Annotated in this window: 61 protein-coding genes and 1 riboswitch (2 of these 62 only partly in view); of the genes, 39 read left to right on the top strand and 22 right to left on the bottom strand. The window is 61.4% G+C overall.

The window, feature by feature from the left end:
- Positions 1 to 551 carry the 5' portion of a VOC family protein gene (locus J2T09_RS14830; RefSeq protein WP_306835932.1) on the bottom strand. It extends 430 nt beyond the left edge of the window, so 551 of the gene's 981 nt are visible here — the first part of the coding sequence; the start codon lies at positions 549 to 551; its stop codon lies beyond the left edge, outside the window.
- A 207-nt stretch (positions 552 to 758) separates the two neighbouring features.
- Here J2T09_RS14830 and ppdK point away from each other — a divergent pair, with 207 nt between their 5' ends.
- On the top strand, positions 759 to 3,446 hold the full coding sequence (gene ppdK / locus J2T09_RS14825) for a pyruvate, phosphate dikinase (RefSeq protein ID WP_306835930.1): 2,688 nt from the start codon (positions 759 to 761) through the stop codon (positions 3,444 to 3,446).
- On the opposite strand, the gene J2T09_RS14820 is transcribed toward ppdK, so the two are convergent.
- Positions 3,447 to 3,719, bottom strand: a complete 273-nt coding sequence (locus J2T09_RS14820; RefSeq protein ID WP_306835928.1) for a hypothetical protein — start codon at positions 3,717 to 3,719, stop codon at positions 3,447 to 3,449. It lies immediately after the preceding gene.
- 174 nt (positions 3,720 to 3,893) lie between these two features.
- Here J2T09_RS14820 and J2T09_RS14815 point away from each other — a divergent pair, with 174 nt between their 5' ends.
- Complete coding sequence (locus J2T09_RS14815) at positions 3,894 to 4,430, top strand: hypothetical protein (RefSeq protein ID WP_306835926.1); 537 nt, start codon at positions 3,894 to 3,896, stop codon at positions 4,428 to 4,430.
- A 164-nt stretch (positions 4,431 to 4,594) separates the two neighbouring features.
- On the opposite strand, the gene J2T09_RS14810 is transcribed toward J2T09_RS14815, so the two are convergent.
- Positions 4,595 to 5,149 (bottom strand): NADPH-dependent FMN reductase, encoded by a 555-nt coding sequence (locus tag J2T09_RS14810; protein WP_306835924.1) that lies wholly within the window; start codon positions 5,147 to 5,149, stop codon positions 4,595 to 4,597.
- Between the two features lie 60 nt (positions 5,150 to 5,209).
- Here J2T09_RS14810 and J2T09_RS14805 point away from each other — a divergent pair, with 60 nt between their 5' ends.
- On the top strand, positions 5,210 to 6,784 hold the full coding sequence (locus tag J2T09_RS14805) for a VOC family protein (protein ID WP_306835923.1): 1,575 nt from the start codon (positions 5,210 to 5,212) through the stop codon (positions 6,782 to 6,784).
- 796 nt (positions 6,785 to 7,580) lie between these two features.
- Here J2T09_RS14805 and J2T09_RS14800 read toward each other — a convergent pair.
- The 4 genes from J2T09_RS14800 to J2T09_RS14785 form a co-directional block, all read right to left on the bottom strand.
- Positions 7,581 to 8,966: a sensor histidine kinase gene (locus tag J2T09_RS14800; protein WP_306835921.1), complete on the bottom strand. Its 1,386-nt coding sequence runs from the start codon at positions 8,964 to 8,966 to the stop codon at positions 7,581 to 7,583.
- A complete protein-coding gene (locus tag J2T09_RS14795) occupies positions 8,963 to 9,625 on the bottom strand; it encodes a response regulator transcription factor (RefSeq protein ID WP_306835919.1) in 663 nt (220 codons plus the stop codon). The genes J2T09_RS14800 and J2T09_RS14795 overlap by 4 nt, the downstream gene beginning before the upstream one ends.
- A gap of 95 nt (positions 9,626 to 9,720) precedes the next feature.
- On the bottom strand, positions 9,721 to 10,101 hold the full coding sequence (locus tag J2T09_RS14790; protein WP_306835917.1) for a diacylglycerol kinase: 381 nt from the start codon (positions 10,099 to 10,101) through the stop codon (positions 9,721 to 9,723).
- Positions 10,102 to 10,352: 251 nt separating this feature from the next.
- Positions 10,353 to 12,008, bottom strand: a complete 1,656-nt coding sequence (locus J2T09_RS14785) for a phosphoethanolamine transferase (protein WP_306836209.1) — start codon at positions 12,006 to 12,008, stop codon at positions 10,353 to 10,355.
- Between the two features lie 496 nt (positions 12,009 to 12,504).
- On the opposite strand from J2T09_RS14785, the gene J2T09_RS14780 reads away from it, so the two are divergent.
- Both J2T09_RS14780 and J2T09_RS14775 read left to right on the top strand, forming a co-directional pair.
- Positions 12,505 to 12,660 (top strand): hypothetical protein, encoded by a 156-nt coding sequence (locus J2T09_RS14780; protein ID WP_306835915.1) that lies wholly within the window; start codon positions 12,505 to 12,507, stop codon positions 12,658 to 12,660.
- A 93-nt stretch (positions 12,661 to 12,753) separates the two neighbouring features.
- Entirely contained in the window at positions 12,754 to 13,668 is a 915-nt protein-coding gene (locus J2T09_RS14775; protein ID WP_306835913.1) for a DUF1499 domain-containing protein, read from the top strand.
- Between the two features lie 4 nt (positions 13,669 to 13,672).
- Here J2T09_RS14775 and J2T09_RS14770 read toward each other — a convergent pair whose 3' ends face one another.
- Positions 13,673 to 14,626 (bottom strand): MBL fold metallo-hydrolase, encoded by a 954-nt coding sequence (locus J2T09_RS14770; RefSeq protein ID WP_306835911.1) that lies wholly within the window; start codon positions 14,624 to 14,626, stop codon positions 13,673 to 13,675.
- Positions 14,627 to 14,802: 176 nt separating this feature from the next.
- On the opposite strand from J2T09_RS14770, the gene J2T09_RS14765 reads away from it, so the two are divergent.
- Entirely contained in the window at positions 14,803 to 15,813 is a 1,011-nt protein-coding gene (locus tag J2T09_RS14765) for a hypothetical protein (RefSeq protein WP_306835909.1), read from the top strand.
- Positions 15,814 to 15,897: 84 nt separating this feature from the next.
- Positions 15,898 to 16,590, top strand: a complete 693-nt coding sequence (locus J2T09_RS14760) for a pentapeptide repeat-containing protein (protein WP_306835905.1) — start codon at positions 15,898 to 15,900, stop codon at positions 16,588 to 16,590.
- Here J2T09_RS14760 and galE read toward each other — a convergent pair whose 3' ends face one another.
- Positions 16,591 to 17,583, bottom strand: coding sequence for a UDP-glucose 4-epimerase GalE (galE, locus tag J2T09_RS14755; RefSeq protein WP_306835903.1), 993 nt, complete (start codon positions 17,581 to 17,583; stop codon positions 16,591 to 16,593).
- 104 nt (positions 17,584 to 17,687) lie between these two features.
- Positions 17,688 to 18,602: a LysR family transcriptional regulator gene (locus tag J2T09_RS14750; RefSeq protein ID WP_306836207.1), complete on the bottom strand. Its 915-nt coding sequence runs from the start codon at positions 18,600 to 18,602 to the stop codon at positions 17,688 to 17,690.
- Positions 18,603 to 18,723: 121 nt separating this feature from the next.
- Here J2T09_RS14750 and J2T09_RS14745 point away from each other — a divergent pair, with 121 nt between their 5' ends.
- A complete protein-coding gene (locus J2T09_RS14745; protein WP_306835901.1) occupies positions 18,724 to 19,551 on the top strand; it encodes an SDR family oxidoreductase in 828 nt (275 codons plus the stop codon).
- Positions 19,552 to 19,650: 99 nt separating this feature from the next.
- Here the strand turns inward: J2T09_RS14745 and J2T09_RS14740 are convergent, their stop codons facing one another.
- Genes J2T09_RS14740 through J2T09_RS14725 form a run of 4 tightly spaced genes read right to left on the bottom strand, consistent with a single transcriptional unit; the run spans position 19,651 to position 21,700 of the window.
- Positions 19,651 to 20,238, bottom strand: coding sequence for a hypothetical protein (locus tag J2T09_RS14740; protein ID WP_306835898.1), 588 nt, complete (start codon positions 20,236 to 20,238; stop codon positions 19,651 to 19,653).
- Positions 20,192 to 20,668 carry a hypothetical protein gene (locus J2T09_RS14735; protein WP_306835894.1) on the bottom strand — a complete coding sequence of 159 codons (477 nt, stop codon included), beginning with the start codon at positions 20,666 to 20,668 and terminating at the stop codon, positions 20,192 to 20,194. The genes J2T09_RS14740 and J2T09_RS14735 overlap by 47 nt, the downstream gene beginning before the upstream one ends.
- Positions 20,661 to 20,870, bottom strand: coding sequence for a hypothetical protein (locus tag J2T09_RS14730; RefSeq protein WP_306835890.1), 210 nt, complete (start codon positions 20,868 to 20,870; stop codon positions 20,661 to 20,663). Before J2T09_RS14730 ends, J2T09_RS14735 begins: the two co-directional genes overlap by 8 nt.
- Complete coding sequence (locus tag J2T09_RS14725; RefSeq protein ID WP_306835887.1) at positions 20,867 to 21,700, bottom strand: pseudouridine synthase; 834 nt, start codon at positions 21,698 to 21,700, stop codon at positions 20,867 to 20,869. Before J2T09_RS14725 ends, J2T09_RS14730 begins: the two co-directional genes overlap by 4 nt.
- Before the next feature lie 393 nt (positions 21,701 to 22,093).
- On the opposite strand from J2T09_RS14725, the gene prmB reads away from it, so the two are divergent.
- Entirely contained in the window at positions 22,094 to 23,005 is a 912-nt protein-coding gene (prmB, locus tag J2T09_RS14720) for a 50S ribosomal protein L3 N(5)-glutamine methyltransferase (RefSeq protein ID WP_306835883.1), read from the top strand.
- A gap of 55 nt (positions 23,006 to 23,060) precedes the next feature.
- Positions 23,061 to 23,285: riboswitch (cobalamin riboswitch) on the top strand.
- 104 nt (positions 23,286 to 23,389) lie between these two features.
- Positions 23,390 to 25,717 (top strand): 5-methyltetrahydropteroyltriglutamate--homocysteine S-methyltransferase, encoded by a 2,328-nt coding sequence (metE, locus tag J2T09_RS14715; protein ID WP_306835879.1) that lies wholly within the window; start codon positions 23,390 to 23,392, stop codon positions 25,715 to 25,717.
- A 65-nt stretch (positions 25,718 to 25,782) separates the two neighbouring features.
- Here the strand turns inward: metE and msrB are convergent, their stop codons facing one another.
- Positions 25,783 to 26,190 carry a peptide-methionine (R)-S-oxide reductase MsrB gene (gene msrB, locus J2T09_RS14710; protein WP_306835877.1) on the bottom strand — a complete coding sequence of 136 codons (408 nt, stop codon included), beginning with the start codon at positions 26,188 to 26,190 and terminating at the stop codon, positions 25,783 to 25,785.
- Between the two features lie 707 nt (positions 26,191 to 26,897).
- Here msrB and J2T09_RS14705 point away from each other — a divergent pair.
- From J2T09_RS14705 to J2T09_RS14695, 3 genes are all read left to right on the top strand, one after another.
- Positions 26,898 to 27,326 carry a MucR family transcriptional regulator gene (locus J2T09_RS14705; RefSeq protein WP_306835870.1) on the top strand — a complete coding sequence of 143 codons (429 nt, stop codon included), beginning with the start codon at positions 26,898 to 26,900 and terminating at the stop codon, positions 27,324 to 27,326.
- Between the two features lie 285 nt (positions 27,327 to 27,611).
- Entirely contained in the window at positions 27,612 to 28,022 is a 411-nt protein-coding gene (locus J2T09_RS14700; RefSeq protein ID WP_306835864.1) for a helix-turn-helix domain-containing protein, read from the top strand.
- Entirely contained in the window at positions 28,015 to 28,827 is an 813-nt protein-coding gene (locus J2T09_RS14695; protein ID WP_306835861.1) for a DUF6456 domain-containing protein, read from the top strand. The genes J2T09_RS14700 and J2T09_RS14695 overlap by 8 nt, the downstream gene beginning before the upstream one ends.
- 91 nt (positions 28,828 to 28,918) lie before the next feature.
- Here J2T09_RS14695 and J2T09_RS14690 read toward each other — a convergent pair whose 3' ends face one another.
- Positions 28,919 to 29,341, bottom strand: a complete 423-nt coding sequence (locus J2T09_RS14690; RefSeq protein WP_306835859.1) for a SufE family protein — start codon at positions 29,339 to 29,341, stop codon at positions 28,919 to 28,921.
- A gap of 148 nt (positions 29,342 to 29,489) precedes the next feature.
- On the opposite strand from J2T09_RS14690, the gene J2T09_RS14685 reads away from it, so the two are divergent.
- The 3 genes from J2T09_RS14685 to J2T09_RS14675 all read left to right on the top strand — a co-directional run bounded on the left by J2T09_RS14685 (position 29,490) and on the right by J2T09_RS14675 (position 31,771).
- Positions 29,490 to 30,992 (top strand): protein adenylyltransferase SelO, encoded by a 1,503-nt coding sequence (locus tag J2T09_RS14685; protein WP_306835856.1) that lies wholly within the window; start codon positions 29,490 to 29,492, stop codon positions 30,990 to 30,992.
- A gap of 124 nt (positions 30,993 to 31,116) precedes the next feature.
- The gene (locus J2T09_RS14680; RefSeq protein ID WP_306835854.1) at positions 31,117 to 31,311 is read left to right on the top strand and encodes a hypothetical protein; all 195 of its coding nucleotides are present in this window, start codon (positions 31,117 to 31,119) and stop codon (positions 31,309 to 31,311) included.
- A gap of 31 nt (positions 31,312 to 31,342) precedes the next feature.
- A complete protein-coding gene (locus tag J2T09_RS14675; RefSeq protein WP_306835852.1) occupies positions 31,343 to 31,771 on the top strand; it encodes a type II toxin-antitoxin system HicB family antitoxin in 429 nt (142 codons plus the stop codon).
- A 46-nt stretch (positions 31,772 to 31,817) separates the two neighbouring features.
- Here J2T09_RS14675 and arsC read toward each other — a convergent pair whose 3' ends face one another.
- Both arsC and J2T09_RS14665 read right to left on the bottom strand, forming a co-directional pair.
- Entirely contained in the window at positions 31,818 to 32,240 is a 423-nt protein-coding gene (gene arsC / locus J2T09_RS14670; RefSeq protein ID WP_306835851.1) for an arsenate reductase (glutaredoxin), read from the bottom strand.
- 27 nt (positions 32,241 to 32,267) lie between these two features.
- The gene (locus J2T09_RS14665; protein WP_306835849.1) at positions 32,268 to 33,185 is read right to left on the bottom strand and encodes a dihydrodipicolinate synthase family protein; all 918 of its coding nucleotides are present in this window, start codon (positions 33,183 to 33,185) and stop codon (positions 32,268 to 32,270) included.
- Between the two features lie 256 nt (positions 33,186 to 33,441).
- On the opposite strand from J2T09_RS14665, the gene J2T09_RS14660 reads away from it, so the two are divergent.
- Together J2T09_RS14660 and J2T09_RS14655 are read left to right on the top strand one after the other, a co-directional pair.
- Positions 33,442 to 34,089 carry a hypothetical protein gene (locus tag J2T09_RS14660; protein ID WP_306835845.1) on the top strand — a complete coding sequence of 216 codons (648 nt, stop codon included), beginning with the start codon at positions 33,442 to 33,444 and terminating at the stop codon, positions 34,087 to 34,089.
- Positions 34,090 to 34,255: 166 nt separating this feature from the next.
- Positions 34,256 to 35,503 carry a DNA-packaging protein gene (locus tag J2T09_RS14655; RefSeq protein ID WP_306836206.1) on the top strand — a complete coding sequence of 416 codons (1,248 nt, stop codon included), beginning with the start codon at positions 34,256 to 34,258 and terminating at the stop codon, positions 35,501 to 35,503.
- Positions 35,504 to 35,570: 67 nt separating this feature from the next.
- Here J2T09_RS14655 and J2T09_RS14650 read toward each other — a convergent pair whose 3' ends face one another.
- Positions 35,571 to 35,702 (bottom strand): hypothetical protein, encoded by a 132-nt coding sequence (locus tag J2T09_RS14650; RefSeq protein ID WP_306835844.1) that lies wholly within the window; start codon positions 35,700 to 35,702, stop codon positions 35,571 to 35,573.
- 153 nt (positions 35,703 to 35,855) lie between these two features.
- Between J2T09_RS14650 and J2T09_RS14645 the strand changes: the two genes are divergently transcribed.
- Genes J2T09_RS14645 through J2T09_RS14635 form a run of 3 tightly spaced genes read left to right on the top strand, consistent with a single transcriptional unit; the run spans position 35,856 to position 37,139 of the window.
- Entirely contained in the window at positions 35,856 to 36,461 is a 606-nt protein-coding gene (locus J2T09_RS14645; protein WP_306835843.1) for a hypothetical protein, read from the top strand.
- 31 nt (positions 36,462 to 36,492) lie between these two features.
- Positions 36,493 to 36,780, top strand: coding sequence for a toxin-antitoxin system TumE family protein (locus J2T09_RS14640; protein ID WP_306835842.1), 288 nt, complete (start codon positions 36,493 to 36,495; stop codon positions 36,778 to 36,780).
- On the top strand, positions 36,777 to 37,139 hold the full coding sequence (locus tag J2T09_RS14635) for an HVO_A0114 family putative DNA-binding protein (protein WP_306835841.1): 363 nt from the start codon (positions 36,777 to 36,779) through the stop codon (positions 37,137 to 37,139). Before J2T09_RS14640 ends, J2T09_RS14635 begins: the two co-directional genes overlap by 4 nt.
- A gap of 27 nt (positions 37,140 to 37,166) precedes the next feature.
- On the opposite strand, the gene J2T09_RS14630 is transcribed toward J2T09_RS14635, so the two are convergent.
- A complete protein-coding gene (locus tag J2T09_RS14630; protein WP_306835840.1) occupies positions 37,167 to 37,580 on the bottom strand; it encodes a hypothetical protein in 414 nt (137 codons plus the stop codon).
- A gap of 179 nt (positions 37,581 to 37,759) precedes the next feature.
- On the opposite strand from J2T09_RS14630, the gene J2T09_RS14625 reads away from it, so the two are divergent.
- The 10 genes from J2T09_RS14625 to J2T09_RS14580 all read left to right on the top strand — a co-directional run bounded on the left by J2T09_RS14625 (position 37,760) and on the right by J2T09_RS14580 (position 44,156).
- Complete coding sequence (locus J2T09_RS14625) at positions 37,760 to 38,068, top strand: Dabb family protein (protein WP_306835839.1); 309 nt, start codon at positions 37,760 to 37,762, stop codon at positions 38,066 to 38,068.
- Between the two features lie 240 nt (positions 38,069 to 38,308).
- Positions 38,309 to 39,505: a phage portal protein gene (locus J2T09_RS14620; RefSeq protein ID WP_306835838.1), complete on the top strand. Its 1,197-nt coding sequence runs from the start codon at positions 38,309 to 38,311 to the stop codon at positions 39,503 to 39,505.
- 56 nt (positions 39,506 to 39,561) lie between these two features.
- A complete protein-coding gene (locus J2T09_RS14615) occupies positions 39,562 to 39,825 on the top strand; it encodes a CopG family ribbon-helix-helix protein (RefSeq protein WP_306835836.1) in 264 nt (87 codons plus the stop codon).
- The gene (locus tag J2T09_RS14610) at positions 39,822 to 40,118 is read left to right on the top strand and encodes a type II toxin-antitoxin system RelE/ParE family toxin (protein ID WP_306835834.1); all 297 of its coding nucleotides are present in this window, start codon (positions 39,822 to 39,824) and stop codon (positions 40,116 to 40,118) included. Before J2T09_RS14615 ends, J2T09_RS14610 begins: the two co-directional genes overlap by 4 nt.
- A gap of 254 nt (positions 40,119 to 40,372) precedes the next feature.
- Positions 40,373 to 40,714 (top strand): DUF6107 family protein, encoded by a 342-nt coding sequence (locus tag J2T09_RS14605; protein WP_306835831.1) that lies wholly within the window; start codon positions 40,373 to 40,375, stop codon positions 40,712 to 40,714.
- A 46-nt stretch (positions 40,715 to 40,760) separates the two neighbouring features.
- The gene (locus J2T09_RS14600; protein WP_306835825.1) at positions 40,761 to 41,345 is read left to right on the top strand and encodes an HK97 family phage prohead protease; all 585 of its coding nucleotides are present in this window, start codon (positions 40,761 to 40,763) and stop codon (positions 41,343 to 41,345) included.
- 4 nt (positions 41,346 to 41,349) lie between these two features.
- Positions 41,350 to 42,600: a phage major capsid protein gene (locus J2T09_RS14595; protein ID WP_306835823.1), complete on the top strand. Its 1,251-nt coding sequence runs from the start codon at positions 41,350 to 41,352 to the stop codon at positions 42,598 to 42,600.
- Positions 42,601 to 42,854: 254 nt separating this feature from the next.
- On the top strand, positions 42,855 to 43,424 hold the full coding sequence (locus J2T09_RS14590) for a head-tail connector protein (protein ID WP_306835821.1): 570 nt from the start codon (positions 42,855 to 42,857) through the stop codon (positions 43,422 to 43,424).
- Positions 43,425 to 43,428: 4 nt separating this feature from the next.
- Positions 43,429 to 43,767: a phage head closure protein gene (locus tag J2T09_RS14585; RefSeq protein ID WP_306835819.1), complete on the top strand. Its 339-nt coding sequence runs from the start codon at positions 43,429 to 43,431 to the stop codon at positions 43,765 to 43,767.
- A complete protein-coding gene (locus J2T09_RS14580; protein WP_373458465.1) occupies positions 43,767 to 44,156 on the top strand; it encodes a DUF3168 domain-containing protein in 390 nt (129 codons plus the stop codon). The genes J2T09_RS14585 and J2T09_RS14580 overlap by 1 nt, the downstream gene beginning before the upstream one ends.
- Here the strand turns inward: J2T09_RS14580 and J2T09_RS14575 are convergent.
- Entirely contained in the window at positions 44,137 to 45,357 is a 1,221-nt protein-coding gene (locus J2T09_RS14575) for an MFS transporter (protein ID WP_306835815.1), read from the bottom strand. The genes J2T09_RS14580 and J2T09_RS14575 overlap by 20 nt on opposite strands.
- A 416-nt stretch (positions 45,358 to 45,773) precedes the next feature.
- Between J2T09_RS14575 and J2T09_RS14570 the strand changes: the two genes are divergently transcribed.
- The 3 genes from J2T09_RS14570 to J2T09_RS14560 are packed head-to-tail and all read left to right on the top strand — an operon-like array spanning position 45,774 to position 46,770.
- The gene (locus tag J2T09_RS14570; RefSeq protein WP_306835813.1) at positions 45,774 to 46,181 is read left to right on the top strand and encodes a phage major tail protein, TP901-1 family; all 408 of its coding nucleotides are present in this window, start codon (positions 45,774 to 45,776) and stop codon (positions 46,179 to 46,181) included.
- Positions 46,181 to 46,564 carry a gene transfer agent family protein gene (locus J2T09_RS14565; RefSeq protein ID WP_306835811.1) on the top strand — a complete coding sequence of 128 codons (384 nt, stop codon included), beginning with the start codon at positions 46,181 to 46,183 and terminating at the stop codon, positions 46,562 to 46,564. The genes J2T09_RS14570 and J2T09_RS14565 overlap by 1 nt, the downstream gene beginning before the upstream one ends.
- A complete protein-coding gene (locus tag J2T09_RS14560) occupies positions 46,561 to 46,770 on the top strand; it encodes a rcc01693 family protein (protein WP_306835809.1) in 210 nt (69 codons plus the stop codon). The genes J2T09_RS14565 and J2T09_RS14560 overlap by 4 nt, the downstream gene beginning before the upstream one ends.
- Positions 46,771 to 46,779: 9 nt before the next feature.
- On the opposite strand, the gene J2T09_RS14555 is transcribed toward J2T09_RS14560, so the two are convergent.
- Positions 46,780 to 47,097, bottom strand: coding sequence for a hypothetical protein (locus tag J2T09_RS14555; RefSeq protein ID WP_306835807.1), 318 nt, complete (start codon positions 47,095 to 47,097; stop codon positions 46,780 to 46,782).
- A gap of 73 nt (positions 47,098 to 47,170) precedes the next feature.
- On the opposite strand from J2T09_RS14555, the gene J2T09_RS14550 reads away from it, so the two are divergent.
- The 5 genes from J2T09_RS14550 to J2T09_RS14530 form a co-directional block, all read left to right on the top strand.
- Positions 47,171 to 47,707, top strand: coding sequence for a phage tail tape measure protein (locus J2T09_RS14550; RefSeq protein WP_306835805.1), 537 nt, complete (start codon positions 47,171 to 47,173; stop codon positions 47,705 to 47,707).
- A 29-nt stretch (positions 47,708 to 47,736) separates the two neighbouring features.
- Complete coding sequence (locus tag J2T09_RS14545; protein WP_306835799.1) at positions 47,737 to 48,366, top strand: DUF2460 domain-containing protein; 630 nt, start codon at positions 47,737 to 47,739, stop codon at positions 48,364 to 48,366.
- Entirely contained in the window at positions 48,363 to 49,238 is an 876-nt protein-coding gene (locus tag J2T09_RS14540; RefSeq protein WP_306835797.1) for a DUF2163 domain-containing protein, read from the top strand. The genes J2T09_RS14545 and J2T09_RS14540 overlap by 4 nt, the downstream gene beginning before the upstream one ends.
- The gene (locus J2T09_RS14535) at positions 49,235 to 49,678 is read left to right on the top strand and encodes an NlpC/P60 family protein (RefSeq protein WP_306835795.1); all 444 of its coding nucleotides are present in this window, start codon (positions 49,235 to 49,237) and stop codon (positions 49,676 to 49,678) included. Before J2T09_RS14540 ends, J2T09_RS14535 begins: the two co-directional genes overlap by 4 nt.
- A 448-nt stretch (positions 49,679 to 50,126) precedes the next feature.
- On the top strand, positions 50,127 to 53,413 hold the 5' portion of the coding sequence (locus J2T09_RS14530) for a baseplate multidomain protein megatron (protein WP_306835793.1). 532 nt of this gene lie beyond the right edge of the window; the window shows 3,287 of its 3,819 coding nt (coding positions 1–3,287); its start codon is at positions 50,127 to 50,129; its stop codon lies off the right edge, out of view.

The raw sequence follows: 53,413 nt of genomic DNA, 5'->3' as shown, positions 1-53,413 counted from the left end.
TGTTCGGTTCCCATGGTGACGACGCCGTCATTCCATTGCCAGTTTTCGCGCGGGCGGTCGCAATAGACCTCGATGCCGTTGCCTTCCGGGTCCATCAGATAGATGGCCTCGCTGACATTGTGATCGGCAAAACCGCTGACCGGCACCTTCGTCATGGCGATATGCACCAGCCAGCGCGCCAGTTCCGCCCGGTTCGGCATCAGATAGGCGACATGGTAAAGCCCGGCGCTGGTGACGGGCTCGATTTTCGCATCCGGCGTGGTGATGAGATGCAGTAGCGGGGTTTTGCCGGCACCGAGCGTTGCGCCTTCCTTCGTGCGCGACAATTCGGCGAGGCCCAGAACCGCGCGGTAATAGGCCACCATGTTGTCGAGATCGCGCACCCGCAAGGCAACTTCGCCGCAATGGATCGGTGTGGTCAGCGCGAAGGGCAGGTTGGCTTGTGCGGCCATGTTGTCCGTGATGCCTTCGGCGGTCAGTGCGCCGGGAAGGGCGGCGGCAGCCGTTGTCACGCCCGCAAGCGCCAGGATGTGTCGTCTCGTCACAGGCATGGAAGAGTTCCGTTTTGATTTTGCTGCTTTTGCGTAATCCTTTCCTTTGCCACAAGCATATCACATCCTCGTATTTGGCATCGGGATGGATATTTTTTCCATTGCGGCGCAGCAATCGATGCGGACGCTTGCGTTTCCTCCCAAAGGAATATGCTGTAAGCCTTTGGCAAAAGACAAGAACAGGCCCGCATCGGGTGGAGAGCAGGCATGGCGAAATGGGTATACCGCTTCGGCGGTGGCACGGCGGAAGGGAGAGCCGCCGACAGTGCACTTTTAGGCGGCAAAGGGGCCAACCTTGCCGAGATGGCAGCGCTTGGCCTGCCGGTGCCGCCCGGCATGACCATCGTCACCGATGTCTGCACCTGGTATTACGCCAATGGTCGCGCCCTGCCGGAAGAACTGCGCCGCCAGGTGCTGGATGGCATCGGCGCCATGGAGGAAGAAACCGGCCGCACATTTGGCGGCGACACACGCCCGCTTCTTCTCTCCGTCCGCTCCGGCGCCCGCGCCTCCATGCCCGGCATGATGGATACCGTGCTCAATCTCGGCCTCAATGACGAAACCGTGCAGGCGCTCGGCCATGATGCCGGTGATGCGCGTTTTGCCTGGGATACCTATCGTCGTTTCATCCAGATGTATGCCGATGTGGTGATGGGCGTCGATCACGAGATTTTCGAGGAAATTCTGGAAGACGAAAAGGCCCAGTGCGGCCACGAATACGATACCGAGATGAGCGCCGTCGAATGGCAGCAGGTCGTGTCGCGTTACAAGGACATGATCGAGGAAGAATTCGGAGAAACCTTTCCGCAGGATCCGCACGAACAGCTGTGGAAGGCGATCGGCGCGGTGTTTGCCAGCTGGATGAACCCGCGCGCCGTCACCTTTCGCACGCTGCACAATATTCCCGCCGAATGGGGCACGGCGGTCAGCGTTCAGGCCATGGTTTTCGGCAATCTCGGTTCGACCTCGGCAACCGGCGTTGCCTTCACACGCAATCCCTCGACCGGCGAGAAGGCTCTTTACGGCGAGTTTCTGGTGAACGCTCAAGGCGAGGACGTGGTGGCCGGAATTCGCACGCCGCAGTCGATCACCGAAGAGGGGCGCATCGCCACCGGTGGCGAAAAACCCTCGATGGAAAAGCTGATGCCGGAGGCTTTTGCCGAGTTCAAAACCGTCTGCACCACGCTGGAAGCGCATTTTCGCGACATGCAGGATATCGAATTCACGGTGGAGCGCGGCAAGCTTTTCATGCTGCAGACCCGCAATGGCAAACGCACCACCCGCGCCGCCATGAAGATCGCCGTCGATATGGTCGATGAGGGTGTGATTACCCACGAAGACGCCATCTGTCGCATCGAGCCGCCCTCGCTCGATCAGCTTCTGCACCCGACCATCGACCCGAACGTGCAACGTCGGGTGATCGGCGCCGGCCTGCCGGCCTCTCCGGGGGCGGCAAGCGGCGAGATCGTGTTCACCTCGGAAGAGGCGATCGCGGCCGAAGCGGAGGGGCGAAAAGTCATTCTGGTGCGCACCGAAACCAGCCCGGAAGACATTCACGGCATGCATGCTGCAGAAGGTATTCTGACCACGCGCGGCGGCATGACCAGTCATGCGGCGGTCGTGGCGCGCGGCATGGGCATTCCCTGCGTGGTCGGTGCAGGCTCGATCCGTGTCGATGCCCGCAACGACAAGCTGCTCGGCGCCGGCGGCGTTGTTTTGAAACGCGGCGATATCATCACGCTGGATGGTTCGGCCGGGCAGGTTCTGGCCGGTCTGGTGCCGATGATCCAGCCGGAATTGTCGGGCGATTTCGGCCGGCTCATGCAGTGGGCCGATCAGTGTCGGCGCATGAATGTGCGCACCAATGCCGATACGCCACAGGATGCCCGCGCCGCCCGCGCCTTTGGCGCCGAAGGCATCGGCCTCTGCCGCACCGAGCACATGTTTTTTGAAGGCGAGCGCATTCATGTCATGCGCGAGATGATTTTGGCAGAAGACGAGGCTGGCCGCCGTACCGCGCTCGACAAGCTGCTACCGATGCAGCGGAGCGACTTCTTCGAGCTGTTTTCGATCATGTCCGGCCTGCCGGTGACGATCCGTCTGCTCGATCCGCCGCTGCACGAGTTTTTGCCGAAAACGGAAGCCGAGATAAACGATGTGGCCGAGGCCATGGGCATGGAGCCGGGTTTCCTTGCGCGCCGCATCGATGCCATCCACGAATTCAACCCGATGATGGGCCATCGTGGCTGTCGTCTGGCGATTTCCTATCCGGAGATTGCCGAGATGCAGGCGCGTGCCATCTTTGAAGCCGCCGCTGCTGCGGCCGCGGAAACAGGCGCGCCGGTGGCACTGGAAATCATGGTGCCGCTGGTGGGCCTGCGTGCCGAACTGGATTACGTCAAGGGCGTGATCGATTGCGTGGCAGCCTCGGTGGCGAAGGAAACGGGGCGCGAAACCACCTATCTGGCCGGCACGATGATCGAATTGCCACGCGCCGCCTTGCGGGCACACGTGATTGCCGAAACGGCGGAATTCTTTTCGTTCGGCACCAACGACCTCACCCAGACGACTTTTGGCATTTCCCGCGACGATGCCGCCACCTTCATTCCGACCTATCAGAAGAAGGGCATCATCGAACACGACCCGTTCGTGTCGCTGGATTTCGAGGGCGTTGGCGAGCTGATCCAGCTGGCGGCGGAACGAGGGCGGCGCGCCAGGGGCGACCTGAAACTCGGTATCTGCGGCGAACACGGTGGCGACCCGGCCTCCATCAGTTTCTGCGAGGATGCCGGGCTGGATTATGTGTCGTGCTCGCCGTTTCGCGTGCCGATCGCAAGGCTTGCGGCGGCGCAGGCGGCGATCAGGGTCAGGGCTGGCGCTACACCATCTCGCTGATTAACGCGGACGCACGACGACCGGCTGCTGCACGATGACCGGTCCATAGAAACGAGGGCGGTTGTTGATCTCATCCTGCCATTGGCGCAGGTCGGCGCGGCGGTCGAGATCGAGGTCCAGCAGGCAGCGCGCCATGCCTTCCGTGCGCGGCTTGAAACCGTAACCGACACATTTGCTCTCATCGGCCGCGCGCCGTTCTTCCGGTGTCATCGTCTGGCAGGAGGCGAGCATGCCGGCAAGGGCGGTCAGCAGCACGAGATGGTGGGGACGCATGAGGGAACTCCATGGTGATGTTGCCGGGGGCGGCGCATTGGATTTATCCTAGCGCATTTTGGACCGGCAATGGAAATCGGATCTTTTGGCGCAGCCCTGTCTGGATGTGCTCCGGGATTTCCACTGGTTTTGCCAGAGGGGACACTATACAGATTTATGCGCGCATAGGGTGTAATGGTGGTCGTGGCAATTCCTGCGGTATATTTCTGGATAGCGGTTGGAACAGATCGCCATGACCTTTCACACCTGAATGCATTTGCGGCCTTAATCCCGGGAAAAGGCAGCGATCCCGGTACCGACATCAAGGTGACGATCGTGTTTTCCTGCCATGTCTTCACTGAGCGTGCCAAACATGGGCATGATCACCACATGCTTGATCATCACGGAACCCGCAGAGTTTTTGATGCGGATCGTTACGAAATGTCGAAGCAGCTTTGCGTTAGGATCAGGGAAAGCATTGAAAACAACAGCCTCACCCATATGTCGCGGAGTTTCGGTGGGGCCGAAAACCTGATCTTTGTCGAAATGGCGGATGGGCGGACATGGTCAGTTGTGTATTGCCTTGAGCCGCAGGGCTTTAACGATGTCCGAATGGAAGTGTTGTCGGCACATCCGAAGGTCATTGTTGCGAGCAGGATTTCTCGCAAACCGCTGAGTTATTTTGCGCGCAAGTGCCTGTTTGAGAAGAGACGTATACCCCATAATGATTGAGGCCTGACAAGCTGTCAGGCCTCGCATCTATCGCCCATTACCGTGGTTTACGAGACCAGATCGTTGCCGATCTGGTTGGCCTGACAGCGACCTTGAAGTCAGCCTGCCTAGACGATTTTTTATCGATTTCGCCACCAAAAGTCAAGGTTGTGGGGTGCCCACCTCTACCCCTTCGCCGCCACATACGCCGCAAAACCGCCCACGAAATCACCAAGCCTTTTGGCAACCGCCTCGTCTGTAATGCGTCCTTCCGCATCGAACACCTTGGCCGCACTGCCCACCATCAGCCGTTTGCCCGACCATGCATCAGCCCCCAGCGTGTGCAGCACGGTCAGCCACGCATTCTGGGAGAGCAGCGTGCCAAAATTACCGGGCGAGGCGCCGGCGATGGCGAACGGGCGGCCCTTGAAGACGTCGGCGATGTCAGGATGCGGGCGGGAAAGCCAGTCGATGGCGTTCTTGAACACGCCCGGGATGGAATTGTTGTATTCGGGCGTGAACAGGATGACGCCGTCGGCCTCGGATATCTGGCGTTTCAGCACCGTCACCGCTTGCGGAATGCCTTCCGCCTCTTCATCGGCATTGTAGAGCGGGATGCCGGATATCGTGCCTTTTGTCAGTGTCACGCCTTCGGGCAGATGCACTGCCGCCGCGTTCAAGAGCGAAGTGTTGAACGATCTGTTTCTGAGACTGCCCGAGATTCCGACAAGTTTGACCATGCGTCTTCGCTCCGATTGTTTATAACAACCGTCACATAGAGACCCAGGAGGCGGCGGACAATGACCGGGATAAAAGCAAAGAGCGGACTGCATCACATCACGGCGATCACCCGCAGCATTCAGGCCAATATCGATTTTTATGTCGGGTTTCTCGGTCTGCGGCTGGTGAAACGCACCGCCGGTTTCGAGGATGCCACGCAGCTGCACCTGTTCTATGGCGATGCGGTTTCCTCTCCCGGTTCGCTTGTGACGTTTCTCGCCTGGGAAGACGGGTCTCCGGGCCGTGTCGGCCATGGCGCGCCGAATGAGATCGGTCTCGCTGTTTCCTGTGACGCCATCGGTTTCTGGCTGACCCGCGCGCTGCAATTCGGGATCACGACGCAAGGTCCGGCACAGGAATTCGGCGAGCCGGTGCTGCGCCTGAAGGACCCGGATGGCATTATCGTCAAGCTGATCGGCGTCGAGGATCTTTCCGTTTTCGGCGGCAAACCGTGGACGGGCGAGGGCATCCCTGAGGAATACGCGGTCGTGGCGCTGCGCAGCGGCACGATCCTGACTGAAAAGCCGGCGGAGACGATTGCGTTTCTAACCCAGAACTTCGGGCTGGAGAGCGGCCCGGTGGAAGGCAGCCAGACGCGGCTGACATCTGCAACCGGCGGCATGGTGGATGTGCGCGACGCGACCGGATTCTGGACCGCCGCCCCCGGCACCGGCACGCTGGACCATATCGCGCTCAATGCGCCTGATGTCGACACCGTGCACAGGGTGGCGGAAAACATCGCATCGGTCGATGGTTCGCCCACCAATGCGCATGACCGCAAATATTTTTATTCGCTTTATGCGCGCGAGCCGGGTGGTTCGCTGATCGAATATGCCACCGACGAGCCGGGTTTCATGCTGGATGAAAGCGAGGAAGAGCTCGGCACGACGCTGTTCATCCCGCCGCACTGGCAGGACCGCGAGGCGGATTCGAGGGCCATGTTGCCGCAATTCAGCCTGCCGGGAGAACCGCGCATCCGTTACCGTGAACTGCCTTTCGTGCACCGGATATACATGCCGGAAACGCCGGACGACCAGACGCTGGTTCTGCTGCATGGCAGCGGCGGCAATGAAACCAGCCTCTTGCCATTCGCCCGCATTGTAGCGCCCGATACGATTCTGCTGGCGCTGCGGGGGCGGGCGACCGAAGAAGGCGTGCCACGTTTCTTCCGCCGTTTCGAGGATGGCACGTTTGACCAGAAGGATATCGCCTCCGAAGCGGAAGCCTTTGTCGAGATGGTCGGCCAGCTGAAGCAGGCTTATGGCGTGGATCCGGAAAAGACCACGTTTGTCGGCCAGTCCAATGGCGCCAACTTTTTGAGCGCCGTGATGTTGCTGCATCCCGGCGTCATTCGCCGGGCCGTGTTGATGCGGCCGGTACCGGTGCTGAGCGATCTTCCGGCGGTGGAAGTTTCGAGTGCTGAGGCCGAGGTGTTGATCGTCGCCGGGGACAATGATGCTTATGCGGCGGATGCATTGAAACTGATGGAAATTCTGGCTGCCCGTTCGGTGGAGGTGACGATGATGACGGTCGAGGCCGGGCATGATGTCGTGGAAGCGGACCGCGGTGTGGTGGGGAAGTGGCTGGCGCGGTGAAGCCATTGTGACTGCCTGAGGGCGGAGCCGCGCGCTCGCTTTGATTCCCGCATATGATATTCGGACGGTGCCGCAGCCTCCCACTGATCTCCCCCCTTGAGGGGGAGATGTCACCGAAAGGTGACAGAGGGGGGTAAGCAACGGTGCGGCAAATGATCTGAGGGCGAAGTTCCGCCAGACCCCCCCTCTGTCCTTCCGGACATCTCCCCCTCAAGGGGGGAGATTGGCTGGGCGCACCCTTCGCATCCCATGCGCGATAGCCAACCGGGCCGCCCGGTTCGCATCATCAATTCCTGTCCGTCGCCAAAATTTCTAGGTCGTTCAGATCGGCAAGAAGCGCGTTCGGCGTTTCGAAACGTGCTGTACGTCGTTTGCGGATCTCCCGAGCTTCCTTGAGGGCGGCACGCGTCTCTTCGTTCGGGACTTTCGATTCGGGTCGAAAACTCTGTGTGGCGGCTGCATGGACATGAACTTGATCATCCGTCATTTGCGCATACCCCAGCGTTTCAGAGCAGCCCGAACCTCCTTCCGTATTTCCGTTTCGTGCTGACCGCTCAATGCGTCGGCGGCCAGTTTGGCGGGATAGGCGGGGTCACGCGTGTCGTAACCGAGTGGATCAACGGTCGGACGGTGAAGCACAGGTCGGGATTTTTGGACTTCCTGTGGCACGGGCTCCCCAATCGCGGTCTTCAAGCGAATGAATGTCCTGCTGGTCGACATAGCAAATGGTCTAAATGGTCGCCCCAATCTCTTGCGCAAATTTACGCCGTACAAGGTTCGCAGGCAATCCGCCGATTTAAACAGTTTTCGGCAATTCCACCCGCGCCTCGAAACGGTCCTTACGCCCATCAGCCGGCGACGCCAGCACCAGCTTGCCACCCATCTGGCCCAGCAGCCGTTCGACGATGGAGAGGCCGAGCCCTGAACCGGTAGCCTCGGTCTTGCCGCGGGAAAAACGTTTGCGGATGGTGGCAAGCTCGCCTTCGCTCATCAGGTCAGCGCCGTTGACGATGCGCACCGGGCCGCCGTTTTCGAGAAACACCTCGACCGGTTCGCCTGGCCTGCCATGCACCAGCGCGTTTTCGATCAGGTTGCGCAGCACGATGGCAAAGGCATCCTCGCTGAACGGGCCGGTGAGTTTTGCGCCCTCGGTGCGGTTGAGGATGAGGCGTTGCGGTTCGTTCATGCCGCGCCAAAAATCGGTCAGCACCATGTCGAGAACCAGGCTCAGATCGACGGATTTTTCGGCGATGCCGATGCCGGCTTCGGCGCGCGACAGTTGCAGCAGCTTTTCCGCGAGGTGGCTGAGGCGGGTGAGCGAAGCTTCGATCTGGCCGGCGCGGTGGCGGTTGGCCGGGTCGCGCAACTCGCTGATGAGCATCTGGGTCTGCGCAAGCGCGCCGGCGATCGGGGTGCGCAATTCGTGTGCGCTGTTGGAGGTGAATTCGCGCTCGGCATCCAGCGCCGTTCGAAGGCGGGTCATCAGCAGGTTGACCGAGGTGGCGATCGGCTGCAGTTCGCGTGGCAGGATGGAGGCATCGACCGGCTCCATATTGCCGCCGTCCTTGGTTTCGATCTGGCGGCGCAATTCGCCCACCGGCTGCACGGCGCGGCGCACGACCAGCCAGATGGCGATGCCGCTGACCGGGATCAGCAGGGCAAGCGGCAGGAAGAGAGCGATTGCGCCCTCGCGCAGCGCCTCTTCGCGGTTCTCAAAAGCGTCGGCCACTTGGATGAACACTTTGGCGCTTTCATCGGTGGCGGTGTAAAACTGGTAGGTGGTGTTTTTCCAGAAGCCGGCCTTCAGCGGCGTTTCAAACGCCTGTTCCGGCGCGTCATGCGAGCGGATCAGCACGCGGCCGCTCGCATCGCGCACCTGATAGATCAGGTATTCGCGGTCGCCGCTGGAATTGCCGGTCTGCAATTGTTGGGGCGCGGTGCCGGGGCGATTGTCGTCGGGTTCAGCGAGCATGCCGCGATGCTCGAGATCATCGACAACAAGCGGCACCAGCCGTTCGGCGGTATCCTGCAGCGTGCCGTCGAACATTTCGGCATATTCCTCTTCCATCACCACAAGGCCGAGGCCGACGGCGAGCAGCCAGAGCAACGCCATCATGGCGGTGATGGAAAAGATCAGCCGGCGTGTCATCGACGGGCCGGAGGCACGGGCAAACGGGTTCATTGTTCGCGCCCCAGCCGGTAACCGACGCCGCGCAAGGTGGCGATATGATCGCGCCCGAGTTTTTTGCGTAAGCGGCTGACATAGACTTCGACCGTATTGCTCTCGATCTCGGAGCCGAAAGCGTAAAGCGCCTCCTCGATCTGCGCCTTTGAGACCACCGCATTCGGGCGGGCGGCGAGCGCATCCAGCACCGCCCATTCGCGGCCCGACAACGTGACCGGTTCGCCGGCCAGCGCCACACGCCGGTCGGCGGCATCGATTTCCAGATCACCGACCTTCACCAGAGATACCGGGCGGCCGCTGTAACGGCGGCTGACGGCCAGCATGCGGGCGGTGAGTTCTCCCAGATTGAAGGGTTTGACAAGATAATCGTCGGCACCGCTGTTCAGTCCCTCGATACGGTCGGAAATCTGGTCGTGGGCGGTAAGGATGATGACCGGCGTGGTGCCGCCAGTGCTGCGAAATTTTTTGAGAAGATCGATGCCGCTGCCATCGGGCAGGCGCAGGTCGAGAAGCACGAGGCCATAGGAGGTCGTGGCGAGCGCGGCACCGCCGGTATCGATGGTTTTCATCCAGTCGACGGCATGGTCGCTGGCCGCCACATGATCGCGCACCGCTTCGCCGAGCGTCGCATCGTCCTCGATCAGAAGAACTCTCAAACTGGCTGCTCCATCCCATCGTGATGTGTGACCCCTATCTAGCAGAGATGGGGCCAAAATTTCGAGAGGGGATGAAGCACTGGCGGGGTTCATGGTCACACAAGTCTGGAGCCGATGACGAAAGCCGCCATCAATCCGTTGGCGGTAAGGAGGCAGAACACTGCGAACGAGCCGAGATCCTTGGCATTTTTGCCGGTTTTCGACCATTCCGGGGAGATGCGGTCGATGATCTCCTCGATTGCCGTGTTGAGGGCTTCCGCGGCGATCAGCGCCAGAAACAGCACGGCCATCGACACGTATTCGGAGACGCTGGCGCCGACAAAAGCGAAACCGCCAAAGATGCCGATGGCGGCAAGCAGTTCGTGGCGGAATGCGGTTTCGCCGAGCAACCTTGCGGCACCACCCAGCGAATAGCCGAGTGCTGCCGCAAGGTGCCGGCTGCCGGTGATTTTGGTTGGTGGAGCGTCGCCACACACTCCCTTCGATCTCCCCCCTTGAGGGGGAGATGTCGCCGAAAGGTGACAGAGGGGGGTATGCAACGGTGCGGCAGGTTCGTGGGCAGAGGAAATCCGCGAGCCACCCCCCTCTGTCCTGCCGGACTGCCGGGGTTGAGCCACGGGTCTCAACCCGCTCTTCGAGCCCCCCTCAAGGGGGGAGATCGGAAGAAGGCGCCGTTCACGGCCTCCATTAGACTTTTTATGTGCGGAGAAAGCATAGTCGGGAAGGGTCATGAGCTTGCTCCACTCGCCGGGGCGCGGCAGGCGGACAGCACGTCGAGTTTTGGCGTGTAGACCGAGGTTTTGACCGACATCAGCCCGAGCGCCGTGTGAAAAAGGTTGTCATGCGAGGCTTCTTCGCCGGCGCGTCTGGTCAGGCATCCGGCATCGACCATGGCTTTCATTTCCGTGCCCTGCCACAGAACGAAGGGCACATGCGTCTGTTGCGACGGGGCGATGATGTAAGGCGCACCGTGCAGGTAGAGGCCGTTTTCGCCGAGCGATTCACCGTGGTCCGACATGTAGATCATCGCCGGGTCGATGCTGTTTTCGCGTGCCTTCAGGTGGTCGATGACCGAGCTAAGGATGTGGTCGGTGTAGAGGATGGTGTTGTCATAGGTGTTGACCACCGACTGGCGCTCGCAGGTGCCGATCTCGCCGGTCCTGCATTCGGGCGTGAAGCGGGCGAATTCCGGCGTGTAACGCTGGTAATAGGCCGGGCCATGGCTGCCGAGCTGGTGCAGGACCAGCACGCTGTCGCCCTTCACATTCGAAAGCCAGGTGTCGAGCTGGTCGATCATCGCATCGTCCAGGCATTCGTTGGCGGTGCAGAAACGCGGATCGTTGGCGTTGGAAAAGGAATGCATGGTGGTGCGGTCGGCAACGTTCTTGTCTCCGGTATTGTTTTCCCACCATTCGGTCCTGATGCCGGCGTGGCCAAAAACGTCGAGCAGGTTTTCATTGGCGAGACCGGCACGGTGCGAATAACCGCTGCGTTTCAGGTTGGAGAACATGCAGGGCACGGAAACGGCCGTCGCCGTGCCGCAGCTGGATGTGTCGGAAAAATAGGTGATGTCGTGTTTGTTCAGTTCCGGGTTGGTTTCGCGGTCATAACCACCGAGCGAAAAGTTTTCGGCACGCGCGGTTTCGCCGGTGACGATGATCAGCACCCGCGGTTTGCCGGATCTGGTCGGGCCCGCAACTCTCGCATCGGTACCGAGCGGGGCGGCGACGATGTTTTTATCGGCTTCGGAGGCGAGCACGAAGGCGACGGCGCTGCCGACCGGCACGAACGGGTTGAGCGTCAGGATAAGATCCTTGTGCAGGCGCGTGACGGCCGCGATCGAGCGCGCGCTGCTGACGCCGCAGGCAAGCGCCAGAAGCAGCAGCGGCACGATGGCGGTGAGGTTCCAGCGGAGTTTTGCGAAAAAGTTGCGGTGCTTGATCCGCACGAAAGCGACCAGAAGCGAGGGCAGGATACCGAACACGGTCATGTGCAGGAGATAGGCAGGGGTGATCAGATGGCCGGCTTCCGACGTCGTGGTGGTGGCGGCGTTGCGGATCATGTCGACATCGATGATCGTGCCGAACCCGTCCATGAACCACGAGGCCGAGGCTGCGGAAAGCACCATCAGGATCAGCAGCGGCTTCATCAGATATTTGACCGAGATCGCAATCGTGAAGGCGGCAAACAGGCAGGTGAGGCCGAAAATGAAGGCGGCCAGCGACAGGTGGTTGTCAAAGTATTCGAAGGACCGCGTGAAGAACGTGCGGTTGGTGAAGGCAATCAGATAAAGCGCCGTCAGGAGCGCAAGCGTGATGCTGCCGATCTCAGGGCGGGCAAGCCGCCATGACGGACGGCGGGCGGAATGGGACAGATTATGCATGGACAAGGGGAAAACTTCCGGCAGTTTCGATTGCCGGCGAAATCGCACCCGATCCTGACAGTCACCTGAATGTCTTAAAATCGCGGCGCCTGAATAAGCCCCCCGAGCCACGGGTCTCGTCCCGCACTTTCGGCCTTCCACAAGGGGCTATCGCATGTGGAATGCCGACGGTGCGCCCAGCCGATCTCCCCCCTTGAGGGGGAGATGTCCGGCAGGACAGAGGGGGTGATGTTGCGCAAATTCAGCTTTCGCCCCATCTGCCGCACTGTTGCTCACCCCCCTCTGTCACCTTGCGGTGACATCTCCCCCTCAAGGGGGGAGATCATTGGGAGCAAGCCGCACCCCCTCGGCTCCATATGCGAACTTTGCCCACAAAGAGCGGATGGCCGGCAGGCCAGAGGGGAACTTCATTCCACATTCAATTATCCGCACCCTTCAGGTGGCTGTCAGCTTCAGCGCCCATTCCTGTCATCATCGCAGCAGGAGTTGGTGTCCGGTGAATGTTTTGAAAACCCGCCCCGGTCTGGTTTATGTCGCCATCCTCGTTTTGCTTGTCGTTTGCATTCCGATGTTGCGGGAGGCGCGGCATGTGCATTCGCTGCAAGGCTGGCCGAGCGGCATGAGCCAGCCGCATCGCGGTTTTTTGGGATAGGCTGCGCTAGAGGGGCAGCTGTTGCATGGCTGCGATTTCCTTGGGTCACGGCTTGGCTTATAAAGGCCACATGCCCGCAACCGGAAAGCCCGCATGACCGTCCGTTTCGTCCGCCCCGTCTCCCAGTCGGCCTTTGCTGCCCGGCGCATCGGTCTGGCGGCGCTGGTGCTGTTCGTGCTCGCCATTGCGGCGCATCGTTTCGGACCGTTGAAAGGGCCGGATTTCGCAGCCGTCATTCTGTTTTCCTCGGCCATCGCCATGGTTGCCGTGCTGTTTGCGGCAATCGGTCTGATGCGCTTGTGGCAGGTGGGAGCGCGCGGTGGCATTGCCGCCGCCCGGGCGCTGATCTATGCCGCGCCACCGATCATTCTCGTCGGTTTTGCCGCAACGCTCTATTTCACCACGCCGCCGCTTTATGATGTCGCCACCGATGTCGAGGATACGCCGGTGTGGCTACAGCCGCCGAGTGCGGGGCAGCAATGGCTGCAACGCGCCACGATGGTGACACCGACCGATCGGCAATTGCAGCTGACCGCCTATCCGGAACTGACCGGCCGTCGTTACGAGGGCGCTGTCGACCGCATCTACGAGGCGGTGGCCAAGGTGGCCAAATCGGAACGCATCACGCTCGACCGCAAACACGGCATGGAACTGGTGGAACCGGACATTACCGAAAGACCGGCACCGAAAACACGCGCCGAAACCGGCGCCGTGCCGGACAATATTCCGATCCCGCTGCCGCGCCCGGACCAGTTGCGGCCCGGCAAACCCGTTGGGCCGGAAATCGGCAGGCCCGGCGATGTGATCCTGCAGGGGCAGACGCGCACGCTGATCCTCGGCCTCAGATTCGATGTGGTCATCCGTTTGCGAGAAGAGGCCGAGACCACCATGGTGGACCTGCGCGTCGCCTCGCGTTACGGCGGCCACGATCTGGGCCTGAGCGCCGGCATTGCACAGAGCTTTTTGCGGGCACTGGATTCGGAACTTTTGGGGCTGGCGGTGGATTAAAGGCTTACGCCACCCGGTATTCCCCCACCAGCGATGGCGGGCCGTCGGTGGTAACGAGACCTTTTTCCATCAGATCCTCCAGATGCGCCAGAACCGAAAGTGCGGCTGCGCCATGCAGGCGGATATCGGTGCGGGCGTAGATCACCTTGACCATATCGGCGATCAGCCGGTCGCCGCCACGGATGCGTTCCAGGATCGCCCGTTCGCGCATGCGGCGATGAGTGCGAAGCCCGCGCAGAAACGATTGCGGTTCCGTCACCGGGCCGCCATGGCCTGGAAAGAAGATGCGGTCGTTGCGGCCGAGCAGTTTTTCGACAGAGGCCATGAAATCGCCCATCGAGCCATCCGGCGGCGCGACGATGGTGGTGGCCCAGGCCATGACGTGATCGGCGGAAAACAGGATGTCGGTTCCTTCCAGCGCAAAGGCCGAGTGGTTGGCGGTGTGGCCGGGCGTGTGCACGGCGGAAAGCGACCAGTTTTCGCCTTCGATCGTGGCGCCATCGGCAAGGGCGATGTCGGGTATGAAATCGACATCCGAGCTTTCGGCGAAAGGGTTGATCTCGCCGGCATGCAGCGGACGGGCAGCCCGATGCGGGCCTTCCGCCACCGTCAACGCGCCTGTCGCATCCTTCACGCGGGCTGCAAGCGGGGAATGGTCTCGGTGGGTGTGGCTGACAAAAATGTGGCTGAGTTTTCTGGGCCCAAGCGCCCCCATCAGCGCGTCGAAATGGGCTTCGTCCTGCGGGCCGGGATCGATCATCGCGACTGTGGAACCGGAGCCGATAATATAGGAATTGGTGCCGGTGAAGGTGAAGGGCGAGGCATTGCCGCAGGTGATGCGCTGCACGCCGGGTGCCACCGTGACCGCCTGCCCATGGGCGGGGATGAAGGCGCGGTCGAAGGCGACGTCGTCGGTGTCTGACGATGTTTTTGCTTGCGTGCGCAGATCATCCGCCATGGTGTTCTCCTTCATGCTCAATGGGCGGTCTAGCATGGCGGGATGGGCAGGGCGAGGGACGCATGGAGGGTAGGCAGGGAATCGGGTAGGGTCGGCAGAGAGGCAGGTTTTTGCCTATCGACGTGACGAACCCGAATGTTATCTATTCAGACCTCGATCCCCCATGAGGTATTGTGATGCAGTCCGCCATAGCCAGCCATCCGTTTTTCGGCGCCGTGACATCCGAGGACTGGAACCTGTTCTTTCATCCGGCCGAATTTTCGCCCGGCCTGATGTGCAAGGCGCTGTTTGGTTGCGAACCTTCCGCGCAGCATTTTCAGGCACTGGCGCCCGTGCTGCCGGCCTTCGAAATATTCTGCCGCGAGCGTTATGACCACGACGCAACTGTTCGCCGTCATTTCAGGACATGGCCGGCATCAGCCGGCACATTCGCGCTTGTAGGTGTCGTCATGTCCGGCGAAGGAAACCTACCCTGGTCGCCAACGCCGGACTTCAGGGATGCTAAGCCTTTTGCCCTGCAATATCGTGCGCTCGACGAGGCCGCCTGGGAGTATTCCGGCATTCCGTTCTTTCCGCCGGTGTTTGTGGCGCTGTTCGATGCCGACGGGGCGTTTCGCGGCATTGCCCATGAGGTGGAAAAGGGGTTGGCCAGCCTGCCGAAAACAATTCCAAAGCCGGGTCGCAGCAGTTACCGGCATCCGTATTTCGGCCGTTGCAAACTGGACGAATTCGCCCGGCTTACAAAACTGGTGTTGGATGGCCGCAAGATACCGTTCGATCTTTTCATGGCGGTGGCAATTCTCACCGAGTTCGAACCGCGAATGCTGGACGGTTTCGTGCCGCTGGCCGAAAAGATGCAAGACCTGGATAGGGCGGTGCGCCGGAATTTTCCGCAAGGCGTGCGCCTGCGTTGGCTGGAGGATAGGCTGGAATACGGCACCCCGGCCGTGCGACGGTCCTTGGACAAGGTTTTTCCGGGTGCGGCCCGACCGGAGGACGTATCTGCCGAAAGCTTTGCGGCGGCACTTGTGCTCAAGCGCGGCTGTTTTTCTCTGTCACCCGAGATGAGCGGCGGCGCGGCGCTTACACTGGATTACACGATCCTGCCGGAGCGCATGGATGACGAGCTGTTTGCCGCGAAATTTTCCCTGAGTGGCGATCTTCTCGACATCGATATCGAGAGCTGAACGGAGTGACGGACTGTCTTGTGGAGGCGTGCGGTGGAATCAGATAGGCCCGGCGGTCTCAAGATGAAAATGTCAGGAACCGCCATGGCCGAAAAACAATCCCCACTGGACATCAGCGACCGTGACGTTTCCGCCGGGGATATGCGGGCCTGGGCGGCGGATGGCCTCGTCGTTGCGCTGAAAAACTGCACGCTCGATGGCGCTGATCTCGCCAGTCTCGACATGCCCGGCTGGGTGTTTGAAGATTGCAAACTGGCCAATGTGGATTTTCGCAGCGCCGGGCTGGAGGGCGCGAAGTTTACCGGCTGCCGTGGCGCGCATGCGGATTTTTCCGGTGCCGATCTGGCGGAGGTGGAATTTTTCGGCTGCGATTTCAACAATGCCTCTTTTGTCGAAGCAAAGGCCAATGACACGCGTTTTGAAGGCTGCAAGCTGACCGGCGCTGATTTTTCACGCATCCGGTCGCTGGGGCTGACGTTCAGGGAAACACTGCTGTCGGCGGCGCGCCTGCGTGGGCTTTCCTTCAACAATGAACGGCTGGAAAAGCTGGATTTCGGCATGGCCGACCTGATCGGCTGCGATTTCCGCAAGGCTGTGTTCGCCGGCTGCAGCCTGCGGGATGCCGGGTTGGTGGATGCGCGCTTCGACGGTGCTGACCTGCGCGGCGCCGATCTCGGCGGTTTACGGCTGATCGATGCCAAAAAGTTTCGTGGCGCGACGATCTCGAAGGATCAGGCGGGGCTGCTTTTGGCCGAACTGGGTTTGAAGGTGCGGTGATTATCGCTCGTTGCGCTTGCCCAAATGATCTTCCCAATCGAGCGCGGTGCGGATGATGAAATCGAGATCGTCATGGGCCGGTTTCCAGCCGAGTTCTTTTGCCGCAACCGAGGCGTCCGCAACCACGAAGGCGGCGTCGCCCAAACGCCGGCCGACCGTTTCGACGGCAAAATCGCGACCGGAGAGGCGGCGCACGCAATCGACCACGTCCAGCACCGAAAAACCGCAGCCATAACCGCAATTGGCGACAAGCGATTTTTCGCCGGCGCGCAGGCGCTGCAGCGCTTTCAGATGGGCGTCGGTGAGGTCGCTGACATGGATGTAATCACGGATGCAGGTGCCATCCGGCGTGGCGTAGTCATTGCCAAAAATCTGCAGTTTTGTGCGGCGGCCCAGCGCCGTTTCGCAGGCGACCTTGATGAGATGGGTGGCGCCCGCCGTCGACTGGCCGGTGCGGCCGCGCGGATCGGCACCCGCAACGTTGAAATAGCGCAGTGCCGTATAGGTGAAATCGTGGGCGGTCGCGGTGTCGCGCAGCATGATTTCGGTCATCAGCTTGGATGAACCGTAAGGCGATTCCGGATTGAGAGGGGCATCCTCCAGAACGGGCGCGGCATCCTGCGGCGTGCCATAGACGGCGGCGGTGGAGGAGAACACGAAATGCGGCACGCCGGCTTCGACTGCGGCTGCGATCAGCGCCTGCGATTTCACCGTGTTGTTTTCGTAATAGGTGAGCGGATCGCGCACCGAATCCGGCACCACGACCGAGCCGGCAAAATGGATGATGGCATTTATGGCGTGGGTCTTGAAGATGTTTGTCAGCAGCGCTCGGTCGGCAATGTCGCCTTCGTAGAGTATTGCTTCGGGCGCCAATGCCCAGCGAAAGCCGGTGGAAAGGCGGTCGAGCACGACGACATCCTCGCCGCTATCGAGAAGCGACCAGACCATGTGGCTGCCGATATAACCCGCACCGCCGGTGACGAGAACCGCCATGCTTCAAAAACCCTTCTGTCGACCTCTTGCAGGGCCGGAATGGACTATGTGCTGGTTTATACGTGGATTAGATTGATCGATCGTAAGCAAGGGCTGCGGAAAAACTAGCGATCCGCCGTCGCCCTGCGATCCATTTCCTTCAGCATGTCGATAAAGGCCCGGAGCGGCGGCGGCACGTGGCGGTGGCCGGCGTAATAGAGCATCAGTCCGTCCATCCACGGGCACCAGTCTTCCAGAACGGGCAGAAGCGTGCCGCGTTCGAGATACGGGCCGGCGACCATTTGCGGCAGATAGGCGATGCCGAGGTGTTTTTGCGCGGCTTCGGCCATGGTCTCCAGATGATCAAGGGTCAGCGCGCCCGGCACATCGACGATGACTTCCTGGCCGTGGCGTTCGAATTCCCAGCGAAACAGTTTTCCGCTGGGCATGCGAAGACGGATGCAGGAATGGGTCTTCAGGTCATCCGGTGTTTGCGGCATGCCGCGCGTTTCAAGGTAATTTGGAGAGGCAACGGTGATGAAACGGGCGCGGCCGCCGAAGGGCACGCCGATCATGTCCTGCGGCACCGCATAACCGAGCCGGATGCCGGCATCGAAACCTTCCGCAACGATATCCGTCAGCCGGCCGTCGGTGACGAGATCGAGCGCGATTTCCGGGTAACGTTCCAGAAATTCCGGCACGACCGTCTGCACCAGAAGGCGGATGGCCGGTTCGCCGCCATTGATGCGCAACACACCGCTGGGGCGGCCGCGAAAATCGTCGATCACGGCAAGCGCCCGGTCTAGGCCGGAAAGCGCCGGCTGCAATTGCGACGCCAGCCGCTCTCCGGCTTCGGTCGGCGCGACGCTGCGTGTGGTTCGGTTAAGGAGGCGCAGGCCAAGCGTGGTTTCCAGCCCACGCATCATGTGGCTGAGCGTGGAGGGCGACAGGCCAAGCTCATCGGCGGCCTTGCGAAAGCTGCGGTGGGAAACGATCGCCAGAAAAGCATCGAGATCGGAGAGGGACGGGCGTTCAGGCATGATGTTCATTCATGGGTAAGTTTCATCGATTCATGCAGGTTTGAACGGATTATAGCAGCAATGGCGTGGGTGTATCTATTCCCTGAAAGCGGCAATCAGGCCGCAAGCACAGGAGACGATCATGACACAACAACGCACATGGTTCATCACCGGTACGTCCTCCGGTTTCGGCCGCATCCTCACAGAAAAACTGCTTGCTCGCGGCGATCGTGTGGCGGCGACGCTGCGCAAGCCGGGCGTTCTGGACGATCTCAAACAACAGCATGGCGACAGGCTGTGGATCGCCTCGATGGACCTGACCGATACTGCCGCCGTGAAGGCGGTGGTGGATCGCGCCTTTGCCGAACTCGGGCGCATCGACGTGGTGGTGAGCAATGCGGCTTACGGCCTGTTCGGGGCCGGCGAGGAGGTGACGAGCGAACAGATCCGCCACCAGATTGATACCAACCTGATCGGCTCGATCGAACTAATCCGCGCCTGCCTGCCGCATCTGCGCGGGCAGGGTGGCGGCCGCATTTTGCAGGTGTCGTCGGAGGGCGGCCAGATCGCCTATCCGAACTTTTCGCTCTATCACGCGACAAAATGGGGCATCGAAGGTTTTGTCGAGTCTGTCGCGCAGGAAGTGGCACCCTTCGGTATCGGCATCACGCTGGTCGAGCCCGGTCCGACCAAGACCGATTTCGGCCGTGGTCTCGTCGCTGCCGAGCCGATGGCGGTTTATGAGGTTACGCCGGCGGGTGCGGTGCGCCGTGGTGTTGCCGATGGCAGTTTCGAGATCACCGGCGACCCGGTGAAAATGGCGGATGCGATGATTGCTGTGGCCGGTCAAGAGAAGGCGCCGAAAAGGCTGGTTCTCGGCACCAGCAGCTATTTTGCGATCCGCGCAGCCCTGCAGGAAAGGCTGGCGGAACTGGAGGCGCAGAAGGCGGTGACTTTGGCCATGGAGTGAATGGGGCGATGGAGTGAGTGGTTTATGGCGCAGTCGGATTGGACGGCTGCGCCGACAGTTCCCGCCGGTGTAGATGGCGGTCATCGGCAAAATCGCGATTTATGCGTCGTAGCCCACGAAAACCGCTTGGCCCATCATGGTCTCGAAATCCGGTGCGATGAGAAAAGTCCCGGCAAAATCGAACTCTGTAAAGTGCAGGCTGCCGTCGTTGCGGTTGAAATAAAGCCAGCCATCGGTCGCGACCCTGTTGATCTTGTCGATGCGAAACCCGTGGCCGAACGGCACGTCGGCAAGACCGGCCGCTTCAAATTTTTCGGCAATCAACAAGGTATTTTCATCCGGGTATTTGGGGGAAGGTTCGCCGCTCAGACTGAGAGTGAATGACCAGAGAATGAGGGCTTCCGGGTCGTTGACAACGCGCCACCAGCCGCTGCGGAAATTCGAGGATGCCGTATCGCCGTTCAGCCCGACCACGGCCTTGATGTAGCTGACGGGGAAGCGGAACTGGAGTTTTTCCTCAAGCAGCGCGATTTCCGCGTCGCGACCTTTCTCGCCGAACAGCGTGCCGAATTTATGGTTGAGACCGAAATCCAGTTCTTCGAATGTCGAGCCGTTGCAGAGCATGTAAAGCTCGACGGCTTCAAAATCTTCCGCCGTCAAGGCGGCCCGTTTCATCACTCTGTCCATGCAGATTGTCCTCGATGTCAGTGGTCTCGCCCGCCAGAACGAACCGCTCGAAATCCACGCTCGGCCGCACCTCGTGGCAGGCGATATAGTGCGCAAAACCTTCGGGCCAGGCCCAGCCGGACAGATGATATTCGACCGAACCGTTGCGCTGGCCACAGAGTCGGCAGTGCGAATAACCGCGACAGCCTATGGCATCGGCACGTTCGGTGATGCGCTCGAGCGCGGCAAGAAAGGCTGTGCGATCCGGCCAGCCCGGTTCCGGCACCGGCCATGGAAGCAGGGGCGGGTCGGGTTCGTGTGAAGGCCAATTGGTTGCCAGAGCTTCCCTTTCCCATTCTTCTGTGGGCGGCGCGCCGTTTTCGTGCCGACGCCAGAAACCTTCTCGCCTCTGTTTTGCGCGACCTGCCGAGCCGATCTCTGTTTCAGTCATCGTTTCGTTCCCCGGCATCAAGGCGCCCAACCGCTTTTTCGGCTTCCGCGACAGCCTCGGAGGCATCGCGGGATATGCCGGCGCCATCGTAGCCGCCTTGTGCGCGCTCGCCGATAGTGAAGCTGGAAAGCGCCGCGTCCACGGCCAGACCGCAGGCGATCAAGGTGGCGATGAAGAGGAGATATCCGAAAAAGGATTTCACCTTCCCATCCCGCTCTGTCGTTTCAATCCCGCCAGTTCCGCGTCCGTCAGCGCCCTGACCGCCCCCTTTTCCAGTTCACCCAGCATAAGATCGCCGATTGCGACGCGCACCAGACGCAGCGTCGATATGTCGAGGCTTTCCAGCATGCGGCGGATCTGGCGGTTTTTGCCCTCATCGAGTTCGATTTCCAGCCATGCGTTTTTATCACCTTCGCGCAGAAGTTCGACGCGGCGGGCGGAGAGGAATTCGCCGTCATGCGTCACGCCTTTGCGCAGGGCTTCCAGCGTGGCGGCGTCCGGCAGTTGGTCGATCTGCACGTGATAGGTTTTCGCCACATGGGTTTTCGGGTCGAGAAGCGCGTTGGCAAACTGCGTGTCGTTGGAAAAGAGCAGCAGGCCTTCGCTTGCCTTGTCCAGCCGGCCGACCGGGGAGAGATGGGCGTTGTCGTATTGTGTCAGGCAATCGTAGACGGTGGGGCGGCCCTGCGGATCGTTTCGTGTGGTGACGAGGCCTCGCGGTTTGTTGAGCATCAGGTAGACGAATTTTTCCGCCGTCACGGGCTGGCCGTCGACGCTGATTTTTGCGGTGGCAAGGTCGATCCAGGCTTCGGTGTCGGTGATCGTCTTGCCGCCGACTGAGACGTGGCCGTTGCGGATCAGGTCTTCGGCTTGCGTGCGCGAGCAATAGCCGAGTTTGGAGAGGGCACGGGGCAGGGTGACGCGCTGGCCGTCCTGTTTTTTGGCGGGCGTGCGTGTGGGGGCTGCCGGTCTGGAGGTCGGTCTTGATGCAGGTCTGGCCGCCGGTCTGGGGCGCTGGCGGGTGGGTTTCATGGGGTGAAGGTTCCGGTGGTGAGCAAGACCCCGCCCCAAACCCCTCCCCACAAGGGGGAGGGGCTTAACCCAGCCGATCCGCTTAAGCTCAATTGAGGCAGGCGGTTGCGACTAGTATTCTCCCCCCTTGTGGGGGAGATGGCCGGCAGGACAGAGGGGGACTTCTCTCCATATGCGATGGCCCTGCCCTCAAGGAGGGAGATTGGCTGGCCGCGCCCTTCCAATGCTATATGGGATCCGACCGGGTCGGTATGCTTCTTCTTCATAAACCGGGCAATCCTGCGTGAATGGTTGACCTCTCGGCCCTTGCCATTCTAATGCCGGTTCCGTCCAGCCTCCAATGGCGAAGGACGAGAAAACATTTGTCATTCCCCAATGAGAGACCGCGCGACCATGGCCGACATCACAACAGAACTCGTGACGCTGCGTGACTACTGGCGTTATGCGATCTCCCGCTTTAATGCAGCCGAACTCGGTTTCGGCCATGGCACGACGACCGCCGGTGACGATGCCGCCTTCCTGCTGCTCGACAGCCTGAACCTGCCGATCGACACGCTCGATCCGTTTCTCGATGCCCGGCTTCTGCCGGCCGAGCGCCAGTTGCTGGCCGATCGTATCGAGAAGCGCGTCACGAGCCGCAAGCCGACCTCCTACATCACCAATCACGCCTATATTCAGGGCGTGCGCTTTTTTGTCGACGAGCGGGTGATCGTGCCGCGTTCGCATATCGGCGAAATCCTGTTTTCCGAATATCTCAGTGAAAACGGGTCGTCCTTCCTGCCTGACCCGTTCCAGGTGACGAGTGCGGTGGATATCTGCACCGGCTCCGGCTGCCTTGCGGTGCTGGCGGCAAAGTTTTTCCCGAATGCGGAGATCGATGCTGTCGATCTTTCCGGCGATGCGCTGGAAGTGGCCAAGATCAATGTGACCGATCATGAGGTTGCCGAGCAGGTTTCGCTGTTCAAGGGCGATCTTTTCGCGCCGCTCGCTGGCAAAACCTATGACCTGATCATCACCAATCCGCCCTATGTCGATCATGCCTCGATGGCCGGTTTCCCGGCGGAACATCAGGCCGAACCGGCGATGGCGCATGATGGCGGTGTCGATGGTCTCGATCTGGTGCGCAAGATTCTCGACGACGCGGCCAACTATCTGAACCCCGAGGGTGGCATGTTGTGCGAGATCGGTTCGGGCCGCGAGATTCTCGAGGAAGAATATCCGCATCTGGATTTCTTCTGGGTGGAGACGGCGGAATCGCAGGATGCAGTGTTCTGGATTTCCGCTGAGGCGCTCGGCGTCGAATAAAGAATAAAAGATATAAGCATATCTTTATATCGCTTGACGTGATGATCGCGCTGCGGCATGTTTGCCGCATCGTGGTTCTGCGGGCTTGTGCCCGGAGCTAAGAGGGAATCCGGTGCGATGCTTTTCGGCATCCATGCCAGAGCTGCCCCCGCAACTGTAGGCGGAGAGCTGCCATCCGATTGATGTCACTGGAAAAAGTGTTCCGAAAGGACGCTCCGGGAAGACGGGATGGCGGTGATGACCCGCAAGCCAGGAGACCTGCCTCGATAGATAACGTCCACGGGCGGGGTGTCCCGGTGTGCCGCATTTGCGACCGGCACGCCTGTGCCCGATCGATGATGTCGTCATGCCCAAAACCCCGGCCATAATCTCGGGGTCAAGGAAATGACTGTTGTAACTGCAAATCTCGGTTTTCCACGTATAGGAAAACATCGCGAACTGAAATTCGCGCTGGAAGCCTATTGGTCGGGCAAATCCGACGCTAAAACGTTGCTCGACGTGGCGCAAAAACTGCGCGCCGAAAACTGGGCGCTCCAGAAAAAAGCCGGCATCGATATCATCCCGTCCAACGATTTTTCGCTTTACGACCATGTGCTCGATACTGCCGTGATGGTCGGCGCGGTGCCGGAAATCTATGGCTGGAAGGGCGGGCCGGTGGGGCTTGATACGTATTTCGCCATGGCGCGTGGTGCCGAAGGCGAAGGGCATGGCGATTGCGGTCATGCGCATCATCATGGTCTTGCGCAGGGTGTGCCGGCGCTGGAAATGACCAAATGGTTCGACACCAATTACCATTACATGGTGCCGGAAGTCGTGGAGGATCAGGCTTTTGGGCTGACCTCGGCAAAACCGCTCGAGCATTTTATCGAGGCGAAGGCGCTCGGCATTCACACGCGGCCGGTTCTGCTGGGGCCGGTGACGTTTCTGAAGCTCGCCAAGGCGCGGGGTTCGGCGTTCAAGCCGCTCGATCTTCTGCCGCGTCTCTTGCCGGTCTATGTCGAACTTTTGCGGCAGCTGGAAGAGGCAGGCGCCGACTGGGTGCAGGTGGACGAGCCGATTGCCGTGCTGGACCTGACGGAAGGCGAGCGGCATTCGTTCACCACCTCCTATGGCGAACTGGCGCGCGCCGTTCCGGGCCTAAACATCATGCTGGCCAGCTATTTTGGCGCACCCGCCGATAACCTTTCGACGCTTGCCGTGTTGCCGGTGGCGGGGCTGCATGTGGATCTGGTGCGGGCACCGGAACAGTTTTCGGACGTGCTTGCCGCCGTGCCGGCGGATAAAATCCTGTCGCTCGGCGTGATCGATGGGCGCAATATCTGGCGGGCCGATCTTGCCGCCATTCTGGAGCGTCTGGAGCCAGTGGTGGCGACGCGGAAAAATCTGCAGATCGCGCCGTCCTGCTCGCTCCTTCATGTGCCGATCGACCTTGAACTGGAAACGGCGCTGGATGCCGAGTTGAAGACATGGCTTGCCTTCGCTGCCCAAAAGCTGGCCGAGCTTGCCACGCTCGGCACGGCGCTTGTCGAGGGGCGGGATGTGGTGGCGGAGACAATCGCCGCTGCATCACAGGCGGTGGCGGCGCGTGCCGTTTCGCCGAAGGTGAAGGATGTGGCCGTGCAGGCGCGGCTTGCCGGTGTCGATGAAGCGATGCAGCAGCGCCAGAGCGCCTTCACAGAACGTCGCAGCAGGCAGGCGCAATCGCTGGCGCTTCCGCTTTTCCCGACGACGACGATCGGTTCCTTCCCACAGACACCGGATGTGCGAAAAGCCCGTTCGGCGCATGCCAAGGGGGCGCTGAGCGACCTGCAATATGACACCTTCATCGAGAAGGAAACGGAAGCGGCGATCCGCTGGCAGGAGGAAATCGGTCTCGACGTGCTGGTGCATGGCGAATTCGAGCGCAATGACATGGTGCAGTATTTTGGCGAACAGCTTGCCGGTTTTGCCTTCACGCAACATGCCTGGGTGCAGAGTTACGGTTCGCGTTACGTGCGCCCGCCGATCATTTTTGGCGATGTGTCTCGCCCGCAGCCGATGACGGTGCGCTGGTGGGCTTACGCGCAGTCACTGACCGAAAAGCCGGTGAAGGGGATGCTGACCGGGCCGGTGACTATTCTGAACTGGTCCTTTGTGCGTGACGACCAACCCCGCAGCGAAACCTGCAGGCAGATCGCGCTTGCCATCCGTAACGAGGTGAATGATCTGGAAAAGGCCGGTGCGGCGATGATCCAGATCGATGAGGCCGCCCTTCGCGAGGGTCTGCCTTTGCGGCAGAAGGACTGGGCCAGCTATCTCGACTGGGCGGTCGAGAGTTTTCGTCTCTGCGCCAGTGGCGTGGGCGATGACACGCAGGTGCACACCCATATGTGCTATTCGGAATTCAACGACATTATCGGCGCCATTGCCGCCATGGATGCCGATGTGATTTCGATCGAAACCTCGCGTTCGAAGATGGAATTGCTAGATGCGTTTCGCAATTACGATTACCCGAACGAGATCGGTCCCGGTGTCTATGACATCCATTCGCCACGCGTGCCCGAGATCGGCGAGATGACCGAATTGCTGAGCCTCGCCCGCGACCGTTTGAGCGACCGGCAGCTGTGGGTGAACCCGGATTGCGGACTGAAAACGCGCAAATGGGACGAGGTGCGCCCGGCGCTAGTGAACATGGTGGCGGCTGCCCGCCAGCTGCGTGCTGCTGCCGGCTGATCCTGACCATGATCACATGCAAAAGGCGGCCCGCAAAGGCCGCCTTTTGTCGTCATGAGGTCAGTTCAAGCGGCTTCAAAAACCATCGAATGGCCGTTGATGCAATAACGCAGGCCGGTCGGCGGCGGGCCATCCGGAAACACGTGGCCGAGATGGCCGTTGCAATTGGCGCAGCGGATTTCCGTGCGCAGCATGCCATGCGAAGTATCGCGAAGCTCGATCACAGCATCTTGCTTGACCGGCGCAAAGTAACTCGGCCAGCCGCAGCCGCTGTCGAATTTGGTGTCGGAGACAAAAAGCGGCTCATCGCAGGCGGCGCAGCGATAAAGCCCCTTTTCCTTGCTGTCCCAATAGGGACCTGTGAAGGGGCGTTCTGTGCCTGCCTGACGCAGGATGTAATATTGCTCCGGCGTCAGCTGCTCGCGCCACTCGGCATCGCTTTTTTCGATTTTTGCAGTTTTGACCTCGGACATGCCCGGTTCCTTTCCGTTTTGTCTTTAGATAGGTTCGCAAGTCCCGATAAAAAAGCCTGCAGCTGTTTTATGCCGTGAAAACGGTGCCTGTGCTGAAATGGCGCGGCTGACGGAAATGGAAACATTTGTCAGAAAAGGGGTGCTAGCCTCCGCCGAATCAGGCAGAACTGGCACAGGCAAGTGGGAAATATCGCTCCAGACATGCTGGCATGCGGGGCGATTATGGCGGGATTTTTCTTTTAAGCACCAAATTAATCCGATTAAGCGGAGTTAAGCGCTGAAATGCGACAGAATTTCGCCGCATTTCTGGCGACTGCGCTTCCCTGTTCCTATTATTCCTTCAGTAAAGCCTAAAAAAACGAAGGATAACTTCCTTTGTAGTCCAATTATGCAAAATGCAATTGGACTTCTCAAAAAACAGTGCTAATTCCTTCCTCAGTAGAACGCTGATTTTGGTTTAACTCCCGATTACCCTCAGTATATTCCGATTATTACCGTGTCTTTCTCGGATGGGCCGGTGATTTTCTACTCTGAGGAGAAAATATGAGTGTTTGTCAATTTCAGGTGGCATGGCTTTACTGCCTGTCGGAGATCTAGGGGTGGATCTCAGTCCTTTCGGACACGGCCTGCAGTAACAAGCAGCCATCGCGTTTCTGCGAAGGCAGTTCGCTTGTCGCGGCTGTCTATGGATGGAACAGGAGACTAGTATGACAGAAACCCTATCCGACAAGGGCCAGGATCTTCTCGTGGAATTGACCGCGGATATCGTCTCGGCTTACGTCAGCAACCACGTGGTTCAGGTCGGTGATCTTACCGGTCTGATCTCGGACGTGCATTCTGCACTGAGCAATACTTCTTCGCCGGCACCCGTTGCTGCTGCCGTCGAAAAGCCGAAGCCGCCGGTTCCGATCAGAAAGTCCATCGAGGACGATTACCTGATCTGCCTGGAAGACGGCCAGAAGTTCAAGTCGCTGAAACGCCACTTGATGACGCATTACAACATGACGCCGGAAGAATACCGCGAAAAGTGGGGCCTGCCGGCAGACTATCCGATGGTCGCACCGGCCTATGCCGAAGCGCGTTCGCGCCTCGCAAAGGAAATGGGCCTCGGCCAGCGCCGCAAGCGCGGCAAATAAGACGCGGAATGCCTGTTGCGGGCCCGTGATCGCTGGGGTGCGATCCGGTCCGTGGTGGGGTTTGCGCCTCTTTCAGACCAAAGACATGCCGGGCAGGATCGATCGATCCGGGCCCGGTTTTTTATTGCCTGGATTTTTTTTGAGGAAAATAATCCTTTATTTTTTGTCGCGTTTTGAAATATCCTAGATAAATCAACAAAAGCACCTTCGGTGCCGCATTTGGCAGTTTCGCAATTGCCTGTTATGGATGTGTGAATATATTCCTATTTGTTGTGGGAGCCATTCATGCAGACCGGATTTTCCATTCGCATTGCCGGCACGTGCCCGGTTCGTCCTCACATGCCGCCGCCGGATCCGGGCTGGAACGGGGTCTCGTTGAAACGCACCTGCCGTGGTGTGCGCCTGCTGGTGTGGGAGGCGCTGGTGCTGGCGAGCGGCCAGATGGCGGAACTGCGCGACCGTAAGCGGATCGCCTGCCATGTGCGCCAGATCGCCATGTATGTCTGCCATGTGGCGCTGCGCATGCCGATGGTGGACATCGCAGATGCCTGCGGACGTGACCGTTCGACCGTCAGCCATGCCTGCCATCTGACCGAGGACCGCCGCGACGATCCGTTGTTCGACGCTTTTATCGCCTGCGTGGAGCGCATGGCGCTGGCGGCTTTCGGACGCACGGAGGAGGTGGGTCATGCTTGAGCGAGCGGAAAAGACGAGGGCGAAGGCTGGCCAAAGGATGCTTTTGAAACTGCTGCGCATGGTTTTGCGCGGGGAATGCCGGATCGTGGCCGAGGATGCGCAAGGCGTGCGGATCGAAAGAGAGGGGGAGGGCGCGCAGTTTGATGCTTCGATCCTGGCTCTCGGCGTGTCGCGCGGGCTTTTCTTGCGCAACGGTGAAATGGTGACGGCGACGCCTGCTGCCTCGGCGTTTTTGCGTCGCGCACTTGCGGGCGGCGAAGAAGAATTTGCCGACCAGCATCGTGACATGGTGGAGGAGGCGGCACTGGTGGAAGGCGCGCGGCAAAAGGTGAGCCGCAATATCTCGGAATCGCCGCTGGCGCCTCTGGCCCGGCTGAAGGATCGTGGCGGTGAGCCGTTTTTGTCCGTTGCCGCTTTCGATGCCGGTGAACGGCTGGCCGCCGATTTTACGCGCGGGCAGATGCAGCCGCGCATTACCGCCTCATGGGAACCGCGACTGGAGGTGAGCGGCGGCCGGCGCGGCGCGGGCGGCGCCGAAATCAGCGATGGTGCGATGGCGGCACGCGACCGGTTTGCCCGCGCCGTGGAGGCGATGGGGCCGGAACTGTCGGGTGTCGCGGTGGATGTCTGCTGTTTTGCGAAAGGGCTGGAAGTGGTGGAGCGGGAAAGGCTTTGGCCGGCGCGCTCTGCCAAGCTGATGTTGCGGACGGCATTGCTGGCGCTGGCACGACATTATGCGCCGCCGGTGACAGGCGGGCGGCGAAAACATCATTGGGGGGATGGGGATTTTCGGCCGCGGATGTGAGGAGATTTTATCTGGAATGGGGAGGGTGCGGCATAGTCCCTTCTCCCCGCAGGCGGGGAGAAGAGGCAAGCGGCACCGTCTCAGCCCAACCTCAAGCCGGGGCCAGCGCCAAAGCTTCCTCGCGGATGCGCTTGACCATCGAGCGCAGGCCATTGGCGCGCTGTGACGACAGGTTTTCCACCAGCCCGATGCGGTCAAAAATCTCGATCGCGTCGGTCTTGGCGATGTCGGAAGCCTTTTTGCCGGAATAGACGGCGAGCACGATGGCCACGAGACCGCGCACGATATGGGCGTCGCTGTCGCCCTCAAACGTCATCACCGGATCGGCGGCATCATTCGCCACATGGCTGACGAGCCAGACCTGACTGGCGCAGCCGTTCACCTTGTAACGGGCGTCGCGCTTGTCGTCGGCCAAATCCGGCAAAGCCTTGCCGAGTTCGATGACGTAACGGTAACGGTCTTCCCAATCGTCGAGAAAGGCAAAATCGTCGATAATGGTTTCGAGGCTGGCCATATGCGCTCCTGCTTTTGACCGCTTCATATAGGTAAGATCTACCCAGGGCAAAACGGAAATGTGGTTTTGGCCGGCTGTGATGCGTGGTTGCGAAAGTGTTGGCATTTCCCATATTCGGGGGAGCCGATCGATTGCGCAGGAGGTTTTCATGTTCCATTTCGACAACAGCTATACCCGCCTGCCGGAACGGTTTTATGCCTCCGTCTACCCGGAAGCGGTGGAAGGGCCGAAACTTATTAAATTCAACAGCACTTTGGCGCGTGAGCTGCAGGTGGAGGCCGAAAGCTTTGGGCCCGATGCCGATGAAAACCGGCTGGCGGCGATTTTTGGCGGCAATGTTCTGCCTCAGGGCGCCGAGCCGATTGCCATGGCCTATGCCGGCCATCAGTTCGGCAATTTTGTGCCGCAGCTGGGCGACGGGCGTGCGATCCTGCTCGGCGAAGTGATCGATGTGAACGGCAAACGTCGCGATATCCAGCTGAAGGGCGCGGGGCCGACACCGTATTCACGCCGTGGCGATGGACGCGCGGCCTTGGGGCCGGTGTTGCGGGAATATATCGTTTCCGAGGCTTTTGCGGCACTCGGCATTCCGGCAACACGGGCGCTGGCGGCGGTGGCGACCGGCGAGGCTGTCTATCGCGAGACGCCGCAGCAGGGCGCGGTTTTCGTGCGCGTGGCGGCGAGCCATGTGCGCATCGGCACGTTCCAGTTTCTGGCGGCCAGAGGCGACAATGATGGGATCAAGGTTCTGGCCGATTATGTGATCGAGCGGCATTATCCCGATCTGAAAGCCGAACAGAACCCGTATCTTGCGCTGTTGCGCGGTGTTGCGGAGAGGCAGGCGAAACTTGTGGCGCGCTGGTTGGGTGTCGGCTTCATCCATGGGGTGATGAACACCGACAACATGACGATTTCCGGGGAGACGATCGACTTTGGGCCTTGCGCCTTTCTCGACGAATATGATCCCCAAAAAGTGTTTTCCTCGATCGACGCGCAGGGGCGATATGCCTATCGCAACCAGCCGGGCATTGCGCAGTGGAATATTGCGCGGCTGGCGGAATGCCTGCTGCCCTTGCTGGATACGGACGAGGAAAAGGCCGTGGAGGCCGCCAATGGGGTGCTGAAGGAATTCGGCGAATGGTTTCAGGCGGCCTGGCTGAGCGAGTTTTCGCAGAAGATCGGTCTGTCGGGCCATGAGCAGGGCGATGGCGAGCTGGTGCAGCAATTGCTTGGCGCCATGCACAAGGGCGAGGCGGATTTTACGCTGACATTTCGCAGGCTTGGCGATGCGGTGACGCCGGAAGGTGACGCGGCGTTTCTCACCGGTTTTTCCGATGGCGTGATGGAGGCCGGTGTGACGGTGAAGGCGGCAGTGATGCAATGGCTGGTGCAATGGCGTCTGAGGCTGGAGCGCGACGGGCATGGCGCGGACAAGCAGCGGGCGGCGATGCGCGCCAAAAACCCGGCAATCATTGCCCGCAACCACCGGATCGAGGAAGCGATCGCGGCGGCCAATTATGGCGATTTCAGCTTTTTCGAGCGGCTGACCTCGGCGCTGGAAAAGCCCTATGAGGACCAGCCGGACTATGCCGATCTGATGGTGCCACCGACGGTGGAAGAGCGGGTATTGCGGACGTTTTGCGGGACGTGAGGAGTGTCCGTCGCTCTTTGATTGCCTGAGCGGGATGTTAGGGATCGGACAGATGTGTCCGAATTTTGTTGACATACGAACCAATACGTCCGATTCTCCGTTCGCGACAATAGCGGAGCAGAGGATGGAAAAGCGAGATCGCTTTATCGCCGCTCTGAGGGCCGAGGCGAAAGCCAGAGGCCTGCCATTCCGCGTTGAAAAAGGGCGAGGCAAAGGTGGCCATGCATTGCTCTGGCTGGGAGACAAATTCACAACCCTGCCGAGCCGCGAAATCGACCCGAAGACGGCAGCAAAGATTCGCAAGGTGCTTGGGCTTTGAGCGCCAAGGGGCCAGTTCTGGAGATTGACCGTTGAAGACCTACAGATATCCAGCCACGTTTGAGGCCGGCGAGGAGCCGGGCATTATCGTGGTTAGCTTTGCTGATGTGCCCGAAGCCATCACCGAAGGTGATGATGCGGAACAGGCAATGGAGAACGCGGCGGATGCGCTCGGGCATGCGCTGCTGGCATATTTGAGGCTGGGCCGGTCGCTCCCACGACCGAGCAAGGGAGATGGCACGATGATTGCGCCGCCAGCCGATATCGTTGCGAAGCTCGCACTGCTGGAAACATTCGAGGCTGCGGGCATCACCCGAACCGAACTTGCCCGTCGTCTGGGCAAGGATGAAAAGCAGGTCCGCAGAATTCTGGACCCCATGCATGGCACCGATATTGCCACGCTGGAGGCTGCCATATCGGCGATGGGAAAGCGGCTCGTCATCGGTCTCGAGGCCGCCTGATGAAGGGGGAGGCCGCAGCCCAAACTGCGGTCTCCCGTCATGCTTTCTACCCCAGCCTTTTCCCATCCGCATCGATGACCAATTCCCCGTCCTCCTTGGCAAACGGGCCTTTCTGCGTGTCCGGCAGGATATCCAGCACCCGTTCCGAGGGGCGGACGAGGCGCGTGCCTAACTCCGTCACCACGAAGGGGCGGTTGATGAGGATCGGGTGGTTCAGCATCGCATCGAGCAGCGCGTCTTTGGACAGCGCCGGGTTGTCGAGGCCGAGTTCGGCATAGGGCGTGCCCTTTTCGCGGATCGCCTCGCGGATGCTGAGGCCGGCGGCGCGGATCATTTTTTGCAATTCGTTGCGGCTGGGCGGTGTTTGCAGGTAGTCGACGATCTCGGGCTCGATGCCGGCATTGCGGATCAGCGCCAGCGTGTTGCGCGAGGTGCCGCAGGCGGGATTATGGTAGATTTTTGCGTGCATGATCTGTGTTCGCTCAATGGGTTGAAATTACCGTTCCGGCAGGGCGGCAATGGCCTTTTCGACCTCCGGCAGAAAGGTGTCGGACAGGGGCAGGATGGGGCGCGGCGGCTGAGCCTTGGTGAGGCCGAGAAGGTTGGCGGCGGCATGCATGACGCGCAGGCTGCCATGGGTTCTGAACAGCGTCCAGAGCGGTTCGAACATCGCGTCGATGCGGGCGGTTTCCGTCGCGTTCTTTTCCATCGCCGCCTTGGTGAGCGCCGCTGCCGGATGCGGCAGGAGGCCGCCGACCACGCTGTACCAGGCATCGGCGCCGGCCAGCAGGGCTTTTGCGCAGTGCCAATCGACACTGTAGCCGATCGCAAAATTTTTTGGCGTTTTTGCGCGTAGGGTCGCGATTTCGGATGTGAAGGCAAGGTCTTTTGCCGCCGGCATTTTGACGGCCTTGATGGTGTCGATTGTCGAGAGGCGGGCGAGAAGCGCCGCGCTGAAGGTGAAATGTGTGGTGGTCGGGTTGTTGTAGATGCAAAGCGGCAGGTCGGTTGTGGCGGCGACCGTGGCGTAATGCTGAAAAACCTCATCTTCGCTCAACGGCATGTAGGAGACCGGGGCGAGCAGTAGTGCATCGGCCCCGGCGGATGCGGCATCGCGGGCGAGAGTTTTGACGTCATCGGTGCGCAATGCGCCGATGCCGGCGATGATCGGGATCCGGCCTTTGGCGGCCTCGACGGCAGCCGAAACGGCGCGGCGGCGTTCCTCGCGGGAAAGGTAGGCATAGATGCCGGTGCTGCCGAGCAGGCCGATGGAATTGGCCTTGCCATCGATAATGCGGGCGACAAGGCCCTGCAACGCATCGGTATCGACGCGGCCCGCTTCATCCGCAGGCGTGAGCGGGAAGGCGGACAGGCCGGTGAAAAGGCTGGTGAATTGGGGCAGCGGTTCTGGCATGGGCGGCACCTTCGGAGGAAGCATCAAGGCTGGCTGGGCAAGGGGCGCCACTATGCGGGATCGGGGGACAAGTGCAAGCGGGTGATGGTGCCGAATTTATCGATATAGGAAAATAATCCTTGACGGCGTGACGGTCGTTTGATAGGGTTTGTGCATGGTCGGAGAGTTGCGGATTGGTCCCTCTCCGGCGAAAAACCTCGGTTTTTGATGGGTTTGCGCGGCGCGGGTCTTTTGGCCGGCGTGGAGGACGTTTGGCATGTCCGGTGATTTTCAGAATTTTGATGTGAGCCTGTTCGGCACTTGGTGCGATGTGGGCGAGGATATTGCGCTGATGGATGTGGCGCGCGGCGTCGTGCTGGAGGTGAAATCGGCAGACGTGCGGCAGGCGGAGATGCAGGCGGCGGGTGACATGCGGCCGATCCTCAACGAGGCGACATGTGAGCTGAAACGGCAGTTCGAGACGTTTCGGGATTTGCGCGCCAGTGCAGAAGCGATGCTGGCGGATGGCGACGAGGCGGCGCAGAAACTGGCGCGGGCCGATATCAAGGCGGCGATCGACGCCATGTCGCTGATCGTGCGCACGCTGGAAAAGATCGACACGCTGCAACGGCAGTTTGCCCGTGACCGGCAGGCGGAAGCCGAGCGGGTGGCGGATGCGGGCGGATATCAGGAGGCGAAGGCTCGCTTTATGGCAATGATCGAGGATCGCGCGAATGAAGGGGCCTACGAGTTGTTCGAGGAGTGGAAGCGCGACGGCCCTCCGGACTGGGTGGAAGAGCGCCTTGCGGGAAGATGTGCCCAGCCAAAGGGCGTTGCGGCGAGCGGCGGCGGCGGAGTGCAGGAAGATGGCGCTGGAGTCGCGGCGATACCAGAAGCGGATCACCACAATCAGCTCCCGGCTTGACGAGACAAGAGCCAATTTGCGAGCGGGTGCGGCTCTTGCCGCCAAGATCGATGAGGGGCGGCAGGATTCTTCCGGCGTCGCAGACGCGCCGCCGCTGGATTCCTGTGACGAGCACAGGAATGACGCAGGAAAAAGCTCGAATGCTGCTCCGGCCTACATTCCCGGCATGGATCGGGATTGGGATTTTGCCGGCCGTAAGGCCCAGAAACCGCCCCCGGGCGACTGGCGCACATGGCTGATCATGGGCGGGCGTGGTTCCGGCAAGACACGGGCAGGCGCCGAATGGGTGCATGCGCTGGCGTCGGCCGCTCGACGCTGCGACCTGCGCATCGCGCTGGTGGCGGAAACGCTGGGGGATGCGCGCGAGGTGATGGTGGACGGCGCTTCCGGCATCTGCCGGATTGCGCGCAGCAATGTGCCGGATTTCGAAGTGTCGCGGCGACGGCTGGTGTGGCCGAACGGGGCGGTGGCGCAGATCTTTTCCTCGGAAGATCCGGAGAGCCTGCGCGGGCCGCAATTTCATTTCGCCTGGTGCGATGAGCTCGCCAAGTGGAAACATGCGCAGGAGACCTTTGACATGCTGCAGTTCGGTCTGCGGCTGGGCAGTGATCCGCGACAACTGGTGACGACGACGCCACGGCCGGTGCCGGTGCTGAAGGCGCTGATTGCCGATCCGACGACGCATCTGGTCAAGATGTCGACGGCGGCGAACGAGAAAAATCTGGCGCCGGGTTTCATGGCGGTGCTGGAAAGCCGGTATGGCGGCACGCGGCTGGGGCGGCAGGAGATTGCCGGCGAGCTGATCGAGGATCGCGCCGATGCTTTGTGGAAGAGGGCCGATCTGGAGGCCTGCGTGACACGGGCTTATGGGCCGCTGAAACGCATCGTGGTGGCGGTGGATCCGCCTTCCGGCTCCGGTGAAAGCTCCTGCTGCGGTATCGTGGTGGCCGGGATCGAGGAAAGCAGCATTGCTGCAGGCCATGGGCCGGCCGGCGGTTATGGGCGGGCCGTGGTGCTGGCCGATTGTTCGGTGGAGGGAATGACGCCCGCAGGCTGGGCGCAGGCCGTGACAAGAGCGTATGCGCGCTTTGCCGCCGACCGGGTGGTGGCCGAGGTCAACCAGGGTGGCGACATGGTGATGGCGATGCTGAAAAGCGTCGATATTGCACTGCCGGTGACGATGGTGCGGGCGCGGCGCGGCAAATTTTTGCGTGCCGAGCCGGTGGCGGCACTCTACGAACAGGGTCGCGTGCTGCATGCCGGAAAGTTTGCCGAGCTGGAGGACCAGATGGCCGACTTCGGGCCGGACGGGCTGTCGTCAGGCCGTTCGCCGGACCGGCTGGATGCCTTAGTCTGGGCGCTGACGGCGCTGGTTCTGGAGGGGCAGGGGGAACCGCGGGTGCGGGGAATTTAAGGCCGCGGCGAAACTGCCGCCGGCACAAAACGTCCCGCAGCGGTGAGCGCGCGGGACGGAAGGCTTGTCAGCGCTTGGCGGTGACCGGAGCGGGCGCGCTTTCGCGGACCTGACGCCACTCGGACTCGAGGCGTTCGGCAATATGCTGAGGGATCGGCTGCTTCACGGGCAGGGCGGAAGATTGCTGGCGCATCATCATGATCTCCTTCGTTCAAAAACCGACGGGTAACGCCCGACACCTGCGTTGGTTCCATATTGTGAATGCAAAGTAAATCGGGCCGTAAGTCGTTAAAACGATTTAGTTTTTCTAAACCGATTGAAACCTGTCATTTAATTCGGGCGAGGCTTTGGCATGGCTGTGGACAGAGTGCGGTTTTTCGAGCGGGTGCGGAAAAATCCATGCGGCGGAAGGCTTTATGGTGCCCAGGTGACGGGCATGGAAGCCATTCTCGACCACTGGGACCTGCATTCGAAGGCGGCCGATCCGGCGCTGGCCTATGTGCTGGCGACGGCCTTTCATGAAACGGCCAAAACCATGCAGCCGGTGCGCGAGACGCTGGCGAAGAGTGATGCGCAAGCGGTGGCGCGACTGGAGCGGGCCTATGCGAGCGGCCGTCTGCCTTCGGTGAAGACGCCATACTGGCGCCCGGATGCGGATGGCAAAACCTGGCTGGGGCGTGGTTTCGTGCAACTGACGCACAAGCGCAATTATGAGGCGATGTCCGACCTGACGGGCGAGGATCTGGTGGCCGATCCGGCGTTGGCGATGCGCATCGATATCGCGGCCCGAATTTTGATTGAGGGCATGCGGGTGGGGATTTTTACCGGCTGGCGGCTGGAGTTTTTCTTTGGTCGCGACAAGACGGACTGGGTGGGGGCGCGAAAGATCGTCAACGGCACGGACAGGGCGGAGCTGGTGGCGGGGTATGGCAGGGCGTTTGCGGCGGCTTTGAGTTGATCCTCTCGAGGGCATATGTTATCTTTTACATATGGTGGACGCATCCCTCATCCTTGACCGGAAACTGTTGCTGGATGACGGATGGATCATCCAGATGCGGGTCTGGCGGCTGCCGATGATAACCAGCGAGCGCCCGCACGGCATGAAATATTCGCTTTTTTTCGGGCGGCCAGGCGAAAGGGTGATCGGTTACGACAACGAGGCCGGAAAAGGCGATCACCGGCATTACCGGGACCGTGAAGAAGCTTATGTTTTCACGAGCCTTGAGCAGATGATCCGCGATTTTCAGGCAGATGTTCGGCAGGAGATGAACCGATGAGCGAAGTCCGGCTTCATGTATCCGATATGGATGGTTTTTTTGACGCTGCGGCGGCTGCTGCGGGCGCAATCGATGCGGGGGACGCGGTTTCAGCCGAGGCGGAGATTGCCTTCGAAAGCATGGATCTGCTGTTGAAAGTGCTGACGCCGAACCGTTGGCGGCTTCTGCGGGCGCTGAAAAAAACGGGGGCGACATCGATCCGGCAACTGGCGCAAGGTCTGCAGCGCGATTACCGCGGCGTCCATGCCGACGTGACGGCCATGCTGAACACGGGGTTGATCGAAAAGACGGATGGCGGTCTGGTCATGGTGCCCTGGACGCGCATCACGGCGGAAATGGCGATTAACGAAGCGGCGTGAGGCGGCTGCTGAACGCGCCCGTGTGCTTCAGAAGCCGAATGCGCTGGTTTCGATATGGAGCAGGCATGGGCCTGGCTTGCAATGGAGGGCCGCGTTGACCTGCATGCGGCTTCCGTTCCACATGCCGCTGCAGATCGTGTCGGGTTCGACGGCAAGTTGATCGGCGCGCGGCTGATCGAGGCCGATATCTGCGCAGGCTTTTTTGAGTGCCGGGATGGGATCTGCGGCATCTGCGGCCATGAGGATCGACCGGCGCGACATTTCCGGCATGGGACCATCCGGGTTGATAAATTCGATGCCGCTCTTTTGCGCGCGCTCGAAGCCGGTCTGTGTGACGAGATGATCGAGAAGATTGGTGCTGTCGGCACCGACGATCACGGTAAACCACAGGATGCCTGCCGCGACCGGGGCGATGGCGGCGGTGAGGATTGCCAGCGCCATCAATATCAGCGGGTATCTTTTGCCTGTTGTCTGCACGTGCTGTTTCGATCCTGCGGGTGCGGCTCGATATAGGCCGGCAGTGGTGGCGGTCAACGGTGCGTGCGGCAATGCCCGGTTCGTTGAAGAGGGCGGTTTCGCGTGATAGCGAGGCGGCGTTCGACATGCCCACGGAGTTTTCGATGATACGCCATATCGTGTTTTTTACGGCCAGACCCGAAAACCTCGACGACGTGCGGGCGGGGCTTTCGCTTCTGACCGCCAATCCACATGCGCAGCTTCTGGAAATCGGCACCAATGTGAAGACCGACCAGTGGGGCACCGAGATCGATCTGGTGGTTTATGGCGAGTTTGCGGATGAAGCGGCGTTGGCGGCCTACAAGGCGCATCCGATCTACCAGCAGTCGATCGATGTGGTGAAGCCGATCCGGGAAATGCGGATTGCGGCGGATTATGATGTGGGCGGGGCGGTGAGGGCGCCGCTCAGGTGAGGACGTTCTTATGAAGGGTGGCTTCGGCGCCGCAAGCATCTTCTCCCCACCGGGGAGAAGTGCCGGAGCGTTAGCGAGGCGATGAGGGGGCCATACGGCACGACCTTTCGGTGTGGCACTGCTCCCCCTCATCCGACCCTTCGGGCCACCTTCTCCCCGAGGGGAGAAGATGATGGGAAATTGCCGCGCTCTTCGTAATCCAGCCATTCAGGCCGCGACCAAGCACAAGGACCAATCGAGATGAAATCTCCTTTTCGCCTGCCGCGGTTTTTCGCGGGGGAAGGCAGAGCCGTGTCGAAAATCGAGGCAAAGGCCGTTGCTGGCGTCGGGGCCGGGTTTGCGGTCATTTCCGGCGAGGGGGCGGCGCATTGGTCGGGGCGCGGTTATGCAGCACTTTCGCGCGCCGGGTTCATGAAAAACCCGGTGGCGCACCGGGCCGTGCGGATGATCGCCGAGGCTGCGGCTGCAGTGCCCTGGCTGGCTTATGAAGGCAAGGCCGAGGTGGAGGGGCATGCGGCGCTTGCGCTGCTGTTGCGGCCGAACGGGCGGCAGGGCGGCGCGGATTTTCTCGAAGCGCTGTATGGGCATCTGCTTTTATCCGGCAATGCCTATGTGGAGCCGCTGATCGTGGGTGGGCGGGTGCGCGAACTGCATCTTTTACGGCCCGACCGGGTGGCTGTTGTCGAGGGGCGGGATGGCTGGCCGATTGCCTATGATTATCGCGCTGGCGGTGTAACGCGGCGTTTGCCAGCGGAGGTGGAGGGTGGCGGCCAGGGAGACGGCAGGCTGGCCGTTTTGCATCTAAAACTGTTTCATCCGCTGGATGATCATTCCGGTCTTTCGCCGCTTGTCGCGGCCGGTGCGGCGCTCGATCTTTCCAATGCGGCTTCCGGCTGGAACAAGGCACTTCTCGACAATTCGGCACGACCTTCCGGCGCGCTGGTCTATCAGCCCAAGGACGGTGGCAATCTTTCGCCAAACCAATATGACCGGCTGAAGGAACAGCTGGAAGAGGGCTATGCCGGGGCGGTGAATGCCGGGCGACCGCTTATTCTGGAAGGCGGGCTGGACTGGAAGGCGATGGCGCTTTCGCCAAAAGACATGGATTTCATGGAGGCGAAAAACGGCGCGGCGCGTGACATTGCGCTCGGTCTCGGTGTGCCGCCAATGCTGCTGGGCATTCCCGGCGACAATACCTATGCCAATTATCAGGAAGCGCACCGGGCTTTTTATCGCCACACCGTGCTGCCGATGATCTTTCGTATCGCGGGAAGTTTTTCCGCCTGGCTGGGCGGGGTGTTTGGCGAACAATTGCGGCTGGAGCCGGATCTTGATCGTGTTGCGGGCCTTGCCACTGAGCGTGAGGCGCTTTGGGCGCGGGTGGGGGCGGCGAGCTTTTTGTCCGACGATGAGAAGCGGGAAGCGGTGGGCTATTGAGGACGGTCGGCAACAGGCGTAGTTTGTAATACGGCGTATTACAAATGGAGGTTCTTATGACCGACAAACCTGCTCTGTCCGATCCGATCACGCTGCGCGTGCCGGTCGATATTCTCGAAGATATCGAAAAGATCGCAGAAGCGAGCGAACGCAGCCGCAGCTGGGTGATCGTGCGGGCGTTGAAATATTATCTGATGGCGGAGGGCAATGACGTCCTGCAAATCCTCAAGGGCGAAGAGCAGATCGCCAATGGCGAATGCATGGACGCCGAAGAGTTCTTCGCCGAATTGCTCGACGAGCGTAAGGACGCCGCCGAATGAAACTTACGCTCTCGAAGAATGCGACCCGCTTTATCCGGCAGGAACGCGCCTATCTGGAGCGTTTTAATCCGCACGCGGCCGAGGCTGTGGTCAAGCAATTGCAGCGCGCCTTCCGGCTTCTGGCGGAATATCCGATGGCGGGTGAGGAATACACGCTTCTGCCGGGGCGACGGAGGTTTGTTTCCGGCGATTATGTCGTCGATTACCGGATCGGGCCAAAGGGCATAACGGTTTCGCACATTCGCCATGGCCGCCAGATGGCGCCGGAACTGGAGAAGGACGGGGATATTTAGGCCCGCCTTCATCCGGCTTGTGAAGTTGTTCGATCAACCCGTCAACGCTCGGACTCAATCTTTCAAAACATCGCGCCAAGCGATTCTTTCGACTCGCGAAAACGCCGAAAGTTAATGTGGTTTCGAGGCGCGGAACGATGGTTTCTGCAACCTCGGACGGGCGGGGTCTGCCGCTCATGGTGCCGGTTCGGCGCCGGTCTGGTCACACGTTCCGACATGTGACAGGTTCTCACTCTCGCAGGGAATGGTTAACAATGACTGAACTCGGCACCGATCTCGGAGCCGGTATCGGCAACGATGCCGGCGTGTGGGCCGCGAAAGCGGTGGGCGCGATTGCGGGGGCTGCGGTTTCGCTGATCTATCTTCTGCCCAAAAGCCGGCGTGAGGCGCTGAGCCGGTTTGTGACCGGCGTCAGCTGCGGGCTGATTTTTGGCGGGCCGGCGGGCATCTGGCTTTCCGAACGGGCGGGGATTTCCGATGCCGTATCCGCCACCGACCTGATGCTGGCCGGATCGGCGGCGGCGAGCCTGTGCGCCTGGTGGGTGCTGGGGGCGCTGGCGCGGCTGGCGGCGCGGTATGGGAAGCGGTCGGGCTGAGCACGGCCCTGCCTGCATGACAATCGGAAAATCGAGGAGAGTTTTCATGCACGCTTATCGCGGGCCGCGACCCACTGCGCGCAAATTTGCCAATCTGGAACTGGCGGGGGTGAGCGGCGACGGGGTGTTTTCCGGTTATGCCAGCGTGTTTGGCGAGGTCGATCTGGGTCGCGACACGATTGAACGCGGGGCGTTTCGGCAATCGCTTTGCGAGCGCGGGGCGGGGCAGGTGCGCATGCTTTACCAGCATGATCCGGCAGAACCCATCGGCGCATGGAAGACCATTCGCGAAGATGCGCGCGGGCTTTATGTCGAGGGTGTTTTGTCGCCCGGCGTGGCGAGGGCGCGCGAGGTTTTTTCGTTGATGAAGACCGGTGCTCTGGACGGGCTGTCGATCGGCTTTCGCAGCGTGAAGGCGCGCACAGAGCCCAAGACCGGGGTGCGGCGTATTCTCGAGGCCGAGCTTTGGGAAATCTCTGTCGTCACCTTTCCGATGCTGCCTTCGGCGCGGGTTTCCGATGTGAAACACGCGCGCTTCTTTCGTGACCGCGAAACCGAACTCGTCCGCCAGATGCGGCGGGCGGCAAAACTGATGTCTGCCTCAACCTTCAAGCCAAAGTTAAGGGGATGAAAAGATGACGGAACAGATGCGTGTGGCGCCTGAAGTGAAGGCCGTGCCGGACACGGTGACGGCGGCTTTCGAGGATTTCATGGAGGCGTTCGAGGCCTTCAAGGAGGTCAATGACAAAAGGCTAGGCGAGATCGAGGAAAAGCTGTCCGCCGATGTGGTGACGCGGGACAAGATGGACCGTATCAACCGCGCCATCGACGACAACAAGAAATCGCTCGACCAGTTGCTGTTGAAGAAGGCGCGGCCGGCTTTGGGGTCTGGTCGTGATGTTGGGCCGGAAGCGGCGGAGCACAAGGCGGCCTTCGACGCCTATATCCGCCGGGGCGACGAGCAGGGGCTGCGCGAACTGGAGGCCAAGGCGTTTTCGGGTTCGGCCGGCGCGGATGGCGGTTATCTGGTGCCGCCGGAGACCGATAACGAGATTGGCAGGCGGGTTTCCGTCGTTTCGCCGATGCGTGCGCTTTCGACGGTGCGGACCGTTTCCGGCGCGGTGCTGAAAAAGCCGTTTGCGGCGGCGGGGCTTGCGACCGGCTGGGTGGCGGAAACGGCGGCGCGGCCGCAGACGGATACGCCGCAGCTTTCCGAACTGACATTTCCGACCATGGAACTTTACGCCATGCCGGCAGCAACGCAGTCGCTGCTGGATGATGCGGCGGTGGATATCGAGGCCTGGATTGCCGGCGAGGTGGATGTGGTGTTTGCCGAGCAGGAGGGCGACGCCTTTGTGCGCGGCGATGGCGTGAACAAGCCAAAGGGGTTTCTGTCCTATCCGACGGTGGCAGAGGCGGATTGGGCCTGGGGCAGTCTCGGCCATGTGGCGACCGGCGTGGCCGGTGGTTTCAAGGCGGCTTCACCCTCCGATACGCTGGTCGATGTGATCTATGCGCTGAGGGCCAAACACCGGCAGAACGCCACCTTCATGATGAACCGGCGCACCCAGGCGGAGGTGCGGAAATTCAAGGATGCGGATGGCAATTACCTGTGGCGCCCGCCGGCATCTGCCGGACAGGCGGCGTCGCTGATCGGCTATCCGGTGGCGGAAGCCGAAGAAATGCCGGATATCGCCGCCAATGCGACGGCGATCGCGTTCGGGGATTTCCGCTCGGGCTATCTGGTGGTGGACCGGGCGGGCGTGCGGATTTTGCGCGATCCCTATTCGGCCAAGCCTTATGTTCTGTTCTACACCACCAAGCGTGTTGGCGGCGGGGTGCAGAATTTCGAGGCGATCAAGGTGGTGAAGTTTTCGGCCAATTGAGGTCGGGGCTGAGAGGGGGCCGTTCAGTGGATCTCCCCCCTTGAGGGGGAGATGTCCGGCAGGACAGAGGGGGGCTGGCACCAATGCCATCTCCGATCTGCCTGCCGCACGGTTGCTTACCCCCTCTGTCACCTTTCGGTGACATCTCCCCCTCAAGGGGGGAGGTTGTTGGGCGAAAGCCGCACTATCTTCCTTTCATCCGCGATGGCTCTGCCGTGCTGACAGGGCTTTTGCTTTTCCGACGAAAGCAAACCATGACCTATATCCTGACCACTCCGCCCACAGCGGAGCCGATCACGCTTGTCGAGGTGAAAGCGCATCTGCGGCTCGATGATGACCATGAGGACGCGCTTCTGGCCTCCCTCATCAACACTGCCCGCGAACATCTGGAGCGCGAGACCGGGCTTTGTCTCCTGTCTCAATCCTGGCGGCTGTGCATCGATGCCTGGCCTCGCGACGGCATATTGAAGATCGTCAAATATCCGGTGCAAGCCATTCAAAACGTGGTGGTTTATGACCAAACCGGTGCGCCGGTTGAAGTGTCACTTGAAGATCATCTGCTCGATGGCGAGGGGCGCCCGGCGCGGCTTTGGCTGCGCGATCCGCCCGTGCCGGGGCAGGTGATCAACGGCATCGAGATCGAGTTCGTCGCCGGGTTCGGTGAGAGCGGTGTCGAGGTGCCGGACGGGTTGAAACGGGCCATGCTGCTGCATGTGGCGTTTATGTTTGCCTATCGCGGTGTCGTGTCGCTGGAGCAACAGCCGGCCGGCGTGCCCGACGGGTATGAGCGGCTGATCGGCTCCTACCGGCTGCGGAGGCTTTGAAAATATGCCGGTCACGTTTTTCGATCCCGGACAGATGACGGCGCGGCTGGACCTCGAAACATCCGAGCCGCAGCCGGACGGGCAGGGTGGCGCGGTGCCGGTCTGGTCCGTCCTGTCGTCCATGTGGGCGCGGATCGAGCCGGTGTCGTTTGTGGTTTCGGAAAAGGGTGCGGCTGCGGAAACTGCGGTGGTGACGCACCGGATCTGGGTGCGGTTTCGCGACGGCATTTTGGGCGGACAGCGTTTCCGCAAGGGTGAGCGGCTGTTTGCGATCCGGGCGGTGCGTGATCCCGACGAGACGCGGCGTTACCTCGTCTGCCATTGCGAGGAGGAGGCGGCGTGATGGCAGCGAATGCGCTGGTGAAGGCAATGTTTGCGCGGCTGGTCGGCGATGCCGAACTGGTGGCGCTGGTGGGGACGGATGGCGTGCGCGACCGTTTGCTGGCGCGGGCAAAAATGCCGTGCATCGTGTTTGGCGAGATCGACAGCCGCGACGAGGATGGCGAGAGCTTGCAGGTGCATCTGGTCACGCTCGAAGTGTGGTCGCTGGCGGAAGGGCGGCGTGAGGCGCAGGTGATTGCCGAACGGGTTCGGGCGCTTTTGCATGATGCGGCGCTGGTTCTCGAAGGCTTTGATCTGGTGAACCTGACACATCGGGGCACGCGCACGCGGCGCGAGACGAAGACAAAATTTCAGCTGGCGGAAATGCGGTTCAGGGCCGTGACGGAGTAAGCACGGCTTCAGCCTGCACGCGCCGCACCAGCGAGATCAGCATGATGATGGCGGCAAGAGCGATACCGGCCAGCGCGATGGCGATGATGATGGCCGTTGTGATGCCGGTGCGGTCGATCAGGGCGGTGAAGATCACCGGGGCGAGCGCGTTTGCGATGTTTTGCGGCATGGCGAGGCGGGTTGCCTGGCGGCCGTATTCGCGGGGCGAAAACAGGGCGAGCGGCAGAAGCGCGCGGGCGACGACGAGTATGCCCGAGCCAAAACCATAAAGCGCGATGAACAGCCAGAGTGTTGTCGATGATGGCGGCAGAAGGATGAGGCAGGCGAAGGCCGCAACCATGAGGCCGCAGCCGGTGACCGTGGTGAGGAACGGGTTGCCGCGTTTGCCGAGAGCCATATCGACACCGCGTGCGGAAATGCCGAGCACGCCACGAGCGGCGGCAAGCTGCAGGGCGAATTCCGGCGTGGCGCCAAAACGGTGCAGCACTTCCAGCAGCGACGGCGACAGGCCGAAGGTAACGAAGGAGGCGATAGCCGTGGTGATCGCCACCAGAAGGAAGGCGCGTTTTCGGTTGTTTTCCGTCAATGGAACGGGGGCGAGATCGGCGCTTTCGCCGGATTTTTCGAATGCGACCGGTTTGGGCAGGCCAAAGAGATAAAGCGGTACGCAGACGAAGGCGTGCAGGGCCGCTGCCATCAGGAGCGTGCTGCGCCAGCCGGCAAGATCCGACATCAGGCTGAGCAGGGGCCAGAAAATGGTGGCCGACAGGCCGGTGAACAGCATGAGGATGGCGATGGTGCGTTTGCCGGCGGCACCTTCGCGCTCGACGACGGCGGTGAAGGCCGGCGCCGACAGGACAAAGGCGCCGCCGAGGCCGAGAATGATCCATGAGGCGGCATAGGTGAGAATGCCGGTGGACACGGCCAGCAGGCAGAGGCCGATGGCGAAGAAAACCGAGCCTGCGGCCATGACGCGGGCGGCGCCGTGACGATCGAGCAGGCGGCCGACCAGTGGGCTCGTCAGCGCGCTCACCATCATCATCACCGACAGGCCGGCATAAACGATCTCGTTCGGCAGACCGAGATCGGGCGCCAGCCTGCGGCCGAGCACGCCGACGGATTCAAAGGTCGTGCCCCAGCCGATCAGCTGCGTGACGGCAAGGACGCCGATGGTCTGGGCCGAACGGAGCGAGATGGGCATGGCGGGGTGCGTCGGGGTTGGTGAAGGACGGATGGCGACACTAGAGCCGTCAGTTGGCAAATGGAAGCGGTTGTGTTGGTTCTGGTGGGAGCCGGATGGTCTGGTGGCGGGGGCCTGTTGTGCAGGACGTGGAGCCGGGAGGGGGGCGGCTTGCTCCCCATGATCTCCCCCTTGAGGGAGAGATGTCACCGAACGGCGACAGAGGGGGGTAAGCAGCTGTGCGGCAGATGGGGCGGAGGCGGCATTTGCGCCAGAACCACCCCCCTCTGTCCTGCCGGACATCTCCCCCTCAAGGGGGGAGATCGGCTGGGCGCACCACCTCAATTCCATATGCGACCCGCGCCGAGGCAGGCGCTCTTTCGGCCGGAAGCACCGCAATTGCAGAAAAATCGAACTCAATCTCAAGGGAGCGCGGCATGGTGGCGCAAAAGGGCAAGGACTTGCTGTTGAAGCTGGATGGCGGCAACGGGTTTCAGACGGTGGCGGGACTTCGGAGCAAACGGCTGGCCTTCAATACGCAGACCGTGGATGTGACCGACGCGGAAAGTGCCGGGCGCTGGCGGGAGCTTCTGGGCGGGGCAGGCGTGCAGCGCGCCTCGTTGACGGGTGCCGGGATTTTCAAGGATCAGGTTTCCGATGCGCTGGTGCGCTCGACCTATTTTGCCGGTGCCATTCTGGCCTGGCAGGTGGTGATCCCGGATTTCGGCACGGTCAGCGGGCCGTTCCAGATTTCTGCGCTGGAATATGCCGGTGACCATGACGGTGAGATCAGGTTCGAACTGGCGCTGGAATCGGCCGGCAGCCTTGTCTTCGGGGCATTGTGATGGAGGCGCGTGGGTGTGGGCGGGCCAATCGGCGACGCGGCGAGGTGGAGGCGGTGCTGGATGGCGAAAGGCGCATTCTGTGCCTGACGCTGGGGGCGCTGGCCGAGCTGGAAACGGCGTTTTCCGTTGGCGATCTTTCGGGACTGGCGGAGCGGTTTTCCAGCGGGCGATTGAAGGCGGGCGACATGATCTGCGTGATCGGCGCCGGCTTGCGGGGTGGGGGCAATCTTCTCTCCGACGAGGATGTGGCGGGATTGAGCATCGACGGTGGTGTGGCCGGTTATGCGCGCATCGTTGGCGATCTGTTGGAGGCGACGTTTGGAGGGGCCGGTGTCGCGGAAATGGTAGTTGCTGACGAGAAGGCGGTGGCGGCAAACCCTTGAACGCCGCAGCGGGCGAGCGCGTGCAGCCGTTTCCCTGGGAAATGGTGATGCATGCCGGGCTCTGCCGGCTGCGGCTTGCGCCAAGCGTGTTCTGGGCGCTGACGCCGAGAGAGTTTTTCTGCGTGGCCGGTGGTTTTGTTGGGCGTGGTGCCGGGTTTTCAAGGAGCCGGCTGGAGGGATTGATGGCGGCGTTTCCGGATGGGTGAAAGAGCCTGTTACGGATGAAGTGCGATGAAGGCGAATTTGACGCTGCCGTCTTCGGCCATATCGGGGATGATGGAGATTTCGGCGCGCATTCTGCCCGGTCCGGTCGCGGACATGGTGACTTCCAGACTGCCGAGCTCGTTGAGGAAATGCGCGTTTTTGCCGGAGGAAAACATATCGGCCAGCCGGGCATATTCGCCATCATTCAGAAAAACTCTGGCCGTGCCGGAGCACCAGTCCGTCTTGAAGGTGAGCGTGGTTGCGCCGCTTGTCGGGTTTTCGAGTTCGGCCGTGAACCGCTCTCCGCTTTCGCCGGTCAGTATCAGCATGACGTCCTTTTGCGCTTCTGTCAGCTGATGCGTGCCAGATTTTTGTACCCACGGATAGTCCGGAGAATTTTCCATGGAAAACGATGAAAGCCTATCCGAAACGCTGAGTGGCGCCGAGGCGCTCGCCGACGTGATGGCGGATCTGGAGGGGCGCTCGCAGCGGTTTGGCGCGGCGCTGACCTCGGCGCTGCGATCCGCGACGGTGGGCGGGCGTGGGCTCGACGATGTGTTGAAGGGTTTGGGAAACCGGCTGACCGATATCGCACTTTCCGCCGGTCTGAAGCCGCTGGAAGGGTTGCTCACCGGTGCGATCGGCAATCTGATCGGTTCGGTGACGCCGTTTGCCGATGGTGGCGTGGTGCGGGCGCCAAGCTTTTTTCCGATGGGCGGCGGTGATCTCGGCCTGATGGGTGAGGCGGGGGCGGAGGCGATCCTGCCGCTGAGGCGCGGGCCGGATGGATCACTGGGCGTGGCGGCAGGTGGGGGCGGGCAGGCGGCGCAGATCGTCTTCAACGTGACCGCGACCGATGCGGCGAGCTTTCGCAAGAGCGAGGGGCAGATTTCGGCCATGCTGGCGCGCAGTGTCGTGCGTGGGCAGCGTGGGGTTTGAGCGGGCTGACGGACAGGGAGGGGTACGTGATGAGCGGGTTTCATGAGGTGCGGTTTCCGTTGCGGGTGGCGCTTGGGGTGAGCGGCGGGCCGGTGCGCCGAACCGAAATCACCAACCTTTCCAACGGACGCGAGAGCCGCAATGGCCGCTGGCGCAACTCGCGACGCAGTTACGATGCCGGGTCGGGCATAAAATCCGTGGCCGATCTTTATGAGGTCCTGGCATTTTTCGAGGCGCGCGGAGGCCAGCTTTACGGATTTCGGTTTCGTGATCCGGTGGACTGGAAATCCTGCGGGCCGTTGGTCGCCGTATCGCCAACCGATCAGGCGATCGGGGTGGGTGATGGAGTGCGAAAAACGTTTCAGTTGGTGAAAACCTATGCGGATGCAGGCGGCGGGTTCGAGCGGGTGATTGCCAAGCCGGCGGCGGGAACGGTGACCGTTGCCGTCGATGGCGTGGTTTTGGGCGTGGGCTGGAGCGTCGATGCGGCAACCGGTGTTTTGACCTTTGCCGCGGCACCTGCGGCGGGCGCCGTCGTGACGGCGGGCTATGAATTCGATGTGCCGGTGCGTTTCGATATCGACCGGATCGACGTCAATCTCTCCGGTTTCGATGCCGGTCGCATTCCGACCATTCCCTTGACGGAGATTTTGCCATGAAGGTTTTGCCGGCGGGGCTGGCCGCGCATTTGCGGGGCGACGTGACCACCATTTGCCATTGCTGGCGGGTTTTGCGCCGTGATGGCGTGGTGCTGGGTTTTACCGATCATGACGGCGATCTGGTGCTGGACGGAACAAGATTTCTGGCCTCCAGCGGGTTTTCGGCGAGCGAGGCGGAGACCGAGAGCGGCCTTTCCGCTAGTGCCGGCACGGTGGCGGGCGGGTTTTCGAACGACGTGATCGCGGAGGTCGATCTGGCTGCGGGTCTTTATGATGGCGCGCGGGTGGAATTGCTGGTGGTGAACTGGCGGGCGCCGGACCAGTTCATGCGGCTGAATGTGCGCGAGATCGGCGAGGTCAGCCGGGCGAGTGGAGAGTTTGTCGCCGAGTTGCGTAGCCTGGCGCACCGTCTCGACCAGCCGCAGGGGCGGGTTTACGGGCGGCGTTGCGATGCCAGCCTGGGGGATGGGCGTTGCCGGGTCAATCTGGGCGCGTATCGGGGTGAGGGTACGGTGGTTCTGGTGCGTGACCGGTCGCGGCTGGTTGTGGAGGGGCTTCAGGCTTTTGCGAGCGGCTTTTTCGGGCAAGGTGTTTTGCGGCTGGAAGCGGGTGGTGAGCTGGAGATCGATGCGCATGTGAAAAATGCGGATGGCACGGCGGAACTTTCCTTGTGGTTGCCGAGCGAGCGGGAGATTGTCGTCGGCGAGGCGTTTTCGGTGGTGGCGGGGTGCGACAAGGCGTTTGCCACCTGCCGCCAAAAGTTCGGCAACCAGCTGAATTTTCGCGGTTTTCCGCATGTGCCGGGATCGGATTTTGCCTATTCCTTCGCGGACGGGGAGCGGCTGCATGACGGCAGTCCGATCTTTCCATGAGTGTCACGGATGAAAAGGTGGTGCGGCTGGCGGAACAATGGATCGGCACGCCGTATCGGCATCAGGGCGCGACGCTGGGTATCGGCTGCGATTGCATCGGGCTGATCCGCGGCGTGTGGCGGGCGCTTTATGGCACGGAGCCGGAAGTGGTGCCGCCCTATGCGGCCGACTGGGCCGAGCGCAGCGGCGACGATCGGCTGCTGGCTGCGGGGCTGAGATTGTTCGGGCAGCCCGTGCCCTTGGCCGAGATGGCGCCGGGCGATGTGCTGCTGTTTCGTTGGCGGCCGGATTGTGCGGCCAAACATGCGGGCATTTTCTGCAGGCCGGATCACTTCATCCATGCCTATGAGCAGGCGGCGGTGACACGCTCGGTTCTGGTGCCTTCCTGGCGACGGCGGATTGCGGCGGTGCACCGGTTTCGTGATGAGCGGAATGGTTGAGTTTTGCGCGCATTTCATGTATAGGAAATGGAGTGGCGGGCGGTGTGCGACAACCGCCCGCCACTTACTTATCTTCGGATAATGACCCGGACGGATGCTTGCCAGCTCGTCCGGGTAATCCGCAGGGTAAGCGTAACGCTAATCGGCCAAAGCTTCATAGCACTACCTCCATGTTCGAGAGCAAGGCCTTTGCCGAGGCCGGTGTGGCCTGTCCTCACCGGCGCGCCGGCTGGCGCGGCGCGTGCTGCTTATGCTCTTGAACATCGGCACGTTATCACAACTTTTGCGCGTGTAAATTGAGGACGTTTTGGCTTCGGCAATGGTGCTGTGCCGTGGCAAGCCGACCATTTTGCTTGGCGCGATAGCGCACGCGGTTTGACCAGAGGCCGCCAGCTTGGCGCTTCCGGCTCGCCTTTTTTGCTCTTCCTAAAATCCTTGAGGTTTTCCTTTGGCCACGATCCTGTTTCAGGCGGCGGGGGCCGCGCTTGGTGGTGTGTTCGGACCGATCGGGGCGATCATCGGTCGGGCGGCGGGGGCGCTTGCCGGCAGCGTGGTCGACCGGGCGCTGATCAATGGCAGCCGGACGATCTCGGGCGCGCGGCTGGCGACGGCACGCATTCCAGGCGCCGATGAGGGGACGGCGGTCAATAGGGTTTATGGCTCGGCGCGGGTGGGCGGCACCCTGATCTGGGCGACGCGGTTCGAGGAGGAGGTGACGCGGGAGCGCACCGGCGGAAAGGCCGTGCGCGGGCCGACGGTGGAGACGTTTTCCTACTTCGGCAATCTCGCTGTCGGGATCTGCGAGGGGCCGATTGCCGGTGTGCGGCGGGTCTGGGCGGATGGCAAGGAACTGGACCTGACCGGCATCGAGATGCGCGTGCATGTCGGCTCCGAAGATCAGCTGCCGGATCCGTTGATCGAGGCCAAGCAGGGCGAGGGCAAGGCGCCAAGCTATCGCGGGCTGGCCTATGCGGTGTTCGAACATCTGCCGCTCGACACGTTCGGAAACCGTCTGCCGCTGCTGCAGTTCGAGGTCGTCAGGCCGGTGGGGGTGCTGGAAAACCAGATCCGGGCGGTGACGATCATTCCCGGCGCGACCGAGCATGGTTATGCGACCGTGCAGGTGAAGGAAAGGACCGGCGACGGCAGTGCGCGCATTCTCAACCGAAACACGCTGACGGCGGTGACGGACTGGCAGGCTTCGATCGACGAACTCGTTTCGGTGTGTCCGAACCTGGAGCGGGTGGCGCTGGTCGTTTCGTGGTTCGGGACGGATCTGCGGGCGGGGGAATGCCGGGTTTTGCCGGGTGTGGAGGTGCGGGCGCGAAAGGCCGAGAGCCTGCCCTGGACGGTGGCCGGGATCGGTCGTGGCGAGGCCTATCTGATCAGCAGGAATGCCAGGGATGGCGGTCTTGGGCCGGCTTATGGCGGCACGCCGGGAGATGCGGATGTGCGCCAAGCGATATCCGACCTGAAGGCGCGGGGGCTGAAGGTCTATCTTTATCCGTTCGTGATGATGGATGTGCCGCACGGCAATGGCTTGCCCGATCCGTATGGCGGCGGAGAGCAGGCGGCTTACCCCTGGCGGGGGCGGATCACTTGTCATCCGGCGCCGGGGCAGGCGGGATCACCCGACAAAAGTGCTGTGGCGCGCGGGCAGATCGAGACTTTTGCCGGGCGCGCCGACGGATATCGGCGGATGCTTTTGCATTATGCACATCTGTGTGCGGCTGTGGGTGGGGTCGATGGGCTGATCATCGGGTCCGAACTGCGCGGGTTGACGCAGGTGCGCGATGAGGCGGGCGGCTTTCCCTTCGTGCGCGAACTGGTGCGGCTGGCGGGTGAGGTGCGGGCGGTGGTCGGGCCTGCAACGAAGCTGACCTATGGCGCCGACTGGAGCGAATATTTTGGCTACCATCCGCAGGATGGAACGGGTGATGTGTTCTTTCATCTCGATCCGTTATGGGCTTCTCCCGCCATCGATGCTGTTGGCATCGACAACTATATGCCGCTGTCCGATTGGCGGGATGATAATCTTGGCGCGGACAATCCGGATGGTGTGCGGCTGGCCGATGATGTGACGGCCTTGCGGGCGGCGATCACTTCGGGCGAGGGGTTCGACTGGTATTATGCCAGTGAGGCCGACCGGGTGACGCGAAAAAGGTCGCCGATTACCGATGGTCTGGCGGGCAAGCCGTGGACCTTTCGTTACAAGGATATTTTAGGCTGGTGGAGCAACCCGCATTTCGACCAGGTTGGCGGGCGCGAGACTGCGCAATCGACGGCCTGGGTGCCGGGGTCGAAGCCGGTCTGGTTTACTGAGCTTGGCTGTGCCGCGATCGACAAGGGGGCGGGTGAGCCGAACCTGTTTCTCGACCCGAAATCGTCGGAGAGCAAGGCACCACATCATTCCAGCGGCGCGCGCTCCGACAGCATGCAGCGGCGGTTTCTCGAAGCGCATCATGGCTGGTGGCAGGCGGCGGAACAGGTAGCAACCGGCATGGTCGATCCCGGCCACGTGTTCGTCTGGAGTTGGGATGCGCGGCCGTTTCCGGCCTTTCCAAACGAGTTGTCGGTATGGAGTGACGGGGCTAACTGGCGCAGCGGCCATTGGCTGAACGGGCGGCTGGGCGCAACGACGCTTGCCGACACGATCGCGGCCATTCTGACCGAGCATGGGTTTGACGATTTCGATGTGTCGGAGGTGAGCGGCGACCTGACCGGTTATGTGCAGGGGGAACTGGCGTCTGCGCGGGCCCTGATCGAACCGCTGTTGCTGGCGTTTCGTGTGGACGTGCACGAGGATGTCGGGCGATTGAAATTCCGTTCAAGGGGACGGGTGAGCCTCCAGCCTGCCGAGATTTCCGTTCTGGCCGATCTCGACGACCAGCCGCTGTGGTCGGAAACGCGCGGCCATGACAGCGATTTTGCGGCCGAAGCGATCCTGACCTCGTTCAATCCGGTGCTGGATTACGAACAGGCAAGCGCGCGCTCAAGGCGGGCGAAGGCGGAGAGCCAGCGGATATTACGCTGTGACCTGCCGGCCGTGCTGGCGGAGGAGACGGCGCAGGGTGCCGCCGAAGATCTGTTGCGGGATAACCGGTTGGCGCGACGGAGCCTGGTCTTTGCCCTGTCGCCGGCGGAGCTTGCCGTTGAAACCGGAGATGCGTTTCGTCTCGCCGGTGGGCCGGATGGCGTGTTTCTGGTCGAGCGGATCGAGGACGGCGCGGTGCGGCGTATCGAGGCGCGGCGGTTCATGCCGGCCGTGGCGACCACTGTTGCGCCTTCGGAGGGAGGCGGGCGCCCCGTTGCCGGACAACCGTCCGCCTCCTTTGCGCCTGTGGTGCATTTTCTCGACCTGCCGCGTTTCGAGCCGGGCGAGGCGCAGGGTTTTGCGCGGGTGGCGGCGTTTTGCCGGCCCTGGCGACGCATGGCCGTATCGTCATCCGCATCGCATGAGGGATTTCGCATCCGCAGCCTGATCGAGCGGCCGGCGCGCATGGGCAGGTTGACGGCGGCGCTTGGCGCCGGTGTGAGCGGCCGGTTCGACCGTGCCAATGCGCTGGAATGCGAGCTGTTTTTCGATGGCGTTTCTTCAGTGGAGGCGCTGGCGGTGCTCAATGGCGATAACCGCATTGCCGTAAAAAGTGTTTTGGGCAGCTGGGAAGTGATCGGTTTTGCCGGGGCGCAGGAGGTGGCCGTGGGGCGCTGGCGGCTGAGCGAGTTGTTGCGCGG

The sequence above is a fragment of the Neorhizobium huautlense genome (genome assembly GCF_030811685.1).
GTDB classification, from domain to species: Bacteria; Pseudomonadota; Alphaproteobacteria; order Rhizobiales; family Rhizobiaceae; genus Neorhizobium; species Neorhizobium huautlense_A.
Note: the sequence above shows the minus strand (reverse complement) of the source record. Positions and strands in the feature narration are given on the sequence as shown.

Coding starts and splice junctions, on each gene's coding strand:
- ppdK (WP_306835930.1), top strand. CDS start 759: ATGGCGAAATGGGTATACCGCTTCGGCGGTGGCACGGCGGAAGGGAGA.
- J2T09_RS14820 (WP_306835928.1), bottom strand. CDS start 3,719: ATGCGTCCCCACCATCTCGTGCTGCTGACCGCCCTTGCCGGCATGCTC.
- J2T09_RS14815 (WP_306835926.1), top strand. CDS start 3,894: ATGGTGGTCGTGGCAATTCCTGCGGTATATTTCTGGATAGCGGTTGGA.
- J2T09_RS14810 (WP_306835924.1), bottom strand. CDS start 5,149: ATGGTCAAACTTGTCGGAATCTCGGGCAGTCTCAGAAACAGATCGTTC.
- J2T09_RS14805 (WP_306835923.1), top strand. CDS start 5,210: ATGACCGGGATAAAAGCAAAGAGCGGACTGCATCACATCACGGCGATC.
- J2T09_RS14800 (WP_306835921.1), bottom strand. CDS start 8,966: ATGAACCCGTTTGCCCGTGCCTCCGGCCCGTCGATGACACGCCGGCTG.
- J2T09_RS14785 (WP_306836209.1), bottom strand. CDS start 12,008: ATGCATAATCTGTCCCATTCCGCCCGCCGTCCGTCATGGCGGCTTGCC.
- J2T09_RS14775 (WP_306835913.1), top strand. CDS start 12,754: ATGACCGTCCGTTTCGTCCGCCCCGTCTCCCAGTCGGCCTTTGCTGCC.
- J2T09_RS14770 (WP_306835911.1), bottom strand. CDS start 14,626: ATGGCGGATGATCTGCGCACGCAAGCAAAAACATCGTCAGACACCGAC.
- J2T09_RS14765 (WP_306835909.1), top strand. CDS start 14,803: ATGCAGTCCGCCATAGCCAGCCATCCGTTTTTCGGCGCCGTGACATCC.
- J2T09_RS14760 (WP_306835905.1), top strand. CDS start 15,898: ATGGCCGAAAAACAATCCCCACTGGACATCAGCGACCGTGACGTTTCC.
- galE (WP_306835903.1), bottom strand. CDS start 17,583: ATGGCGGTTCTCGTCACCGGCGGTGCGGGTTATATCGGCAGCCACATG.
- J2T09_RS14750 (WP_306836207.1), bottom strand. CDS start 18,602: ATGCCTGAACGCCCGTCCCTCTCCGATCTCGATGCTTTTCTGGCGATC.
- J2T09_RS14745 (WP_306835901.1), top strand. CDS start 18,724: ATGACACAACAACGCACATGGTTCATCACCGGTACGTCCTCCGGTTTC.
- J2T09_RS14740 (WP_306835898.1), bottom strand. CDS start 20,238: ATGGACAGAGTGATGAAACGGGCCGCCTTGACGGCGGAAGATTTTGAA.
- J2T09_RS14735 (WP_306835894.1), bottom strand. CDS start 20,668: ATGACTGAAACAGAGATCGGCTCGGCAGGTCGCGCAAAACAGAGGCGA.
- J2T09_RS14725 (WP_306835887.1), bottom strand. CDS start 21,700: ATGAAACCCACCCGCCAGCGCCCCAGACCGGCGGCCAGACCTGCATCA.
- prmB (WP_306835883.1), top strand. CDS start 22,094: ATGGCCGACATCACAACAGAACTCGTGACGCTGCGTGACTACTGGCGT.
- metE (WP_306835879.1), top strand. CDS start 23,390: ATGACTGTTGTAACTGCAAATCTCGGTTTTCCACGTATAGGAAAACAT.
- msrB (WP_306835877.1), bottom strand. CDS start 26,190: ATGTCCGAGGTCAAAACTGCAAAAATCGAAAAAAGCGATGCCGAGTGG.
- J2T09_RS14705 (WP_306835870.1), top strand. CDS start 26,898: ATGACAGAAACCCTATCCGACAAGGGCCAGGATCTTCTCGTGGAATTG.
- J2T09_RS14700 (WP_306835864.1), top strand. CDS start 27,612: ATGCAGACCGGATTTTCCATTCGCATTGCCGGCACGTGCCCGGTTCGT.
- J2T09_RS14695 (WP_306835861.1), top strand. CDS start 28,015: ATGCTTGAGCGAGCGGAAAAGACGAGGGCGAAGGCTGGCCAAAGGATG.
- J2T09_RS14690 (WP_306835859.1), bottom strand. CDS start 29,341: ATGGCCAGCCTCGAAACCATTATCGACGATTTTGCCTTTCTCGACGAT.
- J2T09_RS14685 (WP_306835856.1), top strand. CDS start 29,490: ATGTTCCATTTCGACAACAGCTATACCCGCCTGCCGGAACGGTTTTAT.
- J2T09_RS14680 (WP_306835854.1), top strand. CDS start 31,117: ATGGAAAAGCGAGATCGCTTTATCGCCGCTCTGAGGGCCGAGGCGAAA.
- arsC (WP_306835851.1), bottom strand. CDS start 32,240: ATGCACGCAAAAATCTACCATAATCCCGCCTGCGGCACCTCGCGCAAC.
- J2T09_RS14665 (WP_306835849.1), bottom strand. CDS start 33,185: ATGCCAGAACCGCTGCCCCAATTCACCAGCCTTTTCACCGGCCTGTCC.
- J2T09_RS14660 (WP_306835845.1), top strand. CDS start 33,442: ATGTCCGGTGATTTTCAGAATTTTGATGTGAGCCTGTTCGGCACTTGG.
- J2T09_RS14655 (WP_306836206.1), top strand. CDS start 34,256: ATGGATCGGGATTGGGATTTTGCCGGCCGTAAGGCCCAGAAACCGCCC.
- J2T09_RS14650 (WP_306835844.1), bottom strand. CDS start 35,702: ATGATGATGCGCCAGCAATCTTCCGCCCTGCCCGTGAAGCAGCCGATC.
- J2T09_RS14645 (WP_306835843.1), top strand. CDS start 35,856: ATGGCTGTGGACAGAGTGCGGTTTTTCGAGCGGGTGCGGAAAAATCCA.
- J2T09_RS14640 (WP_306835842.1), top strand. CDS start 36,493: ATGGTGGACGCATCCCTCATCCTTGACCGGAAACTGTTGCTGGATGAC.
- J2T09_RS14635 (WP_306835841.1), top strand. CDS start 36,777: ATGAGCGAAGTCCGGCTTCATGTATCCGATATGGATGGTTTTTTTGAC.
- J2T09_RS14630 (WP_306835840.1), bottom strand. CDS start 37,580: ATGGCGCTGGCAATCCTCACCGCCGCCATCGCCCCGGTCGCGGCAGGC.
- J2T09_RS14625 (WP_306835839.1), top strand. CDS start 37,760: ATGATACGCCATATCGTGTTTTTTACGGCCAGACCCGAAAACCTCGAC.
- J2T09_RS14620 (WP_306835838.1), top strand. CDS start 38,309: ATGAAATCTCCTTTTCGCCTGCCGCGGTTTTTCGCGGGGGAAGGCAGA.
- J2T09_RS14615 (WP_306835836.1), top strand. CDS start 39,562: ATGACCGACAAACCTGCTCTGTCCGATCCGATCACGCTGCGCGTGCCG.
- J2T09_RS14610 (WP_306835834.1), top strand. CDS start 39,822: ATGAAACTTACGCTCTCGAAGAATGCGACCCGCTTTATCCGGCAGGAA.
- J2T09_RS14605 (WP_306835831.1), top strand. CDS start 40,373: ATGACTGAACTCGGCACCGATCTCGGAGCCGGTATCGGCAACGATGCC.
- J2T09_RS14600 (WP_306835825.1), top strand. CDS start 40,761: ATGCACGCTTATCGCGGGCCGCGACCCACTGCGCGCAAATTTGCCAAT.
- J2T09_RS14595 (WP_306835823.1), top strand. CDS start 41,350: ATGACGGAACAGATGCGTGTGGCGCCTGAAGTGAAGGCCGTGCCGGAC.
- J2T09_RS14590 (WP_306835821.1), top strand. CDS start 42,855: ATGACCTATATCCTGACCACTCCGCCCACAGCGGAGCCGATCACGCTT.
- J2T09_RS14585 (WP_306835819.1), top strand. CDS start 43,429: ATGCCGGTCACGTTTTTCGATCCCGGACAGATGACGGCGCGGCTGGAC.
- J2T09_RS14580 (WP_373458465.1), top strand. CDS start 43,767: ATGGCAGCGAATGCGCTGGTGAAGGCAATGTTTGCGCGGCTGGTCGGC.
- J2T09_RS14575 (WP_306835815.1), bottom strand. CDS start 45,357: ATGCCCATCTCGCTCCGTTCGGCCCAGACCATCGGCGTCCTTGCCGTC.
- J2T09_RS14570 (WP_306835813.1), top strand. CDS start 45,774: ATGGTGGCGCAAAAGGGCAAGGACTTGCTGTTGAAGCTGGATGGCGGC.
- J2T09_RS14565 (WP_306835811.1), top strand. CDS start 46,181: ATGGAGGCGCGTGGGTGTGGGCGGGCCAATCGGCGACGCGGCGAGGTG.
- J2T09_RS14555 (WP_306835807.1), bottom strand. CDS start 47,097: ATGCTGATACTGACCGGCGAAAGCGGAGAGCGGTTCACGGCCGAACTC.
- J2T09_RS14550 (WP_306835805.1), top strand. CDS start 47,171: ATGGAAAACGATGAAAGCCTATCCGAAACGCTGAGTGGCGCCGAGGCG.
- J2T09_RS14545 (WP_306835799.1), top strand. CDS start 47,737: ATGAGCGGGTTTCATGAGGTGCGGTTTCCGTTGCGGGTGGCGCTTGGG.
- J2T09_RS14540 (WP_306835797.1), top strand. CDS start 48,363: ATGAAGGTTTTGCCGGCGGGGCTGGCCGCGCATTTGCGGGGCGACGTG.
- J2T09_RS14535 (WP_306835795.1), top strand. CDS start 49,235: ATGAGTGTCACGGATGAAAAGGTGGTGCGGCTGGCGGAACAATGGATC.